Consider the following 56,005-nt stretch of genomic DNA (forward strand, 5'->3'; position numbering starts at 1 on the left):
GTGTATCGATGGTTTGCGACCGGACCCTTCGTTCCAGTTCGGCACGGTCTTCCTCGCTCAATATAATCGGCGCCGCAGTCAGCATTGCTCACCTCATCTCAAACTCAATATGTAGATGATAGCGCAGTCTTTAAATAGTGCAACCATTTCGCAAGCAGTACACTAGCGCACATGCTGAGCATGTATGTAGTCCAGCAGTGCTTTGGTTTGCCGGACCAAGGTATCGAAGATGCGGGCCACGACAACCAGCCCATCCGCGCTTTCGGCGACATCGACGTGAGTCGCGAATCAGCGTTGGACGCGACGACCTTGTTGAAGTTCCGGCACCACCCGGAAGCCAACGCGCTGACACGGGAGATCTTCGATCCATCAACGGGCACCTGGCAGAAAAATGCTTGATGATGCGCGAAGGTACTATCGTGGACGCCACGCTGATCGCCGCGCCGCCATCGACGAAAAACAAGGACGGCAAGCGCGATTCAGAAATGCATCAGCCGAAGAAAAGCAATGACTGGCGCTTTGACATGAAGGCCCACGTCCGCGTCGATGCTGCCTCGGGCTTGGTACACCCCCCCATCGCACAGCCCCTCCTCCTCCCACGCCGCATCAACACATTGCGCAGCAGGTAAAATAGCGCCTTGATGCCGCCGCATGCGCTGCCTCACAGACTCTCCGCTAGATACGGAGCCCAGCCATTTTTATAGATACACATCATGTTGCGACTCAACGAAGTAAAACTCCCCCTCGAACACGACGAAGCTGCCCTGCCTGCCGCCATCCTGGCCCGCCTCGGCATCGCCGCGGACGAGCTGCTCGGTTTTACTGTCTTCAAGCGCAGCTACGACGCGCGCAAGCGCAGCGCCGTGGTGTTGATTTACTCGCTGCATGTTGACGTCAAGAATGAAGCGGCCGTGCTGGCGCGCCTGGGCCACGATATCCACCTGATGCCCGCGCCCGATACCGACTACAAATTCGTCGCTGGCGGCGAACAGCTGGCCGGCCACAGCACTGAACCGCGTCCCATCGTCATCGGCACGGGCCCCTGCGGCCTGTTCGTGGCGCTGATCCTGGCGCAGATGGGCTTGTGCCCCCTCATCCTGGAACGCGGCAAGCAGGTGCGCGAACGCACGGTCGACACCTTCGGCTTCTGGCGCAAGCGCGAGCTCAATCCCGAGTCGAACGTGCAGTTCGGCGAAGGCGGTGCCGGCACCTTCTCGGACGGCAAGCTGTACAGCCAGATCAAGGATCCCAAGCACTACGGCCGCAAGGTATTGACGGAATTCGTCAAGGCCGGTGCGCCCGAGGAAATCATGTATGTGAGCAAGCCGCACATCGGCACCTTCCGCCTGGTCAAGATGGTGGAAGAAATGCGCGCGAATATCGAGCAACTGGGCGGCGAATACCGCTTCAGCAGCAAAGTGGTCGATCTCGACATCGTGCCCGGCGCCGACGGCGGCCAGGTGCGCGGGGTGGTGCTGGACAATGGCGAGACCATCGCCAGCAACCACGTGGTGCTGGCCATCGGCCACAGCGCGCGCGATACCTTCGAAATGCTGCACCGCCGCGGCGTGTACATCGAAGCCAAGCCGTTCTCGATCGGATTCCGCGTGGAACACCCGCAGTCCTTGATCGACAACTGCCGCTTCGGCCCCAGCGCCGGCCACCCGATCCTGGGTGCGGCCGACTACAAGCTGGTACACCACGCCAGCAATGGCCGCTCCGTCTACAGCTTCTGCATGTGTCCGGGCGGCACGGTGGTGGCCGCCGCCTCGGAACCGGGCCGCCTGGTGACGAACGGCATGAGCCAGTATTCGCGCAACGAGCGCAACGCCAACAGCGCCATCGTCGTCGGCATCACGCCAGCCGACTATCCGGGCGACCCGCTGGCCGGCATCGCCCTGCAGCGCGAACTCGAAGAGCGCGCGTTTGCCCTGGGCGGCAGCAACTACGATGCCCCAGGACAATTGGTCGGCGATTTCGTGGCCGGCCGCGCCTCGACGCAATTTGGCAGCGTGGTGCCGTCCTACAAGCCGGCAGTACACCTGACGGACCTGGCGCCGGCCCTGCCCGAATACGCGATCACGGCCCTGCGTGAAGCATTCCCGGCGTTCAACAAGCAGATCAAGGGCTACTACAAGGCCGACGCCGTGCTGACGGGCGTGGAAACGCGTACTTCCTCGCCGATCCGCATCAAGCGCCGCGACGACGACCTGCAAAGCCTGAACACGCGCGGCCTGTTCCCGGCAGGCGAAGGCGCCGGCTATGCGGGCGGCATCCTGTCGGCAGCCGTCGACGGCATCAAGGTGGCCGAAGCGGTGGCCTTGTCGATGGCGGCGCGCGGCAAGTAATCCATTTGCCGATGGGCCGACGACATGAAAAAGGCCGAGCCCTGTGACAGGCCCGGCCAGTTACGCACGCAGTTCGATGGCGCCTTTGCGAGGAGCTTTTCATACGCTTAGAAGTTGTACTTCAAGCCTCCAGAGAAATAGCGGCCTACGGCGCCAGCATAGTCCAGCGGATTGTAGGACACTGCACCATAGGTCAGTGGATCGAGCGGGGCACGTTTGTCGAACAAGTTCTGCACCGTGCCGAACAACTCCATCTTGTCGCTGATCTTGTAGCGGGCATTCAGGTCGACGCTGGTGAACGAAGCCAGCTCGCAACCTGCCGGTGCATCGTCGCCATTGGCGTAGTGGAAGGCGCAGCCATCGGGATCGTTCTTGAAGTTGGTGTTTTTCAAGGCGCCGCGATAATTGGCCGTGGTCGAAACACGCAGTTTGTCGAGCTCCCAGGTCAGGCCCAGGTTGACGCGGTTATCCGGCGTGCCCATGCAGTTACTCACGTCACAATTGCCGTGGGTACCAGCGAAGTCACGCGAAGTGCCGTCCTTTTCCGTGCGCGTGAACGTGAACAGGTGTGTCCACTTGGCATCGAAGGTCAGCTTGCCATAACCGGCACCCAGATCGAAACCCTGGCGGAAGTCCAGGTCGACGCCCCGCACCTTTGTCTGGGCCGAGTTCACATAGTTCGCCAGCACCGCCGTGATGGCGCCAGGATCGCCCGCAATACCGGCCTGGGCGGTCGATGGATCGCGCGCCACATGGCCGGCGGCAATTGCCGCGGTCGTCTGTTCCTGATTGATCTCGTTGGTACGCTTGATCTGCCAGAAGTCCACCGTCAGATTTGTCTTAGGCAATGGATCCCACACGAAGCCGATATTCGAACTCTTCGATTTTTCTGGCGACAAATTGGGGTTCGGCGAGGTAATGATGGCAATCGAAGCGGCCGAGCAGGCGGTTTGTACACCCAAGGCGCAACGCAGCGGATCGCTGGCAGACGAGAAAGCAGCCAGACCACCCTTGCCGTTTTCCGCCGCGCTCGGTGCACGGAAACCCTTGGCGAACGAGCCGCGCAGGGCAAATTCCTTGACCGGATTCCATTTCAAGCCAACCTTCGGCGTGTAGGCATTACCGACATCGGAAAAATGGTCGGCGCGGATAGCGCCCGACAACTCGACGCCCTTCCAGACAGGCGCCACCAGCTCCGTGTACGCGGCAGTGACACTGCGGCTGCCTTCATAGGCCGAGTAGCCCAGGCCAATAATATTGCCCTTTTCCGTGCCCGCCGTTGGCGCCAACTCGGTCGATTCGTGACGGTATTCCGCACCGACGGCGATGCCGAGAGCGCCGCCTGGCAAGTCCATCAGCTCGCGCGATGCCTTGAAGTCAATCTGCGACATTTTGGTCGTCGCATCGTTGGAGATCGTCGGGGACAGCGCAGCGTACAAGGCAGCCGAATTCAAGCCCGCATTTTCGCCGATGCGCCAATAGCTGCCTGCTGGCAATGCTGCATATGCCGCATTGTTCTTCGCGGCGGCCATATTTGCGGTCGTCGGGTTAAGCAGCGCAAACATCACGTCGCGCTGCAGATAGCCGGAGCGGTCGTTGGACACCTTGTTTTGCGAATACAGCAAAGCCGTATCGAAATCCCAGCCGGCGGCGCTGCCTTTCAGGCCCGTGACGAAGCGTGTGAAAGTCGAATCGATATTGCTGACGCGGGGACCGACATCGGCCGCCAGATACCGGAAGCGCGCAGCGGTACCAAAATACGGATTGTCAGGATGGTTGGCGCCCAAGGCCACGGCCGCATTACTGACCGGACCACCCGGATAGCCGACGTTGCCATTGATACCGGACGGCGTCGTTGACGAAGTCGATTGGCTGGTGAAATAATTCGCTTCCGCGTAGGCTTGGACATCCTGCTTCAGCTGGAACGTGCCGCGCAGGAACACATTGCCCGTTTCCTGGCTCGGCTGCATCTGGCTGTACTGTTGCGATGCGTCGATCAGGCAACCGCCGCCTGGGTCGCCTTGCGGATGGTTCGTGAAGTTGGAACAGGCAGCGCCCGGGAAGTTGCGGGTAAAACCAACGCCATTCAGGTTGCCACGGTTGTAGTAATCAAGCGTCGTCGGATTGCGCACGTTGCCATTGATCGCGCTGCCAGCGGCGTTGTTGCCCGTAATGGCACCCGTACCGCCCAGCGCCTGCTGCGCGTTAAAACCGTAGTTGCGTAAATCCGCAGCGCCAATATAGCCACGGTCGGAGCGGTCGCGGTTCCAGACGGCATTTTTCTTGCCGTACTCTGCGCTCATGATCACGTTGTACTTGTCACTTTCGATATCGCCAAAACCATGCGTAACAGCCAAACGCACATCCGCGCCATCACTATAGCCGGTCTGGCCATAGCTGGCCTTCAAGGCCGTGCCTTGATAGTCCTTGCGCAGGATGATGTTGACCACGCCGGCAATCGCATCGGAGCCATAAATGGCCGAAGCGCCATCCTTCAGGATCTCGACGCGCTCCACTGCCTCGGCGGGGATGATATTCAAGTCGGAAAAGACTTTTTGGCCGTCATCAGCCAGACCGTAAGGCGCGATGCGTCGGCCATTGAGCAGAACCAGCGTCGAAGCGGTCCCCAGGCCGCGCAGGGAGATGCCCGATGCACCGGCAGCAAAACCATTGCCAAAACTGGTAGGTACCGACCCTTGGTTATCAACCGCCAGCGACTGGAGCAATTCCGCTACCGTCGATTTACCCGATTTTTCGATATCTGCCCGGCTCAGGGTTTGAACAGGAGAAACACCTTCCGCCTGCGCGCGACGGATATTCGACCCGGTGATCTCCACCCGTTGTACAGAAGGAGAGGCAGGTGTGGTCTCTTGCGCGAAGACTGGCTGGACCAGCATGCCAATGGCAATCCCTGAAAACATCAGGCGCACAGAGCGAGATAATACGGTTTCTGTAAGCATTGTTATATCCTTGAATAAGGCAAATTTAAGAAAACCGTCATCGTGTGGATGAGGGTTAGTACATTGCAAATCCAACTATCAGTCTTCGTGTAGCTCAGCCTTCAAAACCACTCCCCACCGAGATGCGCCGAAACAGCTGGGGAGTGTCTTGCAGCGCCTTGCCAACCCTGCTACAAATTTACCAATACTTTTTTACAGGCTGTAAAATTTCATCAAAACATGACGTAAATTCAGTGTCAATAATTGAATTTCCAGTTCATGCATAGAAACAACACTCGCGCCCGTTTTCACAAATATGCCTGCGCATATTTGACGAAAAATGCCATTCTGATAAATAATTTAAGACGGGAAGGGTTACAGGCGTAACGAAGCACGCCTGGGTCAGCTGGCCAGCGGCAGCCTGATCTGTATATGACAGCCAGGCGTGCCATCGACGGCGCACACCTGGCCGCCCAGTTGCTGCACGATGGTGTAGACGATGTGCATGCCCAGGCCGGAGCCGCCCTGGCCCCGCTTGGTGGTGAAAAACGGTTCAAACATATGTTCGCGCACGGCCGGCGCCAGGCCGATGCCGTCGTCGGAAAATTCCAGCAGCAGCCAGCGCAAATCGGCCTCATCGCCGTCCGCCTCGATGCGCGCGCGTATCGTGATGCGCCCTGGCCCGCCCTGCGGATAGCCATGGCGGGCGCTGTTCATCAGCAGGTTCGAGAGAATTTGCGACAGCTTGCCGGCCGCCAGGCGCACCTGGCAATCGGGCGCGATATCGAGTTCCACGCCCAGCGCCGCCTTGCGCAGCTCGGGACTGTGCGCCGACACCAGGCCGTGCACATAGTCGTGCAGCGCCAGGTCGGCCACGTATTCGCTGACCTGGTCCACGGCCAGCTGCTTGAAATTGCCGATCAGGTCGGCCGCGCGCGCCAGGTTGCGCTCGATCAGGGCGGCCGCGCCTTTCAGGGCTTCGGCAATGTCGACCAGTTCGGCGCGGCTGACCTTGGCGCCGCCCAGCAGCTGCACCAGCTGGTCGGCATAACTGCCCATGCTCGACGCCGCCGTCAGCGCCACGCCGATGGGCGTGTTGACTTCATGCGATACCCCCGCCACCAGCGAACCAAGGGCCGCCATCTGTTCCTGTTCGATCAGGTTGGCCTGCGCCGCCAGCAGCGATTCGGTGCGCACGCGCACGATTTCTTCCAGTTGCTGGGTGCGTTCCTGGTGCTGCAGCTCGGCCGCGCCGCGGGACGAGAAGATCGACAGCAACAGCAGCGCCAGCAAGCGCTTGTTTTCATCGATGGGACGCGTGTCGATGGCCGACAGGATGCCCAGGGTCTTGCCTTCTGTATCGATCAGCGGCATGCCGACATAGCTTTCCGCATGCATGTCGACCAGCAGGCTATCGAATGGAAAGCGACGCTGGATGTCGCTGCCATGAAAACACATGCTTTGGCAGGTTACGTCCTGGCAAGGCGTGTGCTGCAGGCTGTATTCGATATTCGGCTGGTAGCCGTCGCCGCCCCACAGGGCCAGCGTGCGGATGCCTTCGCTGCCATCGTCCATGTGCACCAGGCGCCCGGCGATCACATAGTGCACGTCGAGCGCTTCGGCAAGGTCCTTGACGAGGATGCGCAGGAAGTCGTCGCCACGGGCATGCGCCGTCGAGGCGGTAATCGAGCGCAGGGCCGCTTCCGCCAGGGTGCGTCGCTGCTCGGGATCGAACAGGGGTTCTTGCGAATTCACATCAAACAACGGAATACTCATGAATGCTCCTGCGCAACACTGGAAGCACCAGCAAACCTGCCGGCGTGGCAACCCTCAGCCATGGCCCGCGCGAGCAGACCTGCCGCGATTGTACCCCTGACTATTGCTAAATAATACAGATAAGGGGAATTTTTTATAGCCAGCCGGAACGCTTGAACAAGTAATACATATAGCCGCAGACACAGCTCATCACCGCCACGGCGGCCGGATAGCCATAATGCCAGTCCAGCTCCGGCATGAACTTGAAGTTCATGCCCCAGATGCCGGCAAACGCCGTGAACACGGCAAAGATGGCCGCCCAGGCCGCCAACTGCTTGTTCACTTCGCTCTCATCGATGGCCACCATCGACAGATTCACCTGGATCGCCGTGCTGATGGTGTCGCGGATGGTGTCGAGCGTGCCATTGATGCGCGCCAGGTGGTCGTGCACGTCGCGGAAATACTCTTGCGTATCGTGGCACAACGGCGGCACCCGCCCGCCGTGCAGCTTGCCCACCGCTTCCATCAGGGGCGCCACCACGTGACGCAAGACCATGACTTTGCGTTTCAATTGATACAGCCGTTCGATATTGTCGCGCTCGGTACCACGGTCGAAGATACGGTCCTCGATCAGTTCCAGCTCCGATTCCAGCGCGTCGAGCACGGGAAAGTAACGGTCGACGACGGCGTCCATCAGCGCGTACAGCACGAAGGCCGAGCCCTGGCGCAGCAAGTGTGGTTCGCGCTCGGCGCGCGCACGCACGCCAAGAAAACCTTGCGAGCTGTTGCTGCGTGACGAGAGCACGTAATTGGCACCGACAAAGATGTCGACTTCACCCATGACCAGTTCGTTCTCGACCATTTCCACGGTTTTCACCACGGCAAACAGGGAGTCGCCATATTCCTCGATCTTCGGACGCTGGTGACCGCGCTGCGCATCCTCGACAGCCAGTTCATGCAGGCAAAACTCGTGCTGCATCTGTTTCAGCTCGTCCGGCGTGGCGTCGAGCAGGGCCACCCAGACGAAGCAATCGGGGCGTTCGACATAATCGCTGATATCGTCGATCGGCAAGTCGGCCAGTTTTTTGCCATCCTGGTAAGCCACGCAGTTAATCAGCATACAGTTCCACAATGAAAGTTAAGACCGGACGAAACCATCCGGCAGGCGCCAGCTTACCTTATCGCCTGCACTTGCTGTGGGTGTTGTGGCGTGCAAGAAACGCCGGGATGAAAAGTGGACGGGGGAGCCCCCGTCCGGCCATGCGTCAATCTTCCTTGGCGCCGTCAATGCCCAGTTCGGATATCTTGCGGGTGATGGTGTTGCGGCCGATGCCCAGGCGCACGGCGGCATCGTTCTTGCGTCCGTGCGTATGCTTGAGCGCCGTCTTGATCAGGGCCGACTCGAATTGCCGCCCCAGCACGGCCATGACTTCCTGCTGTCCTGCGCCCAGCATGCCGGCCGCCTGCAATTCCAGCAAGCCGATCCAGCCAGGCGGCGCGCCGTTGGCGGGCGCGGGACCTTCGAAAACCTGGCCGCCGTGCGGCTGGGCAACGGCCGCCGGCGCCGCCTCGCCCGCTGCGCCATCGCCCTGCCCCTGCGTCAATTCCAGCGGCAAATCCTTGATTTCCACCGTCTGGCCTGGCGCCATCACGGTGATCCAGTTGCACAGGTTTTCCAGCTGGCGCACATTGCCGGGCAAATCGAGGCCGCTGAGGAATTGCATCGTCGGTTCGCTCATGCGCTTGGCTTCCACGCCCAGCTGGCGCGCGCTTTGCACCAGGAAGTGGCGCACCAGGATGGGGATATCCTCGCGCCGCTCCCTCAAACTGGGCAGGCGCAAGCGGATTACGTTCAGGCGGTGATACAAGTCTTCGCGGAACAGGCCGTCGCGCACGCGCTGCTCGAGGTTCTGGTGCGTGGCAGTAATGACGCGCACATTCGCCTTCATGGGCTGGTGCCCGCCGACACGATAGAAATGGCCATCGGACAACACGCGCAGCAAGCGCGTCTGCAGGTCGAACGGCATGTCGCCGATCTCATCGAGAAACAAGGTGCCATTCTCGGCTTGCTCGAAGCGACCCCTGCGCGTCGTCTGCGCGCCCGTAAACGCCCCGCGTTCGTGGCCGAACAATTCCGATTCCAGCAAATCCTTGGGGATCGCCGCCGTATTCAGGGCAATGAAGGGCTGCGCCGCGCGCGGACTGTGCTTGTGCAGTGCGCGCGCCACGAGTTCCTTGCCGGAACCGGATTCGCCCGTGATGAGCACCGTCACGTTCGATTGCGACAAACGGCCGATGGCGCGGAAGACTTCCTGCATGGCCGGTGCCTGGCCGAGGATTTCCGGCGTTTCCGACGGGCCCGATTCGACGCTGGTCTCGCGCAGGCTTTCTTCCAGCGCACGGCGGATCAGTTCGACAGCCTTGTCGATGTCGAAGGGCTTGGCCAGGTATTCGAAAGCGCCGCCCTGGAAGGCCGCGACGGCCGAATCGAGGTCGGAAAAGGCCGTAATAATGATGACAGGCAAGCCGGGAAAACGCGACTTGACCGTCTGCAGCAGCTCCAGGCCGGACGCGCCCGGCATGCGGATGTCGGACACGAGCACTTGCGGCGTGTCAAATTCCAGTGCAGCGATGGCGTCGCGTGCATTGGCAAAACTCTTGGTGGCGAGATTTTCCCGCGCCAGGGCTTTTTCCAGCACCCAGCGGATTGATTCGTCGTCGTCAACTATCCAGATTGGCTTCATTAGTGTGTGCGTCCCGCAATGGATTTCATGGGTGGGATACTTCCTCGCTTATGGCAAGGGGAGAACGATCCTGAAATCGGTGTATCCAGGCCGGCTTTCGCACTCGATCACGCCCAGGTGCTGTTGCACGAAGGTTTGCGCCAAGGTCAGTCCCAAACCGCTGCCGCCTTCCCTGCCCGACACCAGCGGGTAGAAAATCCGGTCGCGGATCTGGGGTGCGATGCCCGGTCCATTGTCAATGATATGCAAGTCTAATGCCAGGCCGTAACGGACCTTGGCCAGGGTCACCTGGCGCGCTACGCGGGTCTTGAAAATCAGCGCCGCATCACCCGCCTCGATGCGCTCGGCCAGGGCTTGCGCCGCGTTGTGCGCGATATTGAGTACGGTTTGTATCAATTGTTCCTTGTCGCCGCGAAACTCGGGGATCGAGGCGTCGTAATCGCGCGAAATGGTCAGGCCGCTGGGAAACTCGGCCAGGATCAGGCTGCGCACGCGCTCGCACACTTCGTGGATATTCACGTCGCCCACGATATGCGGGCGGCGGTGCGGCGCCAGCAGGCGGTCAACCAGCGTCTGCAGGCGGTCCGCTTCCTTGATGATGACTTGCGTGTATTCGCGCAGCTCGCTCAGGTGCAGGGCCGGCAATTCCAGCTCCAGCAGTTGGGCCGCGCCGCGGATGCCGCCCAGCGGGTTCTTGATTTCATGCGCCAGGTTGCGGATCAGCTCCTTGTTGACCTGGCTCTGGTCGAGGATGCGTTCCTCGCGGTCGAGTTTTAACTGCTGCACGTTTTCGCGCAGCTCGATCAGCACGCCGTCGCGCGGTGCGTCGAGCGCGCTAACGATGCTGTGCACGCGCAGCGGCTCGCGCCCCAGGCGCTCCAGGCTCAGGTCCTGGCGCAAGTCGGAAAATTGATGTTCGAGCGCCTGCGCGCAAATACCGGCCAGCTCCTCGGGATTCAAGAACAACGCCGTCAGCTTTTGCCGCGACAGGGCTTTCAGCGAGCTTTCCAGCAGGTTTTCCGCCGCCGCGTTGGCATAGCTGATGCGGCCGTCGCCATCGAGCAGGATCACGGCCGAAGCCAGCAAATCAAGGCCGGCCAGGTGGGCGGGACGGCTGGGATGGTTGTCTATTGTCATGGTCTCGTCATCGGATATTGGCGATCTCGCGCTTCAGGGCCTCGACGTTCTGCTGTGTCCGGCCAATGTTGTCCTTCAACTGCGCCACCCGCTCCTGATATTTCGCATAGTTACGCTCGTTGCCCTGGCGCTCGGGCTGGCCGGCGTTAAATTCCAGGCGCTGCGCCGCCAGTTTCTGCTCTTCGCTGCGCAATTCATCCTGCAAGATCTGGCGCCGGTCCAGGTCGCGCGCCCGTTGCTCGGCACCATCGACCCTGGGAAACGCGCCGGCGGCAGGCGCTGCCTTGGCCACCGCCTGCGTGGCGGCCCGGCCCGGTGCGCCGGCCAGCGGCGCCGTCTTGCGTGGCGGCTGCGTCATGGCGCCGGGCAAATCGAGTAGCTGGCAATGCGCGCCGGCGCGCTTGTCCGTATACGTCTTGTGTCCTTGCGCATCGGCGCAGACATACAGCTGCCCGTGCGCCTGTGCTGCCGCGCCCAGCAAGCCTGCCATCAGCGCCATTCTGTAATGCTTGGTCAATCTTCACTCCTGTCGGCGCGTGCCGCATCGTTCCTGGGCCGACTATACAACACTGCACTGGCGCCGCCTTGGCGCGCCGCATAAAAAAACGCGGGCAAGACCATCGCCTCACCCGCGTTTTTTATTCACTACCGGCAGGTTGCCGGCATGGCGCCATTACAGCGAGTAGTACATGTCGAACTCGGCAGGATGCGTGGTCATGCGCATGCGCTGCACGTCCTGCATTTTCAGTTCCAGGTAAGCGTCGATCATGGAATCGCTGAACACGCCGCCACGGGTCAGGAACTCGCGGTCCTTGTCCAGGGCTTCCAGTGCTTCTTCCAGCGAAGCGCACACGGTCGGGATCAGTGCGTCTTCTTCTGGCGGCAGATGGTACAGATCTTTCGAGGCGGCTTCGCCAGGATGGATCTTGTTGGCAACGCCGTCCAGGCCGGCCATCAGCAGTGCAGCGAAGCACAGGTACGGGTTCGCCAGTGGATCCGGGAAGCGCGCTTCGACGCGGCGGCCTTTTGGATTGGCCACGTGCGGGATGCGGATCGAGGCGGAACGGTTTTTCGCCGAGTACGCCAGTTTCACCGGAGCTTCGTAGCCTGGTACCAGACGCTTGTACGAGTTGGTGCCCGGGTTGGTGATCGCGTTCAGTGCCTTGGCATGCTTGATGATGCCGCCGATGTAGTACAGGGCGAAATCGGACAGGCCGGCATAGCCGTCGCCAGCGAACAGGTTTTTGCCGTCTTTCCATACGGATTGATGCACGTGCATGCCCGAACCGTTGTCGCCAACGATAGGTTTCGGCATGAAGGTGGCGGTCTTGCCATAGCTGTGCGCCACGTTCCACACCACGTATTTCAGGTTTTGCGTCCAGTCGGCGCGCTCGACCAGGGTCGAGAAGCGGGTGCCGATTTCATTCTGGCCTGCGCCAGCGACTTCGTGATGATGTACCTCAACCGGGATGCCCAGCGATTCCAGAATCAAACACATTTCCGAACGCATGTCCTGGAAGCTGTCCACTGGTGGCACGGGGAAGTAGCCGCCCTTGACGGTAGGACGGTGGCCGCTGTTGCCGCCTTCGATGTCCTTGCCGGTCGACCACGAACCTTCGTCCGAACCGATCTTGACGAAGCAGCCCGACATGTCGATCTTCCAGCGCACGCTGTCGAAGATGAAGAATTCCGGCTCAGGGCCGAAGTAGGCGGTGTCGCCCATGCCCGACGATTTCAGGTAGGCTTCGGCGCGTTTCGCGATCGAGCGCGGGTCGCGGTCGTAGCCCTTGCCGTCCGACGGTTCGATCACGTCGCACTGCATGAACAAGGTCGTTTCTTCCATGAACGGATCGATATTGGCCGTGTTTGGATCCGGCAGCAAGATCATGTCGGACGCTTCAATGCCTTTCCAGCCAGCGATCGAAGAACCGTCAAAGGCGTGGCCCGATTCGAATTTATCCATGTCGAAGTGCGATACGGGAACCGTCACGTGCTGCTCTTTACCACGGGTATCGGCAAAGCGGAAATCAACGAATTTGACTTCGTTTTCTTCTACCATCTTCAAGACTTCTGCGGCTGTCATTGCCATGCGTATCTCCTAAATGAATGTGGGGTGAGCCGACCTTAATGCGTCTGGGCTGATGAAGCGAAGCAAACATTGCGTGCCACCAAAACTCATAAGGATCATAGCAGATTCCATGCCAGCTTCTGGACGGATGTGACCACCCAGGTCAAAACCCGGCCATCCCAGTGAAAGTTTTCCTGCCCGCGATTTTCACGCGCGTTTGCGCCACATCAAGAATGCACTATGCAAGTGCAAAAAATAAATAACGCACTATTATCGTGCATTTTTTACGGATTCCTGAAAAATGCCTTGTTGTGGTGCATGCGCCGTGCAGCGTGACTTCCCGTTTGCGGAGCGCGGATGGCGCACTATAATCGTTCACACCTTTCCACTTTCATCGAGGACGCCATGACTACCGCTGCCGATATCCTGACCACCGCCCGCAGCCGGGCCAATGAAGGTACGCCGTATGCCGGCGCCGTCACGCCGCAGGAAGCGCATGCGCTGCTGCAGCACGATGCTGCCGTCAAGCTCATCGATGTGCGCACGAATGCCGAGCGCGACTGGGTCGGCCGGGTCGACATCGCCGATACCCAGCATGGTGCGGTGCAGTGGGCCACGTACCCGGGCGGCGTGCCGAATCCCGATTTTTTGCAGCAACTGGCTGCCCAAGCCGGCAAGGACGAGGTACTGCTGTTCCTGTGCCGCTCCGGCGTGCGTTCGCGCCATGCCGCCAAGCTGGCGACCGAGCATGGCTATATGCACTGCTTCGACATCCTCGAAGGTTTCGAAGGCGACAAGGATGCGGACGGCCACCGCAAGCAGATCGGCGGCTGGTGCAAGGCGGGCTTGCCTTGGCTGGGCGCGTAACTCATCTGCACAAACATTGATCTGACGGACCACCTTCCGGCTCGCGACCGTATACAACCATCCATGCGCGCCCGATTAAATTAAACGTGGCGCAGATTCTCCTTGCAAAAATGTACCTTATATAGTACAATGCAGAGGTGCGTCATGGATGCTTCCGGCTTACAGCAGATTACCCTGCTGTTCTATGCGAACGGCAATGGCGGCGAACCCGTGCGCGACTGGCTCAAATCGTTACCAATCGAAGAGCGCCATGTGATCGGGCAAGACTTGATGCATGCGCAATGGCGCTGGCCCGTCGGCATGCCCCTGTGCCGGCACCTGGGACAAGGTTTATCGGAAATTCGCAGCAGCTTGCCCGGCAACCGCATCGCCCGCGTGCTGATCTGCCATCACGGCGATTGCCTGGTGGCGCTGCACGGCTTTATCAAGAAAACCCGCACCACGCCGGACGACGACCTGGCGCTGGCCCGCAAACGCTACAAGGAACTGACATGAACGCCACCGCTCCCCATCTCGGCAGCAGTCTCGACGACTTCCTCAAGGAAGAAGGCATCTTTGAGCAAACGCAAACCCGTGCCATCAAGGAAGTGATCGCCTGGCAACTGACGCAGGCGATGCAGGAACAATCGCTGTCGAAGACGCGCATGGCGGCACTGCTGCAGACGAGCCGCTCGCAGCTCGACCGCCTGCTCGACCCCGGCAGCGACGTGACACTTTCCACCCTGGAGCGGGCCGCCGCGCTGCTCGGGCGCAAGCTGTCGGTCACCCTCGTTTAAGTCCTCAGGCGGGTTCGCCCGCCTCTGCGGGAGGGTGCTCGCCCATCAAGGTCAAGATGCGCTTGCGCACGAAATTGATGTGGCTGCGCAAGCCATACAGGCCGTCGGCAAACGACAGCGGAATCGAGATCTGGTTGACCATTTCCTCGATCTGGTCCAGCCGCTTCAATTGCGCCGCATACACTTGCGCACGTTGCTCTTGCGGCACGTCTTCCAGCGCCTGCTCCACCGTGCGCAACTGACCGTACCAGCGGTACACACGCGAGCGGATGCGCCACACGTACAGCGGAGGCACCACGCGCGACAGGGGCAATATCAAGGCGCCCAAGGCCACCACCAACACCCACATGCGGTCAAAGAAATTGGCCAGCCAGAAACTCATATAGCGCTGCAGCACGGGCGCGCCATCCTTGTAGAACTTCAGCGCTTCGGGCGCCACGGGTATTTCCGTATAGCGTGCGGACGGGAACTGCCCCTGCTGCTGGAACCAGCCCGTGCCGCCATGGATGCCGGCAGCGGCCTGCACGAACAGGTCGATCAAGGCAGGATGCAAGTCTTCGCGCGCGACTAAGGTGGCGGTCGGCGCGATCAGGTGGTAATCCTGCGCGGGAATGTTGCGCCCCAGGTCGACGATACCGCGTGGCAAGACGACATGCGTGAGGAACGGCAGGCGCCGCGTGTACGCCTCGGCTTGCGAAAAATCAAACAGCTTGATGCCCGGCGTTTGCAGCAGCATCTGGATCAGCGGCGCTTCCGGCGCCGAACTGAACACGAGACCGTCGATGCGCCCTTCCAGCAGCTCCACCGTGGCGGGCGTATTTTGCAAGTCGCTGACCGTCAACTCGTTCGCTTCCACGCCATTCACGGACAGCAACTGCCGGAACAGGCTGGGCACGCCCGTGCCTTCCGGCCCCAGGTTGATCTTCATGCCCTTCAATTGCGTCAGTTCCGTCACCGCCTTGTCTTCGCGCAGGAACAGCCAGACGGGTTCCGTAAACAGGCTGCCCAGTGAAATCAAGCCATGGCGCTCGGCATCGGCGTGCTCCGTCGAGCCGCTTTGCACGAAGGCGATATCGGTCTTGCCGCTATTGAGGCGTTGCAGGTTTTCCTGCGAGCCCAGCGATGGCTGCAAGGTCACCTTGATGCCGTGCTTGGCCAGGGTGGCCGCGTACTTCTTGCCGAACTCTTCGTAGGCGCTATTGTCCTGCCCCGTCGACAGGCTCACCTGGCGCGGCGGCGCCGGGTCGACCAGCCAGTAAGCGAGCGCGCAAAACGCGCCGATCAGCAGCAGAGTGGGACCGGCGGTGGCGAGGAAATCGCGCACGGAAAAGCGGCTGAACGCGAGGATTTTGGACATGTGGTGGCGCATAGGTTTCATGGGTGGCTACGATGCCAAGAAAACCTCAACTATGCAAGGCATCTCTCATGCGCGGCATAGTCATTTCGGCTACAGTGGCAGATCGACCACCTGTCCTACGGAGCCACGCATGCTGAAAATTCTTGGAAAAGCCGCCTCGATCAATGTCCGCAAAGTCTTGTGGACCTGCGAGGAACTCGACCTGCCGTATGAACGCGAAGACTGGGGCAGCGGCTTTCGCAGTACCGACGACCCCGCCTTCCTGGCCTTGAATCCGAACGCCATGGTGCCCGTGCTGCTCGATGGCGACCTGGTGCTGTGGGAATCGAACACGATCTGCCGCTACCTGTGCGCCCAGGCGGGCCGCGACGACTTGCTGCCAAGTCATCCCCGCGCCCGCGCGGAAGTGGAAAAATGGATGGATTGGCAAATGGGCGACCTCAACAACAGCTGGCGCTACGCCTTCCTGTCGCTGGTGCGCCACAGCCCCGCACACCAGGATGCGGCGCAGCTGGCAGCCGGCATTGCCGGATGGAACAAGATGATGGGCATCCTGGAACAGCAGCTGCAGCGCAGGGGCGCCTTCGTCTGCGGCGAACAGTTCACCGTGGCCGATATCGTGCTGGGCCTGTCCGTCAAGCGCTGGCTGATGGCGCCGATGCAACGTCCCGAGACTCCGGCCATCGCTGCCTACCATGCGCGCCTGGAAAGTAAAACCGCCGTGTTTGCCGGCTAAAAAAACGCCGGCGTGAACGCCGGCGTTTTGCTACAACTGCCTGCCAGCTGCTAATTCGTGCACTGCCTGGCCACACCTTCGGCCGGCGCGGGCGGCTCGATCAGCGGCATCAGGCTCGGCGCCAGCGACACCAGCAATTGCACGGGCAAGGCGCTGGTGAAATCGTAGTGCTTCGATTCCGGTCCCCGCACATACGCCGTCATGCTGCCATAGAAGCGCTCGCCGATATTGAACACGAACGTGGCCGAACGGTTCACATAGCGCGACTCGATCAAGCGGCCGCCGGCGCCATACACGTCGAAGCGCTGGTCGCCCGTACCCGTCTTGCCGCCCATCGGGATCGGCACGCCGTCGGCGCCGACGAAAGCCGTCTTCGCCCGCTTGGCAGTGCCGTCCGACACCACTTCGCGGATGGCCTTGGCGACGGCCTTGGCCACGTCCGGCGACAGCACTTGTTCCGCTTCCACCTTCGTGCCCCGCTTGAGCATGGTGTCATACGGCGTATTGGCGGCGAAATGCATGGAATCGATGCGCACGCTGGGCTTGCGCACGCCATCGTTGATGATGATGCCCATCAACTCGGCCAGCGCGGCGGGACGGTCGGCGGACGCGCCCAGGGTCGTCGCATACGATGGCACCAGCGAATCAAAGGGATAGCCCATCTTCTTCCATTGGCGGTGGATTTCCAGGAAACCTTCCACTTCCAGCAAATTGGCAATGCGGCGGTCCTGCGCGTGCTTGCGGTGCGTATTGAACAGCCATTTATACACTTCCTGGCGTTCTTTTTCGCTGGCCGCCACCATCTGCGACAGGGTGGAGCCTTCATGCTGGCGCAGATACGCCACCATCCACAGTTCCAGCGGATGCACATTGGCGAGATAGCCCCGGTCGGCCAGCGACCAGTTTTCCATCGCATACTGCTGGTACATCCTGGCCACGCGCTCGGACGGCACTTCATTTTGCGATGGCAAGTTGGCGTTGAGGAAATCGCCGAATTCCGCCACCGTGCCCTTGGGATTGACGGTGCGGAAGATATTGGCCAGGCGCACGGGGGTCGGGCGTATGCTGGCCAACAAAATCTTTTCCTGCTCGTCAACGCTCTTGCCACGGTACTTCTGGTAGAAGCGGTGCAGGAATTCGCGTCCTTCCTTGTCGGCAAAACGGCTCAGGTACTGGGCGCGGCGCGGGTCGTCCGCGTCCGCCAGCAACGAGGCGGACGAATCGGGTCGCGAGAACATGTAGTAGCGCGCCACGTCGCGCATCAGGCGCACGAACACCAGGTTGGTCGACTGGCGCAGCGCCTGCTGCACCGTCAAGATGCGGCTGTCGTCGAGCTTGGAAAAGTTGCCAAAATGGTGCAAGCCGCCACCTGTGAAGAAACCTTCGCCAGGATTGCCCGAATATTTGCGTTCCATGGCGGCCGCCAGCATGGCCGGCAAGTTGCGCGCCTCGCCGAGCGGCAATGGTTTCAGATAGGCAATCGCCCACTGCGACAGCATGTCCTTGGGATCGACGGCAATCTTGCCCAGTTCGGCCGCGCCCATGCCGCTGTAGCGCTGGTGCAACTGGTCGATGATGTCCAGATACGTCACCAGGGTGCGCAGCTTGGCCGTGGAACCCAGGTCCAGCTTGGCGCCTTCGTTGATATCGAGCGGCTGGTCAAAGTTATCCGTCTGCACGCGCAGCAAATTGGCGTGCTCGCCCTTTTGCAGCAAGGTAAAGCTGTAGACCACGTTGGCAGGGTCGCCATTGCCCAGCATGCCCTTGCCCGTCAGGCCGGCCGCTTTCGCCACTTCCGGGTCGCGCAATTCGCGCAAGACCTTGGTGACGGCGTTTTGCGCCTGCGCGTCGAGCGTGCTGACCACTTTCAGGTCGAGGCGGTCGAGGTTGTACAAGCGCGGATCGCCGAGCATGCTGGCCAGGTGGTTGCGCACGGCATTCGAGGCCTTGCGCGTGACGAAGGAGGTGGACGCTTCCGATTGTACGCCCGAGGCCGTCGACGGGCGCAGCTTCTCGGCGATGGCCGCATTGCGCAGCTGCAGCGAAATCACGCCCGCCTGCGCCAGCAAACGCAGATGGCTGTTGGTCAATTCTTCCAGGTCGGCGCCGCCGGCCACCAGATAATGCGAGGGACGGCGCTGCGCGATCAACAGGCTCAGCGCCTGCTTGTAGGCCAGCGCGCTGCCCGGCTGGTCCATATTACCCTTGAGCAAAGTCTTCACTTCGGCAAACGGACGGCCATACCAGACCCACATGCCGTCGCCGATGCCGTTGACTTCGCCAAAGCCGCTTTTTGCCGACAACGGCACGGTATTGAGGTAATTGACGACGATCTTGCGCCGCGCTGCCATGGTGTTCTCGCCATCCTGGTACGAACGCAGGCTGGCCGAGATCATCTGCAGCAGCTTGTCCTGCATGGAACTGGTAAGCCCGTCTTCCGAATGGCGGTATTTTTCGATCTGCGTGGCCAGGGTGCTGCCGCCGCCGCCGCGGTGGCCGCCGAACAGGTTCAGCGCCTTGTCGAGGATGGCCTTGCTCAAACGGTCCCATTCCACGGCGGGATTGCGCGCGGGCGTGCCCGGGTCGAGCAATTCGCGGTTTTCGATGAACAGCAGGCTTTGCACCAGCGCGGGTGGCGCGTCAGCAAAGCCGTCGAACATGCGCTCGGGATAGCTGGCAGCGAACAGGGGCGCGGCGCGGCAATCGAGAATGCTCAGCCCGGCGCGGTTTTTCTCGTGATAGGTGGCAAAGATGCCCCGGTCGACCAGTTGCACCATCTTCGGCGACATGCGCGCCTGCGCCGTGACGGCATAGTCGCGCGCGTTCAGCTTGCTAATAAAATCCGGCAGGCTGGCATAGCCGAGCCGCTCGTCATACGGACCATGTTGCGGATAGCGGATGGCGCCTGCCGGTGCGGGGCCAGGCTCGACCTTGAACGCCAGCTGGCGGTCCAGGCGCGTGAAAAACTCGGCCTGCAGGGCCGAGGTGCGCACTTCGCGCATGACGAACCACGCCACGCCGGCGATCAGCGCCAGCACGATAATGGCGAAGATCGGCCAGATGCGCGAACGGCGCTTCTTCGGCGGGCTCGCCGGGGGCGGCGCCTCGGCAGCTGGATCAGAGGGGGGCCGCTCTTGCGCGGCCAGATTAACGCCTGTGTCGTTCATGGGATGCTGGGGTAAGGTTGGGTTTGGACGGCGCAGAAAATACGGTAGCGATACCGCTCCGCACAGGATAAGACGAGGGCCAGCCAGAGCCGGTCACAACAAAACTTGCTTAACATGATGTCCATACCGGTGAATCAAAAAAACACACTGCTGCACAGGCAGGCAACCCCGCTTTAGACACGCCAGGTTCCTGTTCACCATTCCACCACATCGGCATGAAAACGACCGACGAGCGCGCACAAAAACCTTGCTTCATTGAAGATTTTCGCAAAAAAACAACGTCTGGGAACGCTCGCTTGCGTACTAAGATGCAAGGCGGGCTGGACGCAGCTCAGATGGTGGCGTATTCCGCATGCAGGGCGTCGAGCGCGGCGCACATGTCTGCAAAGGCGGCCGCCGCTTGCGCCGGTTCGCCCTTGACGCCCAGTTCGATATGTCGGCGCGTCTGCGCATCGCCCACGCTGGGCAGGCTGAACACCTTGATCAGCGGAAACTCCGCTTCCAGGCGCACCATCAGCGGCGTCAGCAGGGACTCGGCCGTTTCATACACGAGCAAGGCATGTTCTGCGTGCGGCACCTGGTTGAACAAATGGCTGTAATGCGTGTCGAGCACCCATTCGATCATGGGCCAGGACATGACGGGAAAGCCCGGCACGAAGTAATGTTCGCGCACGGCAAAGCCGGCAATCTTGTTGTACGGATTCGGAATCAGCGCGGCACCTGCGACAAATTCCGCCATTTTCAGGCGGTGCAGGTTTTCCGGCGTGTTCAAGTCCGCCGGCACGCCCGCCTCTGCGCCCATTTCCGTGATGCGCTGCTGAATATTGAGCTTGCCCTGCGGATGCAGCACCAGTGGCAAACCCAGCGCATCGGCCGCCGCCTGGCGCGTATGGTCGTCCGGCGTGGCGCCGATGCCGCCAAAGCTGAAAACGATGTCGCCGCTGGCGAAACTGCGCTGTAGCAAGGCGACCAGGCGGGCAGGCTCGTCGCCCACGTATTCCGCCCAGCTCAGCTGCAAGCCGCGTGCCTTGAGCATGCTCACTACTTTCGGGAAATGCTGGTCCGTGCGCTTGCCCGACAGGATTTCGTCGCCGATGATGATCAATCCGATAGCCATGAAGCTCCCTCGTAGAATTTGATAAAAATACTCAGGCGTCCGCCGGTGCCACGTCGGTCATGCCGCGTACGCCCCGCAAACGCGATAGTGCTTCCAGGCAGTAATACTGGAACCACAGACCCGTGAAGATAAAGATCAGTACATACAGCCAGATGGCGAACGCCGCCAGGAAAGGGAAAAAAACCACCGACATCACGCCGCCCATCCACAGCATGCCCGGCACGGCGCCGGCCGCGCCGGAAACCATGCCGATGGCCAGCAGGGGCCAGCGCTGCGTGCGCATGATGGCGTGGCGCTCTTCCACGCTGGCATAGTCGGCCATGGCGTCATACGCCATCACGCGGTAGGTCAGCCAGCCCCACAGCACGGCTTGCCCCACCAAGGCGGCGGGCGGAAACGCGTACAGGGGCAGCATGATGACCCAGACGACGATGAACAGCAAGAACGTGGCCAGCGAGGTGCCGACGCTGCCAGCCAAGCTGCCGCCATGTTTCTTTTCCAGTTGCGGAAAGTGCCGCCCGCCAATGTGGCGGCCGATGGCCGGCATGGCGAACAAGCCCATGAAGATCAGCGCCGTCAATATCATCAGCGGCAGCAGCATGAACATGGCAATCAGGGGCACGATCACGGTTTTCAGCACGCCCAGGCCAAAGGTGGCCAGCACCTGGCCGCTGGTGTGGAAGAAATCGTATTCGGTAAACAAGGCATGCAAGCTGTCGATCAGCGGCTGCAAGCCCACATACAGCAGCGCCCCCCACAATACCAGCGACAGGATGAATGGCGTTACGCTCAGCAGCAGTATCTTGCCGTGCAATTGCGACAGCAAGGCGCGGCCATACGAATTCAACACATTACGCATCAACGGCGTCCTTTTCGTTTCAATCTTGCAAATTCCACCATGCGGCGCAGGCCCAGCCATTGCTGCTGCCAGAAGCCGCGGCCATAGTTGCGCCCGGGCCGGCCCACGCCATGGCTGTCGATGCGGGCCAGCTGGTCGCGCACGCCCGTGCGCGCATAGCCCGCCGAGAAATTCGCGGTGCCCAGCAGCATATCCCAAATCGGCAGCACCACGCCGAAGTTGCAACCGCCCATGCTGCCCTTGCCTTTCGACTCGTGCCCCACGCCGATCGCGTGGTGCGTGCGGTGGAAACGGGGCGAGATCAGCAGCCGCTCGCCGATGCGGCCGAAGTGTATCCTCACATTCGCATGCTGCAGGCTTTGCAGAATGCGCGAAATCGACACCAGCAGCACGTACTGGCCCGGCGGCACGCCGATGCCCAGCGCCACCAGCGCCATCACCACGTCGCGCAAGAAGTCATCGAGCAAGTGGTTGCGGTCATCGCTCCACAAGTTCATGTTTTGCTGGCTGTGATGCAGGCTGTGCAAGCCCCACCACCAGCCGACATGGTGCGAAGCCCGATGGTAGCAATAGTCGACGAAGTCCAGTATCACAAAATAAATGATAAAACTGAGCAAGGGGCTGATGTCGGGCAACAGCGACTCCAGGTTCAGGGGATGGATATTGTCGAAACGCAAAGTGCCCGCCAGTGCATCCATCAGCGGATCGAGCGTGAAGAAGACCAACACGGAAAACAGGCCGATGCGGTGCAGCACCGTATAGATGAAATCGTTCCAGCGGGCGCGCGCATCGGTGATCTTTTGCGCAGGAATCAAGGCTTCGAGCGGACGCAGCACGAGAAACAGCAGCACCAGTTCGCACAGCCCGATCAGCAGCCATTCCGTGCCCTCGAACGCCTCTTCCGTGAATTCGCCAAAGCCAAGGTGATACACGAGGGGATGCACCACAGTCTGGAACAACCAGCCTTGCGCCACGCCAAAGACGTCGACCACGGCGTCGATGGCCGCTTGCACGATGGCACTGATGTCGGCAGCGATCATGGCTGGCCTTTCTTCTGCGCGTAGGCAGGATGCTCGCGCAGCGTGGCAAAGCAAAAACCCTTCTCTTGCAAGCCAGAAATCAAGGCATCCAGGTTGGCGGGCGCCCACGCATCCTTGCGCGACCAGATGCCCATGTGCGCAATGAAAATGTCGCCGCTGCGCAAGTTCGCCAGCGCTTTTTTCAGCAGCATGGCGTTTGGATACTTGTCGCTGGACAGCTCATCGCCCGAATAGCCGGCTGGCGCCCAGCCTGCATGCTGGTAGCCGCAGGCGCTGCCAGCGGCCAGAGTGCGCGGCGAGGTGTAGCCGCCCGGCGCGCGCCAGAACGGATCGAGCTTGTGCCCGGTCAACTCCTGGAAGCGCGTATCGACGCGGCGCAATTGCTCGCAGAACTGCTTGTCGGTGAAGGACGCCAGCTTGCCGCCCTCCTTGCCAAACTGCGGCTTGACTTGGATCAAGCCGTTGGCCAGATCCTTCTTCCAGTACACATGGTCAAACGTATGCGTGCCGAACGCATGGCCTTCGGCGACCCTGGCTTTCCAGTATGGCGCCCACGACGGGTCGAGCGAATAGTCGCCGCGCGTGGTCTTTTCATTGGCCAGGAAGAAAGTTGCCTTCACATGACGTTTGTTCAGCACGTCGGCGATCAGTTGCGCTTGCGACTGGCTGCCCGTGTCGAACGTCATATAGATGGTGCGCTTGCAGGCGGCCGGCGCTGAAGATACCGCTGCGACAACAGGCGTGGTCGCATGGGCGGGCGGCAGCATGGCGCTGGTGCACAGCAGCACGGCGGGCAGGCCGCCAGTCAGAATAAGACGCTGCATCATCACATGCGCGGCGAGTGAGTGGCGAAATACACGCCATGGGGCGAGCGGCCCACCGGTATCATCTTGATCACCTTGCGCGTCGTCAAGTCGATCACGGCCACTTTCTTGATCCAGCGCAGGGTCACCCACATGGTCTTGCCATCGGGCGTGATTTCCATGCAATCGGGGCCACCGGGCACATTGATGGTACCCACGTTTTCCAAGGTTTTCTGATCGATGATGTTGATGGTATTCGACACGCGGTTCGAGACAAACGTCATGCGCTTGTCACCGAGCGCGCGGAAATTATGCGTGCCGGCGCCCGCCTTGATGCGCTTGACGGTCTTTTGCGTGCGCCAGTCGATCACTTCCACGTAATCGCTGCCCATGATGCCCACCAGCAAATGCTTGCCATCGGGCGTCATGGTGATGCCGGCTGGCGCGGGGCCGACGGGCATGGTCCATTTCACCGTTTGCGTAGCCAGGTCGATGGCGCTGACCTGGTTGCTGCCCTGCTGCGTAATAAAGGCCATGCTGCTGTCGGCGGTAAACGCCATGTGGCTGGGCAACTTCGGCAGCGCAATGCGCTTGGCCAGGGTCAGATTCTTGCCATCGTAGCGGTACAGGTCGATGCGGTCCAGGCGCAGCGAATTCGAGATGAACCACTTCTGGTCCGGCGAAAAACCGATCTGGTAAGGGTCGAGGATATTGCTGATGCGGCGCTGAATCTGGCCCGAGACGGGGTCGAGGAAGATCAGCTCGTTGCCCACCGAACTGGCGACGATCAGCGATTTTCCGTCCGGCGTTTCCATCAGGTGGTGCGGTTCCTTGCCGACGGCAAAGGTGGACAGGGGAGCATAGGTTTTCTGGTCCAGCAGTTGCACCGTAGCATCACGGGAATTGAGCACTACCACCACTTCGGCTTGCGCCGTCGATATTGCGGAAACCAGGCACAGCGAGGAAAAAACAAGGCGGCGTAGACTGCGGAACATGGAAAAAATCACTGTTAAATGCAAAACAGGCATTTTACGTGGAACACTGTATTTATTGTGTGAAATCCCCCCTTAAATGCAAGCGGCCGCCACACTTCGCCGTCACTTCCCCTTTTTGCCTGCGCCCGGCTGGAATGGCGCTTTGCAACTCATTGCTCTACAATCTGTAGCTTTCATCGCCTACACAAGGATTATCATGACCACCACCACTACCGCTTCCGGCCTGCAATACATCGACACCGTCGTCGGCGAAGGCGCTGAAGCGCAAGCCGGCAACAATGTTGTCGTACATTACACGGGCTGGCTGCAAAACGACGACGGCAGCGCCGGTTCGAAATTTGACTCGAGCAAAGACCGCAACGACCCATTCGAATTCCCGCTGGGCGCAGGCCGCGTCATTCAAGGCTGGGACGAAGGCGTGCAAGGCATGAAAGTGGGCGGCAAGCGCCAGCTGATCATCCCGGCAGCACTGGGCTATGGCGCGCGCGGCGCCGGCGGCGCGATTCCACCAAACGCCACCCTGATTTTCGACGTCGAGCTGCTGGGCGTATAAGAGCGCCAGGCAGTCCAGCCACTGCCTGCCCGCCAGACGCCGTCCATGAGACGGCGTTTTTTTTTGAGGTTCTCCTCTAGTGCGCGGCGCCCATTTTTCACTATGATGTCAGGCACTGCAGCACGCACGGTGGCCACTCCGCCGGGCCCGCCGCACTTTTCCAGCGATTCCATCAGCACACAGGAGCCATCATGAGTTTACAAGAGCAATTCGAACAAGCGCAGCTCGATTCCAAGACCGTGTCCGAACGTCCGGACAATATGACCTTGTTGAAAATCTACGCCTTGTTCAAGCAAGCGTCGAGCGGCGACGCCACGGGCGAGCGTCCTGGCATGACCGACTTCGTCAACCGCGCCAAGTTCGACGCCTGGGCGGCCCTGGCCGGCACCTCGAAAGAAGAGGCGCAACAGCAGTACATCGACTTGATCGACGACTTGAAGGATTAAAAGCAAGCAACGCCTGTTTTACAGAGAAATCAGCCAAAAACGGCTGAAAACTCACGAAAAACCACCAAAACAGGCGAAAGCAGGCCGAAAACGCAAAAGTGGCTACCAAATCGGTAGCCACTTTTTTTACGCCTGCAACAAGCGCAAACTTACTTCTTCGCTGCCGCCAGCGCTTGTGCGATCCAGCCGTCAAACGTTGGCTGGTGGTACTTGATCCAGCCGGCCGTATGGCGCGCGATATCGGCCTGGGTGTTTTCACCTAAGCGCATGCGCTCGTTCTGTGCATTGATGTCGGCAATCGGCAGTCGCATGACTTCAAACAGTTTCACGGCTGCCGGATTCTTGGCGGCCCAGTCGCGGTTCACGACGATGCGTGTGGTGTTGACGGCAAAACCATAGTCGCTGCCATCGTCGAGGCGGGTATTCGTCTTTTCGGGTGTGGACGAGAACGGTACTTTCAGCCACACGACATCCTTGCCCGGCACCAGCACGCCACTGACCCAGTAAGGTGTCCACGTGTAGTACAGGATCGGCTCGCCACGCTTGTAGCGGCCGATGGTATCGGCGATCAGCGCAGAATAGCTGCCCTGCACATGCTTGACCGTCGCACGCAGCTTGTAGGCGTCCATGTGGTTTTCGATCATCGCCTCGCAGCCCCAGCCGGGGTTGCAGCCCGTTAAATCAGCCTTGCCATCGCCATCATGGTCGAACAGCTTGGCCAGGGTGGGATCGCGCAACTGGTCGATATTGGTGATGTTGTACTTCTCGGCTGTCGCCTTGTCGATCATATAGCCTTGCGCGGCAGGACCGGCATACTGGCCCGTGCGCAGCAGTTTGGCGTCGCCGCCCGCATTGTTGTAATAGTCCTTGTGCAAGGGATCCCAGTGCACGGCCAGAAAGGTCGCGTCGCCATTGGCGATGGCGATATGCGCGGTCGGATATTCCACTTCCTTGATCGGCTGCATTTCATAACCGAGCTTTTCCAGGGCGCGCCCGACAAGCATGGTCTGGAAGGTTTCTTCCGCGATCGAGCTTTGCAGCGCCTGCACCTTGATGCCCTTGCCGGGCAATGCATCGGCGGGCGCAGCCGGCGTTTGCGCCATGGCCAGACTGGTGGTCAGGGCCAGGGCGGCGATTGCCAGGACAGAAAACAGCTTGAACTTTCGTTGCGATTTTTGCGTCACTTTAAAATTGTCAATTTGATGCATGGGTATCCTTTCTCTTTCTTATTGTGCGTTGGCAAGCGTGGCTTGCTGTGCGGCATTGGCTTCGGCCTTGGCGGCATTGCCGCGCACCAGGCGCAGCACGAAACCGGCAGGACCCGTCTGATACCAATGGCGTACGCCACGGCGTGGCTGGCCCATCGCTTGCGTCAAACGGTCCAGGGTGATGGCCAGCAGCACGATGCCCAGGCCGCCCACGGTGGCCAGGCCCATGTCCAGGCGGCCGATGCCGCGCAATACCATCTGACCCAGGCCACCGACGGCGATCATCGAGGCGATCACGACCATCGACAGCGACAACATCAGCGACTGGTTGATACCGGCCATGATGGACGGCATGGCCAGCGGAAACTGCACGCGGGTCAGCAACTGCCACGGCGAGGCGCCATACGCGCGGGCCGCTTCGATCAAGTCCGGACGCACCTGGCGGATACCGAGGTTGGTCAGGCGCACCAGCGGCGGCAGAGCAAAGATGATCGTCACGATGACGCCTGGCGCATTACCGATACCAAACAGCATCACCACCGGCACCAGATACACGAAAGCGGGCGTGGTCTGCATGGCATCGAGCAAGGGGCGCAGGATATTCTGTGCGCGGTCGCTGCTGGCAAGGAAAATGCCCAGCGGCAAGCCAATGGCCAGGCAGAAAGCCAAGGAGGTGAGCACCAGCGACAAGGTGATCATGGCTTCCGGCCAGATACCCAGCATCGATACCACCAGCAGCGCCAATACAGTGCCGATGGCCAGGGTGCGGCTGGTAAATTGCCAGGCCAGCAAGCCGACGATGGCGATCACGGTCAGCGACGGGGCTGCCAAGAGCACGTCGCTCACGCCATTCAGGGTGCTGTCGATCGGCGCGCGCACGGCCTGGAAAAACGGACGAAAATTGGCAACGACCCAACCCAGGCCCTGGTTGATCCAGGCTTCCAGCGGCAGCGAGCCGTCAAACAGTTGCGTCAGGTGAAAGCCGCTGGCGTGTTCGGGCGTGGCGGCGGACGCGGCAGCGTCCAGCCAGGAGGTATCGCTCGGCGCTGCCGGCAGCCAGGGATTGATCTGGGCGGCCTGTTCAACAACAGGTTCTACTGTGGAAACGGTGCTTGGGTTCATGCTTGTCCTTTCTGTAATTGTGGCTCGGCAATGGCTGGCGTATCGCGGTCGAGGAACTTCAGCAAGGTCGTCTTGCTGATGGCGCCGCGGAAGCTGCCATCATTGGCCACCACAGGGACGGCATAAGGCAGTTGCGCCACCTGGCCGAACAGGCCGGCGACTGGCTCATCTGCATTGATGGTCTGCACATCGGGCAGATAAGCATGCGCCAGACCCAGCGGACCGACATGGCCGTCGAGCGCATCGCGCAGCGAATCGACCGAGACGACGCCGAGGAACTTGCGCTGCGGATTGACAACATAGGCAAACGCGCGATCCTGCTCTTCCAGCATCGACAGCGCGGCGCGCGAGCCGCGGCTGGGCGACTCGGACACCACGATCTGGCTCTTGCGGGCAATATCGCTGGCCTTGAAGACGGCCGCTGCATCGACGCCGCGCACGAAGTTGCGCACATAATCGTTGGCTGGTTTGCGCAGGATTTCTTCCGGCGTGCCCACTTGCACCACGTGACCATCTTTCATGATGGCAACGCGGTCGCCGATGCGCATGGCTTCGTCGAGGTCATGCGAAATGAAAACAATGGTGCGGCGCTTGATTTGTTGCAAGCGCAGCAGTTCCGATTGCATTTCCGTACGGATAATCGGATCGAGCGCGGAAAACGCTTCATCCATCAACAAAATCGATGGATCGCAGGCCAGCGCTCGGGCCAGGCCCACGCGCTGCTGCATGCCGCCCGACAATTCGTCGGGATAGCTGGCGCCGTAGCCGTCCAGGCCCACTTGCTCCAGCGCTTGCTGGGCCAGCGCATGGCGCTCGGCCTTGGGCATACCGGCCAGTTCCATGCCGAAGGCAGTGTTGTCGAGCACGGTAATTTGCGGCAGCAGCGCGAACGACTGGAACACCATGCTGATGTCCTTGCGACGCAGGGCGCGCAGTTGGGCGTCCGGCAAGGTATTGATGTCGTTGCCGTCGATCAGGATGCGGCCGGCGGTCGGCTCGATCAGGCGATTCAACATGCGCACCAGGGTCGACTTGCCCGAACCGGACAAGCCCATGATGACGAAAATCTCGCCCGCTTCGATGGTAAAGGTAGCGTCGAAAACGCCGATGGTGCAGTCGGTCTGGCCCAGGATGTCCTGCTTGCTGGCGCCCTGACGGACGAGTTCAAGTGCTTCTTCTGGCTTGTCGCCGAACACTTTGAACACATGGTCGATAATGATTTGTTTTGCCACGATGTGGTTCTCCCTCGATTTGACGAATGGAATGAAACCCAGCAAGCTGCTAGCTTGCGGCGGGAATCAGCAAACCCTGTTGCGTCGGCTACGCCACGGCGCAAAAGCGCACGGGAGCGACAGAAAACAGGGGGTGACACGCGTATAACCAGCGGATGGCCAAAGCCGATGCCGGGGTGCCGTGTGCGTGCTAAAAGAGGCTGTGGTTCAGGACTTTTAACAACGCTAGCGCCATGCAAATACATGGAACCAAATGTATCTGACCGAAAAAATCGACCAAGCTACTTTTAACTGGATGCGGGTGTAAAACCCGAAGAATTATTCACCACTCAGCGAGTGGGGAGTACTGCGAAGCAGAAGGCGAAACGTGGGGTAGCTGTTGTAAATATGACTCAAGTATAGCGCAAAAAGACCCCAAAGTCCAATAGCTTTCCAAATAGAAATGTGTTAGCAATGTTCGCCAGCGTACAGTCAGATGTAAAAAAGGCGAAAAGCGACGTGTTTGCATCGTCTTTTCGCCCATCGCTGCGACACGCTTCCTAGCACCAAACAGGGTGCCAGACAAGCGGGTGGAACGCCATCAAACTGCTTCGGTAAACACCTTGCGCATCTTCTCGGCAATTTTGCCTTCGATGGTGGAAGCAAAGGCGCTGAGCATGAAGCCCAGCTTGATTTGCAGTTGCGCCTGCTCTTTTTCCAGGGTCAGCGAACCATCGACGCCGCTGCGCTCGAAGCGCAGCACATCGCCATCCCAGGCGCACGCCAGGTCATATTCCTGGGCCAGCTTGTCGGCCACTTTCTGCGCCGCTTCGCGCGCCTTTGCTGCTGTCAGCTTATGTTGCTGAACTATATTTATATCCGCCATCAAACGATCCTTTTATTATAAAAACGGGGCCATACGGCCAGCATCATACCAGCCGCCATGCGGCGGGCGCGACCATGCCCGGCACCGGCGAGGCAAAAAAACGGCCGCCGCCCACATGTCGTTTGCGCTGCATCAAACCGGACATGCCGAAGCGGGGCGACTATTCCAGTTCCAGTTGCGCGTGTCTTGGAGAGCTACCATGGACCAGAAAGTCATCGTGCCGGTCGAAGCCGTATTGACCAAATGCATGTCCCTGCCCGTCGGCTATGTCCCTACCCCATCGGCGCCCTACCGCCAGCACCGCAAGAATGCGCAACTGACGCTGCAGCCGGGCCCGCCCCGTCTGAGCGACACAACGGCCCGCAATCAGGCCGCCGTGCCCGTCGGTTCGCGCGTGCTGATCTGGAAACAAGATCCCTCCGTCAGCGACCTGGGAACGCGCAAGGCCTTCCTGCCCGGCCTGACCCTGCAAGGCCCGCGCGACGCGCGCATCACGTTTGGCGAACCGGGCATCGCGCAGGTCAGCCCGAATGCCTTCGGCGACTTCATCGTCTCGCCCAACACAGACCAGTTCGATGCAGTGCACACCTTTGCCATCGTGCGCATGACACTCACCATGTACCAGCGCGCGCTGGCCAGCAACGACACGGCGCCGCCGCTGCCCTGGCAATGGAATAGCGCCAGCAATACGGCGCCCCTGCGCGTGTTTCCGCACGGCTTGCCCAATGTCATGAATGCGTATTACAGCCGCAGCGACAAGGCTCTCAAGTTCGGCGACTTCATCCCCAGCGGCGCCACCGAGCGCGTCTACACCTGCCGCTCGCTCGACATCGTCTCGCATGAAACGGGGCACGCCGTGCTCGATGGCCTCAAGCCAAATTGGCTGCTCAGCAACAATCCACCGCAAACGGGCGGCTTGCACGAATCGTTCGGCGACTTGACAGCCATCTTCCTCGCCCTGTCGCAACTGGACCAGGTGGAAACGGTGATAGCCCAAACCAAGTCCGACCTGCACGACAAGACCTTCCTGGCCGACCTGGCCGAGCAGTTCGGCCTGGCCCTGGGCCGGCCAAACGGCTTGCGCAATGCCGACAACGACATCAAATTGTCGGAAGCAGGCACGGAAGTGCACGCCATCTCGCAAGTGTTTACGGGCGCCATCTACGACATCTTGGCCGACATCTTTTCCCACGAACGCCAGCCCCAGCTGGAAGACGATGCAGCCGTGCTGCACCGCTGCGGCGACTATCTGCGCAGCCTGGTCCTGCGCGCCCTGGTGGCGTCGCCCGAGCAAGCCGCCACGTATGCCGATGTGGCTGGCCACATGCTGACGATCACCGAGGCCGACGGCAACGGCGCCTACCTGGACTTCATCCGCAACAGCTTCACCGTGCGCGAAGTGCTCAAGGCCAATGCCATGGCAGAAGATGGCCAGATGACCTTTGCCCCCGACGTCGTCGACGGGGACGGCGCCGTGCAAGACAGGCGCGCCTGCTGCGGTACCATGAACCATGCGGAATACAGCGAGTCGGATCAATTACTCGAAGCGGAGCGCGAAGCGCTGGCCACCTGGTGCCGCAGTTACGGCGCCCGCTAGACACCCGCGCACCAGCACGCCCGCTTCAAACCTGCCGGACTGGCGGCAGGCGATAGCGCGCCCACCACCATCGACAACAAGGAGCAGCATGAAAATTTCAGCCCGCAGCAGCGGCGGCTTTGCCGGCCTGAGTGAGCAGTATGACATCGATACGCAAGCCCATCCGGCTGGCCCCGGGCTGGAAGCGACACTGGCCAGTAGCGGCTTTTTCACGCACCAGCAAGCCACGGGCGAACAGGTGGGCGCCGACATCCCCCACTGGCAGATCACCGTCGAAGCGCCCACCGCGCGCCGCACCATTACATTTGCCGAGGATGGCAGTGCAGAAAATGCACGTTGGCAACAGTTGCTGATGCAAATACGTGCCAGTGCCTGATTTTTCTGGCATGTATTTGGTATCGATCTTGATTTGAGTAAAACAAAAACACCACACGGCAAGATAGCACGCCGCCCGCCCTGTACCCTGCCACATCGGGCGACTGTCGCTTTCTTGCTGCGTTCTTCATGGCAACGTCCCGGATAGTCGCTGAATTGCACTCTCTGCGCGGCAACGGCAACGCGAAAAAATGAATTTGCTTATATGTATTGTATATAAGCGGGATTTGTGAGAAATAGCGAATTGCCTTAAAATACAATGCTTTGCTTTAGTATGCGCCGCCGAGGTTCCTGCAGGCGCTACAGCACCTCCCCCAAAAATTGATAGGACTGTTATGACCCACGTTGTCACCGAATCCTGCATCGCCTGTCGCTATACCGACTGCGTCGATGTCTGCCCGGTAGATTGTTTCCGGGAAGGCCCGAACTTCCTGGCGATCGATCCGGACGAATGTATTGACTGCGCCGTCTGCGTGGCAGAGTGCCCGGTGAACGCGATTTTCGCGGAAGAAGACGTGCCGGGCGACCAGCAAGCCTTTATCAAGATCAACGTCGATCTGGCCCGCAACTGGCCCTCGATCACCAAGACAAAGGCTGCCTTGCCGGAAGCCGAGCAATACAAAGGCGTCAAGGACAAGCTCGACATGCTGGTGCGCTAGGCGCACGGCAGTTGCGGCCGACATTCCGGCGGGAAATTTCCTCCCCCCCAGGGGCGTGGCGGCAAATAACTATACCAAAAGCAGCGGAAACGCTGCTTTTTTGCTTTTAACGCATCATTGCAGGTCTATCCACGCAAGTGTGGTGCGCTGTCACATCGATGCGCAAACTATGGACCTATGCGCGGTAAAGCACATTTTGTCCTCAACAAATATCGTAGAATTGGATTATGATATTTGAGCCGATATTGGCGCTTGGAATTAAACAAGGACTCTATATGCTTTACCAACTGCACGAACTGCAACGCTCTTTCCTCACTCCGGTGATGCAATGGGCAGACATGTCCTCCAAGTTATTTACCAACCCGGTTTCCCCACTGGCCCACACTCCGTTTTCGCAACGCATCGCAGCCGGCTACGAGCTGATGTACCGTCTTGGCAAAGACTACGAAAAACCGCAATTCGACATCAAATCCGTGCTCGTCCAGGGCGAGAGCGTCGACATCCGCGAACACGTTGTCGTGACAAAACCGTTTTGCCGCCTGATTCACTTTAAAAAAGAAGCCACTGGCTTGCAACAGCCCAAAGTTTTGCTGGTTGCCCCCCTGTCCGGTCACCACTCGACCCTGCTGCGCGATACCGTGCGCGGCTTGCTTGCCGAGCATGATGTCTACATCACCGACTGGACGGATGCGCGCATGGTACCGCTGACGGAAGGCCCGTTCCACCTGGACGACTACATTTATTATGTGCAAGAGTTCATCCGCCTGCTGGCGCCTGACTTGCACGTGATTTCCGTCTGTCAACCGACCGTGCCTGTGCTGGCCGCCATCTCGCTGATGGCGACGGCAAAAGATCCGCACATGCCGAAGACCATGACGATGATGGGCGGCCCCATTGACCCGCGCCGTTCGCCCACGCAAGTGAATAACCTGGCGACGGAAAAGAAATTCTCGTGGTTTGAAAACACCGTGATCTACGCGGTGCCACCGAACTACCCTGGCTTTGGCCGCAAGGTCTATCCGGGCTTCCTGCAGCACGCCGGTTTCATCGCCATGAACCCGGGCCGCCACGCACAAAGCCACCGCGAGTTCTACATGCACCTGGTGACGGGCGACGACGAGCCGGCGGAAGGCCACCGCCAGTTTTACAACGAGTACAACGCCGTGCTGGACATGCCGGCCGAGTACTACCTGGAAACCATCAAAACGGTCTTCCAGGAATTCAGCCTGCCGATGGGCACCTGGAAAGTGGGCGGTCAACTGGTGCGTCCACAAGACATCACGAATGTGGCGTTGTTTACCGTAGAAGGCGAACTGGACGACATTTCCGGCGCCGGCCAGACGCAGGCGGCGCATGATTTGTGTTCCGGCATCCCTGCCGAGATGCAGCAAGACTTCGTCGCGCCGAAATGCGGCCACTACGGCATCTTCTCGGGCCGACGCTGGCGCGAGATCATTTGCCCGAAAATCGGCGAATTCATCCAGAAACACGGCTGATAAGCTGTGTTTCAAGCAAAACGGCACGCCAGGCTACCCTGGCGTGCCGTTTTCTTTTATGCCCAGCTCACGCGCGCGACGTTTCGATTTTCACTGTCGGGCGTGTATTGACAAAGATTTGCTCGACTCTCGGCTCGCCTGGCCCCGGCTTTTTCATCGCATAGCCATCGAGCTGGGCGTCAGCCAGCGCACCAGCGCCGTCCGGCGCCGCTGTATGGGCCGCACCAGACGCGCGCCCAGCACCAGCACAGCCACCGAGACGGCGTGCGTCAGTTGCCGCAGGCGCGGGGCAGGGTCTTGCTTGGCGATCAGTTCCAGCATACGAAAGCATCCTTTCAACGTCGTCAACACAGTGGCTGGAGACTAAAGGATGGGCAAACAAACAAGAACGAATGGTTTCGTATTTAGATATTTCGTTTTGGCAATTAACAACAGTGACGTGGGACGTCAGGGAGCGGTGGGGACGGTGGCCAGGCTCTGGTCGAGCCGCTTCCAGTAATCACGCTCCAGCCTGGCCGTATCGATGTCGCGCGCCGCCTCGTTGAAGCGTTTTTGCCGTGCCGCACCCTCGGCATCGCGCTGGAAGCACACATGCACGGGGCGCTCCTTGAAGACGGTATCGATGATGGCAATGCGCTCGCGCTCGGCCTTGCTGAAGTTGCGTCCCATCAGCAAATGCTGCAGGACATGGCGCTCGATGACGATCACGCGATAGCGCTTGATAAACAGTTTCTTCAGATTCGTGGCGTCGTTCAAGCCCTCTTCCGTCTTCAGCTCGCCACGCGCCACCATGCCATCGAACTGCTCGCCATTCGAATAACCGGCCACGGTGCCGACGCGCAGCTTGCCCAGTTCGGCCAGGGTGACGCCGGGCAAGCCATCCTCCTTCAGGTAGGCCAGCACCCCCTGCGTGCTGCCAACCGGAACAGAAAAATGACAGAGTTTTTCCCTTTCAGGCGTGCGCCAGACGGCCAGGAACCCGGCGTAACGGGGACTGGCCAGGCCAAACTGCATGGCGCGCTTCCAGGGAAAATATTCATATCTGACCGTATAGCCGAGACGTTCGAAGACAGCACTGACCATGGCGCCCGACATGCCATCGGCAGGCAGGCTATGGGAAATAAAGGGCGGCCAGTCTTCTGCCGCGAAGCGGACAATACGTGAGCTGACAGCACCCGCTGCCGCCATGGGGGGGCCAGCCTGCCCGTGCGCAACGGCAAGCGTAGAGTGCATGAACAAACAGAAGGGAAAACCAACTGTCCGAAGGAAACGCATGTTTTGCTCCTATGGCCTGGCGCGCCTTGCAGTGCAGGTGCGGTAACAGGACTGGCGGTCGGCTTTTTTTGATCACTGACTTGATAAAAATCATGCTCCCACAAAAAAAAAGAAATTTCAAAGTTGTTTATTTACACTTTGACATTCCCGTGGGAAATAAAATACGATTGCGGCGCGCCTGCAACAGCCAGCTACAGCGCACGCTATCCCGTTTCACGACACAGGTTTTTACTTGCAGGCGGCCGAGATGGTCGATAATAACGTTTTACCATGGAAGATGACCGTGCCGCATCCCGCCTCTCCCTCCCTTGCCGACCAGATCGAAGACTTGCTGCCGCAAACGCAATGCACCAAATGCGGCTACAACGGCTGCCGCCCGTATGCGGAAGCGATTGCCGCAGGCAGCGCCGACATCAACCAGTGCCCACCGGGCGGCGCGCAAGGCATCGTGCGCCTGGCCGGCTTGCTGGGCAAGAAAGTCATTCCGCTCAATCCCGTGAATGGCCTCGAACGTCCGCGATCTGTCGCTTACATCGACGAATCGCTCTGTATCGGCTGTACCCTGTGCATCCAGGCCTGTCCCGTGGACGCCATCGTCGGCGCCGCCAAGCAGATGCATACGGTGGTGACCAGCCTGTGCACGGGCTGCGACCTGTGCGTGGCGCCCTGCCCCGTCGACTGCATCGTGATGTATCCCGTCAGCGGCGACGCCACCGGCTGGGATGCCTGGAGCCAGATGGACGCCGACGACGCGCGCGCGCGCCACGATTTGCGCACGCAGCGGCTGCGCCGCGAAAGCGAGGCCAACGACGCGCGCCTGGCCGCCAAGGCCGTCGCCAAGATGCAGGAAGTGACGCAGGAAGTGCCCGTCACGCCCGACGAACAGGCGGAAAAAGAGCGCAAGCGCGCCATCATCGCCGCCGCCATGGAGCGCGCGCGCGCCAAGGCCGCCGCCAGCACGGACACCGCCCAGCCAGCCCCCACCACCCCGAAAAAAGACGCATGAATGCTGCCAAACGCCTGGAAATCTTTACACGCTTCCGCGCCGCCAATCCTTCGCCGAAAACGGAACTTGAATACACGACGCCGTTCGAGCTGCTGATCGCCGTGCTGCTGTCAGCGCAGGCGACGGACGTGTCCGTCAACAAGGCGACCCGCTTGCTGTATCCGGTCGCCAATACGCCGGCCACGATACTGGCGCTGGGCGTCGACGAGCTGGCCAGCTACATCCGCACCATCGGCCTGTTCCGCACCAAGGCGAAGAACGTCATCGCCACCTGCCAGATCTTGCTCGATCAGCACGGCGGCGAAGTGCCGCGCGACCGTGCCTCGCTGGAAGCCTTGCCCGGCGTGGGCCGCAAGACGGCGAATGTGGTCATGAACACGGCATTTGGCGAACCAACCATGGCAGTCGACACGCATATCTTCCGCGTCTCGAACCGCAGCGGCATCGCACCAGGCAAGAATGTCGATATCGTCGAGCAAAAACTGCTGAAATTCATACCCAAGCAATTCCTGCACGACGCGCACCACTGGCTCATCTTGCACGGCCGCTACACGTGCACGGCGCGCAAACCGCAATGCTGGAACTGCATGATTGCCGACCTGTGCGATTACAAGAGCAAATCGCCGATGCCGGCCGTGGTGTAGGATTGCTTGCAAAAAAAATGGCCCGCAAGGGGCCATCGTATTGCAGGTCGGCATAACGCTACGCGCGTATTCCAACTTACAGCAAGACCATATTATCGCGGTGAATCAGCTCATGGCCTTCCATGTAGCCGAGAATCGCCTCGATCTCGGTGGAGGGCTTGCGCATGATGCGGCGCGCTTCGCCGCTCGTGTAGTTCGACAAGCCGCGCGCCACGGGCACGCCGTCGGCATCGACGCAGGTGATGACGGCGCCGCGGCCGAATTCGCCGTTCACGCCCGTCACGCCGATCGGCAACAGGGACTTGCCTTCCTGGCGCAGCTTTTGCACGGCGCCCGCGTCCAGCACGACGGCGCCGGCCGTGTGCAGATGATCGGCCATCCACTGCTTGCGCGCCGTCAATTGCCCCGTTTGCGCGCGCAATTCCGTGCCGATCGCTTCGCCACTAGCCAGGCGGCTCAGCACATCGCTGTCGCGGCCCCAGGCGATGATCGTATGGGCGCCGGACTTGGCGGCGCGCTTGGCGGCGAGGATTTTCGTCAGCATGCCGCCACGCCCCAGGCTGCTGCCGGCGCCGCCGGCCATCGCTTCCAGGGCCGGATCGCCCGCCACGCCTTGCGTGATCAGGTAGGCGTTCGGGTCCTTGCGCGGGTCGGCCGAGAACAGGCCGTGCTGGTCGGTCAGGATGACCAGCGCATCGGCCTCGATCAGGTTGGCCACCAGCGCGCCCAGGGTATCGTTGTCGCCGAACTTGATTTCATCGGTGACGACCGTGTCGTTTTCATTGATGATCGGCACCACGCCCAGGCGCAGCAAGGTCGTCAGGGTGGAGCGGGCGTTCAGATAGCGTTCACGGTCTGCCAGGTCGGCGTGCGTCAGCAGCACTTGCGCCGTGCCCAGTTGGTGGGCGCGGAAGCTGCTTTCATAGATCTGCGCCAGGCCCATCTGGCCAACGGCGGCACACGCCTGCAATTCGTGGATATCGGTGGGGCGCCGCTCGAAACCGAGGCGCAGCATGCCTTCGGCGATGGCGCCGGAACTGACCAGCACGACTTCCTTGCCCAAGGCGCGCAAGCCGGAAATCTGCGCAGCCCAGCGGGCAATGGCAGCATGGTCGAGTCCGCGGCCATCGTTGGTGACCAGCGAAGAGCCGACTTTGATGATGATGCGGGTAGCTTTTTGAATCACGGAATCCATGGGGCGGCGCTCTTCACTTAATAGACGTCAGCGCGCAGAACGCAGCAGCAGCAAGGCCAGCCCCACCGTCAGTTCGATTGCGCACATGAACAACACAAAACCCTGGGGCAAGCCGAAACTGATGGCCGCGTACAAACGGCCGGCGGGCTGCGCCAGGACCAACATTGCAGTGATATCGCCGAGGATGGGCGGTTCGCCCTGCCGTGATGCGAACAGCGCCAGGAGCGCGGTAGCGCCCCAGACACCGACATGGGAGGCGTAGAACTGGCTGTAGCCATTGACGCCATTGAGGAAGATGCCCATGCCGGCCGCCAACTCATCGGCGAACAGCAGGCAGGCGACCGCGCTCAGCCCGTAAGCATACGCGATCAGATGTAATACACGGCGCTGCCACGCTTGCTTGCGCGAGGATGCGACAGCGACCGCCTGTACCGACATCAGGGTAAGGCTCTTAATCGAGGATCTTGAAACGCGGATCATCCGGGTCGATCGACGAGATACCGCGTGCTTCTTCGGTCATCTGCGTTTCTTCGGCACGGCTTTCGCTGTGTTTCTTCGCTTCCAGATGTTGATAAATCGCATTCACCAGTTCCGGGCAACCTTGATGGTTCAGCGCGGAAATCTCGAAGACGGGACCTTTCCAGGCAAAACGCTTGAGGAAGTCCTTCACCAGCTTCTTGCGGTCTTCTTCCGGCACCATGTCGAGCTTGTTCAACACCAGCCAGCGCGGCTTGTCGACCAGCGATTCATCGTATTTCTTCAATTCCTTGACCAGCGCCTTGGCTTCCTTGACAGGATCGACGTTGGTTTCAAACGGCGCCAGGTCGACGATGTGCAACAGCAGGCCCGTGCGCTGCAAGTGACGCAGGAATTGATGGCCCAGGCCCGCGCCTTCGGAAGCGCCTTCGATCAAGCCGGGAATATCGGCGATCACAAAGCTCTTCTCGTGCGACACGCGCACCACGCCCAAGTTCGGGTGCAGGGTGGTAAATGGGTAATCGGCAATTTTTGGGCGCGCGTTCGAGACGGCCGAAATGAACGTCGACTTGCCGGCGTTCGGCATGCCCAGCAGGCCCACATCGGCTAGTACTTTCAGTTCCAGGCGCAGTTCGCGGCGTTCGCCTTCTTTGCCCTCGCCTTTTTGGCGTGGTGCGCGGTTGGTCGAGGACTTGAAGTGGATATTACCCCAGCCGCCTTCGCCGCCCTTGGCCAGCATTTCGGTCTGGCCGTGTTCGGTCAAATCGGCCAGGATTTCGCCGCTCGCGTTGTCGATGATCAAGGTGCCGACGGGCATGCGCAGATGGATGTCATCGGCGCCCTTGCCATAGCAATCTGCGCCACGGCCAGGCTCGCCATTGCGAGCCTTGTGCATTTTGGAGAAGCGGAAATCGACGAGCGTGTTGATATTGCGGTCGGCGACTGCCCAAATGGTACCGCCCTTGCCGCCATCGCCGCCATCGGGACCGCCGAAAGGCCGGAATTTTTCACGGCAGAAAGAGGCGCAGCCGTTGCCGCCATCGCCCGCGATGACTTCGATTTTTGCTTCGTCGATAAACTTCATAATTTTGCCGCCATAAAACTAAAAAGGCTCTACCTTGGGCAGAGCCTTTCGATTGAAGGCTTGCGCCTTACATCATGCGATCACGGCGGAGCGAACTGGCGCCCCGCGATGAATTACGCTGGTACTGCTGCGTTAGGTACAACGGTCACGAATTGCTTCGAGCCAGCACCTTTGACAACGAACTTCACTTTGCCCGCGATCAGCGCGAACAAGGTGTGGTCTTTGCCCATGCCTACGCCTTCGCCGGCGCGCACTGGCGTGCCGCGTTGACGAATGATGATGCCGCCAGCATTGATAGCTTGGCCGCCGTAGACTTTAACGCCCAGACGTTTTGATTCTGAATCACGGCCGTTTCGCGTTGTGCCGCCGCCTTTTTTATGTGCCATTTAAGACTCCTTGATAGCTGATTAATTCAAACAGCGGCGATTAGCCGTTGATCGAAACGATTTGGATTTCGGTAAAATTCTGGCGATGGCCTTGATGCTTTTGGTAATGCTTACGACGACGCATCTTGAAAATTTTGACCTTATCATGGCGACCATGCGCCACAACCGTAACCAGTACCGTTGCACCTTCGACCAATGGCGCACCAAATTTAATGGTGTCGCCCGCGCCTACTGCGAGAACTTGATCGATGGTGATTTCGGAACCAATGTCTGCCGGTATCTGTTCTACTTTAAGTTTTTCGCCAGCGACAACTTTGTATTGTTTGCCACCGGTTTTTATGACCGCGTACATGATTTGAAACCTCATCAAATGTTGAAAGAATTTGTCCCACTGCCACGCAAAGCAAGCCGTACACAACAGGGGGAACCAGCGATTATACACGGACTGAGAAATTGCGTCAAAAACTATTCACAAAGCTTGATGATCGTGGTATGTCGACAACCTGACCATCATGTCAGGCTTGCGCCAGGCGGACAGAAAAGCACGCGCCAGTGCCAACAAGGTCAAACAATTGCTCTACAGTCATAGGCAAACATCACGTTCGCGCAAGCCTTGTCGTATAATCGCCGCACCCACAATCTAATGCAGGTTCGCCTTGTCTGACGCTAACAAACACGTTAACCAAAACACCATCGTGCAAACGATTGCCGCCGATATGGACGCAGTCAATACGGTGATCCGCCAAAAACTGCACTCCGACGTGATTCTGATTAACCAGATCGCTGAATACATCATCAGTGCAGGCGGTAAACGCATCCGTCCCGTGCTGATTTTGCTGGTGGCCAATGCCCACGCTTATCGCGGCACGGCGCACCATGAACTGGCTGCCGTGGTTGAATTCATCCATACCGCCACCCTGCTGCACGACGATGTCGTCGATGAATCGTCGATGCGCCGCGGACGCCAGACGGCCAACGCCCTGTTCGGCAATGCGGCCTCGGTGCTGGTGGGCGACTTCCTGCACTCGCGCTCGTTCCAGCTGATGGTGTCGCTGAACAATATGCGCGTCATGCAAATCCTCTCCGACGCCACCAACGTGATCGCCGAAGGCGAAGTGCTGCAGTTGCTGAACATGCACGATCCGGACGTGACGCAAGAGAGCTACCTGAACGTCATCCGCTCGAAGACGGCCAAGCTGTTCGAAGCGTCGGCGCAACTGGGCGCCCTGATCGCCGGTGCCAGCGAAGACGATATCGAGGCGGCTGCCGAATACGGCCGCTCGCTGGGCACGGCCTTCCAGCTGATCGACGACGTGCTCGACTATGCTGGCGACGCCACCGAAATCGGCAAGAACGTGGGCGACGACTTGCGCGAAGGCAAACCGACCATGCCGCTGATCTGGCTGATGGAAAACGGCACGCCGGAACAGCGCGAACTGGTGCGCAGCTGCATCGAGCAAGGCGACGAACAGCATTTCGACGCCATCCTGGCCGCCATCACCAGCAGCGGCGCACTCGACTACACGCGCAAGCAGGCGGAAATCGCCGGCCAGCGCGCCGCCGATGCCATCGCCGGCTGGCCGGACAGCGTCTACAAGCAATCCATGCTGCAACTGTGCTCGTTTGCCGTGGACCGCAATCACTGATCGCGTTTCACTCTATACAATACAAGACGGCGCCGATGGCGCCGTTTTTATTACTGCCGTTCATGCTCCATCGCCGCGCCCGCCAATTCCTGCACGATGGCCGGCTCCGCTTCCAGCCGTTCGCTGTAGCGGCTGCCCAGGTAATCACGGCGGTCGCGTACCAGCAGGGTAAATTTGTACAACTCCTCCATCACATCGACCAGGCGCTCGTAGTACGGCGACGGCTTCATGCGGCCCGCATCGTCGAATTCCTGATAGGCCTTGGCCACCGAGGACTGATTCGGAATGGTGACCATGCGCATCCAGCGCCCCAGCACGCGCAAGCCGTTGACGGCATTGAACGATTGCGAACCACCCGACACTTGCATCACGGCAAGCGTGCGTCCCTGCGTGGGCCGCACGCTGCCCGTTTCCAGCGGCAGCCAGTCGATCTGCGACTTGAAGACCCCCGTGACGGCGCCGTGGCGCTCGGGACTGCACCAGACTTGCCCTTCGGACCACAGCGACAGCGCGCGCAGTTCCTGCACTTTCGGATGCTCGGGCGAGACGCTGTCGACCATGGGCAAGCCGTGCGGATCGAACACGCGCGTGTCGGCGCCAAAATGACGCAGGATGCGTTCCGCTTCCAGCGTCAGCAGCTTGCTGTACGAGCGTTCGCGCAAGGAACCATACAGCAGCAGGATGCGCGGTGCGTGGGTGGAAAGCGTGACCGGTGCCAATTTGTCCACGCTGGGCAAGTCCAGGTGGGCGGCGCTGATGTTGGGTAGATCCTCCATGGCCGACCTCTCAAGCCACCGGCTTGCCGTCGGCGCCCACCACGGCCTGGCCTTCTTCCTTGGCAAAGGCGCCTTGCTGCGGCAGCGGCAGGATTTCCAGCACTTTTTCCAACGGCCGGCACAGGCGCACGCCCCGTTCCGTGACGACGATGGGGCGGTTAATTAAAACAGGATGGGCTTGCATGGCGTCCAGCAGGGCTGCATCGCTCAGCTCAGGATTGGCCAGGCCCAGTTCCTCGTACAGGGCGCCCTTGTCGCGCATCGCCGCGCGCACGGACAGACCCGCTCGCTTGATCAGGTCGACCAGTTCTTCACGCGAAGGCGGGTGCTTGACGTAATCGATGATGACGGGCTCGACGCCCGTGTTGCGGATCAGGGCCAGGGTATTGCGCGAGGTGCCGCATGCCGTGTTGTGATAGATCGTGATCGTCATGTCGTCGTTTCCTTTGGTAAATGTGGTTCGCTGACGCAACAAGGCGCGCCGGCGCAGCAGTTCTCGGTCAAAAAGAGCAGCAAGCCGTTCATGCCCGCATAGTTGGCGGCATAGATGATGGAGCGGCCCGCCTTGCTCGCCGTCAGCAGATCGGCGTGCGCCAGTTCCTTCAGGTGAAACGACAGCGACGAGGGCGCAATGGCCAGCGCCTCGGCGATTTTCGTCGCGGCCATGCCTTGCGCCCCCGCTTGCACCAGCAAGCGGAACACGGCCAGCCGCGATTCCTGCGCCAGCGCGGCCAGGGCCACGATGGCGGAAGCACTCGTCAGCGGTGTCGCCTGACTGGCTATTGTCTTTTCATTTTCCATAATTCAATAATACTCGAATTATGGAATCATTTCAAGCGACAGCCCTTACGTAAGCCAGCGCACCGACCTCCATGGCCTATTGGTCTACCTTGATGAAAAAATCATTGCGATTGGCTTACCATGACACCCTCAACCCCGCTCAACATCCTCGGCTGGAGCCTGGCCGCCCTGCTGGCCCTGATCGCCATCGTGGTCATCTTCGTGCTGACTTTCGACTGGAACCGCGCCCGCCCCTACATCAACCAAAAGGTGTCGGAAAGCACGGGCCGCGAATTCGTCATCGGCGGCGATCTGCAGGTGCAATGGCGGCAGGGCTTGAAAACGGAGACGGGCTGGCGCCGCTATGTGCCGCGCCCTGTCATCAGCGCGCAAGACGTGCGCATGAGCAACCCGGGCTGGGCCACGGCAGGCCCGCAACTGGCCAGCGCGAAACGCATCGACGTGGCCATCCATCCGCTGCCCCTGCTGCAGCATAAGGTAGTGCTGACGGACCTGGCGCTGGATGCGCCGCAGATCGCCCTGCAGCGGCGCGCCGATGGCAGCAATAGCTGGACCTTGAAAGACAATGGCCCATCAGCGTGGGAAGTGGAAATCCAGCGCATGGTCTTTGGCAACGGCGCCATCCGCTACCTAGACGAGGCCATCGCCCTCGACGTGCGCGCCAAGATCAGCTCGACGGCGCCCGACGCCACGCCGGGCGATGCGCCAGGCAGCGCACCCGTGGAGAAATACGGCATCGCCTTTACCCTCGGTGGCAGCTACCGCAAGGCGCCCGTGACGGGCGGCGGCAAGGCCGGCGCCGTGCTGTCCTTGACCGATAACAACACGCTCTATCCCGTGCAGGCGCATGCCGTGCTGGGCAAGAACAAGGCCAGCATCGATGGCACCCTGACGGACCCGCGCTCGCTGTCCGGCATCGATTTGCAGCTGAGCCTAGCCGGTGCCAGCATGGCCGACCTGTATCCGCTGACGGGCGTGCTGCTGCCGGAAACGCCGGACTACGCCTCCAAGGGTCGCTTGCTGGGCAAGAAGGACGGCGCCAACTGGCACTGGACTTACGAGAATTTCAAGGGCACGGTGGGCCAGAGCGACCTGGCCGGCACCCTGCAATACTTGCCGCGCCAGCCCCGTCCCTTGCTGCGCGGCGAAGTGACGTCGCAGCAGCTGCGCCTGGAAGACCTGGGGCCCACCATTGGCGCCCACAGCAATGCGCAGAAACAGGCGCGCGGCAAGGCTGCCGTGCAGCCCGACAATAAAGCCTTGCCCGTGGAACAGTTCAACACAGCAAAATGGAATGCGCTCGATGCCGACGTGAAATTCACCGGCAAGAAACTGGTACGTACGCACGACATTCCATTCAACGACGTCGTCGCCAACATCCACATGAAAGACAAGGTGCTGAGTTTGACGCCCCTCAACTTCGGCATGGCCGGTGGCGACATCACCTCGAACATCACGCTCGATGGCCGTCAAAAGACCATCGCCGCGCAAGCCAAGGTGGCGGCGCGCCACCTCAAGATTCGCGAACTATTTCCCAAGCTGCAATCGATGCAAGCGAGCTTCGGCGAAGTGTATGGCGACGCGGCACTGACGGGCCAAGGCAATTCCGTCTCGGCCATGCTGGCCAGCGCGAATGGCGAGCTGGCGGCCACCGTCAGCGAAGGCTCCGTCAGCCAGTTCATGCTGGAACTGGCCGGCCTGAACCTGGCCAATGCCGTCTTCGTGAAAATCTTCGGCGACAAGCAGGTGCACCTGAACTGCCTGGCCAGCGATTTCGCCGTCACGAATGGCCAGGCCGACGTGCGCCGCTTCGTGCTCGACACGGACACGGCCGTCGTGAATGTCACGGGCAACGTCAACCTGGCAAGCGAAACCCTGGACCTCGACGTGCGCCCGCGCACCAAGGGCGCCCGCATCATCACCCTGCGCACGCCGCTGTATGCGAAAGGCACGTTCAAGAACCCGGACGTGGGCCCGCAAAAAGGCCCGTTGGCGTTGAAAGCCGGCGCCGCCGTGGCGCTGGCTACCATGGTGACGCCGCTGGCCGCCCTGCTGCCGCTCGTCAACATCGACAAAGCCCCCGACACGGACTGCGCCGCCGTCATGGCGCAAGCGAACGCCACGCGCAAGGCCCCCACTTCACCGGCGACAAAGGCACCGGCGAAAAAAGTCAGCGAAGCGGAGATCAAAAAGGCCCAGCAGGAAAAGAAATAGGCTGTGACGCAGCCGCTTGAAAGCCGCCCCGCCATCTGCTGTAATGAAGGAAAGCGGGGTGTGGCTCAGCCTGGTAAAGCGCTGCGTTCGGGAAGCAGAGGGCGCTGGTTCGAATCCTCTCACCCCGACCAGCCCCTCCGCTAGGCCCGGCCGGCATCGACTGCTGACACCTTGACCTGCGCGTTGGCGTGCGCGCTGGAAGTATGATATTAATTGAACAATTGATTAATTAAACACTTTCATCGCGCAAGGGCCCCGGTCTTATGTCTTTCCTGATAGTTCTGGCCGCACTGGCCTTCCTGATGCTGGCCGCCTACCGCGGCTATAGCGTGATCCTGTTTGCGCCCGTCGCCGCACTCGGTGCCGTGCTGCTCACCGATCCGTCCGCCGTGCCGGCCGTCTTCAGCGGCATTTTCATGGAAAAGATGGTGGGCTTCATCAAGCTGTATTTCCCCGTCTTTCTGCTCGGCGCCGTGTTCGGCAAGCTGATCGAGCTGTCCGGCTTTTCCCAGTCCATCGTCGTGGCGGCCATCCGCTATATCGGCAGTGCGCGCGCGAATGCCGTCATCGTTGCGGTGTGCGCGGCCCTGACTTACGGCGGCGTGTCGCTGTTCGTCGTGGTGTTTGCCGTGTATCCGTTTGCAGCCGAGATGTATCGCCAAAGCAATATCCCGAAGCGGCTGATGCCGGGCGCCATCGCCCTGGGCGCGTTCTCGTTCACCATGGATACCCTGCCCGGCACGCCGCAAATCCAGAACATCATCCCCACCACCTTTTTCAACACGACCGGCTGGGCTGCGCCATGGCTGGGCACCATCGGCGCCGTGCTGACGGTGAGCATGGGACTGGCTTTCCTGGAATGGCGCCGGCGTTCCGTCATGGCAACGGGCGAAGGGTATGGAGTGGAAGCGGAACAGGCCAAAACCGGCGGTGGCGAGCTGCCCCATCCGCTGCTATCGGTGGCGCCTTTGGTGCTGGTGGGCGTGGCCAACTTTGCGCTGACCAAGCTGATTCCACACTGGTATGGCGCCAGTTACGTACTCACAGCCGACGCACTGCCCGGCTTGCACGCGCCCGTGGCGACGTCGATAGGCTCCGTCACCGGCATCTGGGCCGTGGAGGGCGCTTTATTGCTGGGCATCTTGCTCGTGTGCGTGACGGCCTTCGGGCGCATCCGCGCCGCCTTTGCCGAAGGCACCAAGGTGGCCGTGGGTGGCGCACTGCTGGCGGCCATGAATACGGCATCCGAATACGGCTTCGGCGGCGTCATCGCGGCCCTGCCCGGTTTCCTTGCCGTCAGCAATACCTTGCGCAGCGTACCCGATCCGCTCATCAACGCAGCGGTCTCCGTGACGACCCTGGCCGGCATTACGGGATCGGCCTCGGGCGGCATGAGCATCGCGCTGGCCGCCATGTCGGACGGTTTCATTCAAGCTGCGCAGCAAGCCCACATTCCGCTCGAAGTCATGCACCGCGTGGTGGCCATGGCCAGCGGCGGCATGGACACCTTGCCGCACAATGGCGCCGTGATCACCCTGCTGGCCGTCACGGGCCTGACGCACCGCCAGTCCTACCGCGACATTTTCGGCATCACCGTCATCAAGACGGTGGCCGTGTTCCTCGTCATTGCCGTCTATTACATGACGGGGCTGGTCTAACCTAAAGCCGCGACGACGATGCCGGTTTCACCAACACCTGCGCCGGCTTGAACAAATGGCTGATGCCCATGCTCAGCAGCGGGCCGGCCAGTGCCAGGTAGGAACTATCCACGCCATACGGATTGCCCGCCAGGAACCAGCCGATGGTGGCGATCACCGAGACGATCACGCCGATGAAGGCGCCGCGCGGCGTGCCGAATTTCGGCGCATAGAAGGCCATCAGCACCAGCACGGCCAGGGTGGCGCGCAGGGCTTTGCCCAGGAAGGCGATCATCAGCAGTTTTTCCGCATACAGCGCCAGCACCAGCGGCAGCAGGCCGGCCACGACGATGGCGATGCGCAGGAACACCAGCGATTTCGCATCGTTCTTCGCCTTGTTGTACCAGGGATCATAAAAATCCTTCATGGCCAGGGTGGCCGACGCCAGCGTAGTGGCGGAAATGCCGCCGAACAGGGCGCCGGCCAGGCCGACGATCATGATGCTGGCGGAAAATGCCGGCATGTGGGCGATCAGGGTCGGGAAGGCGTCGATCGACTTCATGCCCGGGTACAGCACGGCGCTGCACATGCCGATCAGGGCCGCCATCAGGCCGAACGGTATCATCAGCGACGACACGTAATAACAGGCGCGCTTGGCCACGGCCGGGTTGTCCGTGCTGACCAGGGCCTGGATCACGTATTGCGTGGCGAAGATGGAACCGATGCCGCCGATCATCCAGGCAATGATCTGGCCCCAGCCGATCTCGACCCAGTTGAACATCTTGGCCGGCAATTGCGCCTGCAGCGCGCCGATGCCGCCGGAGGCTTCCAGCGCATATGCCAGCGCCAGGATCACGCCCAGGTACTTGACGATGGAGTGGGAAAAATTGGTGTACACCACCGAACGCATGCCGCCCAGGCTGACATAGATCACGGTGATGGCGCCCACCAGCAAGATGGCGACCGTTTTATTGATGTGCAGCACGGCCGCCAGCACGGCGCCGCCGCTGGCGTACAGGGCCACGGCAACGATACCCAGCGCGACGATGGTGAGTATCGATGCGGCATAGCGCACGGGTTCGCCATACGTCTGCGCCAGGATGCCGGAAATCGTCGACTGCCCGCTTTCCTTGTACTTTTTGACCAGCACGATGGCCAGCAACAAGAAGCCCAGCGACAGCGCCACCAGGTTCCAGGCGGCGGAAATGCCCAGCTCATAGCCTTTTTGCGCCGTGCCGATGCTGACGGAACTGCCGATGAATTCGGACAGCAGCAGCGCGCCGATCAGGTAGGCGGGATAATTGCGCCCGCCCGCCGTCATGCCCTCGGCGCTATTGGCGTGCTTGCGCACGCTGTAGGTAATGTACGACATGAGGGCGAAATAGCCCACCGTGACCGCAGCGATGATGATTAATCTGTTTTCCATTCGTCTACTCCAAGTCTGCTTTTCTTATTCTTATTTTTCAAGAAAGCTTTCCCTGCCGCATGCCGGATCTATCGGTGGCGGTGCTCAGAGGAAAGTCAAATTCCTGCCGTACCGATACGGTACAGCAAGCCTCACGCTAAAAAGGTCCGCAACTGCTCTGTAAACAAGTCCGCCGCCTCGATATTCGAGATATGCGAGGCGGGCAGGTTTACCAGGCGGGCACCAGCAATCTGCTGCTGCAGCCAGCGCCCATCGTCGATGGTGGTCACGGGATCGTGCCCGCCCACGATGATCAGGGTCGGCACGGCTATCGTGCCGACGCAGGCGTGCAAGTCCGCCTGCGCCAACGCCTCGCAGCAGGCCGCATAACCGCCCGCATCCTGATCGCGCAAGGCGTCGACCATGCGCGCCACCGTGTCCGGCGCGCGCTGGAGAAACTGCGGCGTGAACCAGCGCGCGGCGGCACTCCCGGCCACCGCCGCCATGCCGTCGCAGCGCACTTGCTCCGCCCGCAGCTGCCACGGCGCCGCGCCGCCGATACGCGCCGCCGTATTCGCCAGCACGAGCTTCGTCAGGCGCTGCGGCTGGTGTATGCCCAGCCACTGGCCCGTCAAGCCCCCCATGGAAATACCGCAGAAAGCGGTACGGGCGATATCGAGGTGGTCGAGCAGCGCCACCACGTCCAGCCCCAGTCGCCCGATGCCGAACGGCGCGCTGCCGCTGGCCGACTGGCCATGGCCGCGCGTATCGTAGCGCACGACAAAAAAGTCGCCGGCCAGCGCGTCCGCCTGCGCATCCCACATGGACAAGTCCGTGCCGAGGGAGTTCGACAGGAGCAGGCAGGGCTTGGCGCGGTCGCCATCCGTGCGGTAATGCATGCGCATACCGTTCACCTCGCACGTTTGCCCGACAGTGTCGCTGCGTATAGGCGTCATTGCATCTCTCCTCAGGAATCGTCGTCGCGCACCGACGAAGGATGGCGGCACAGCGGCATCACGTCGATTTGCATGTAGGGAAACAGCGGGAGAGAGGTCAGCAAATTATGCAGCTCGTCCACGCTGTCGACGTCAAAGACGCTGACGTTGGCGTATTGGCCGGCGATGCGCCACAGGTGGCGCCATTTTCCCTCCTGCTGCAGGCGCTGGGCCAGTTCCTTTTCCGTCTGTTTCAGCTGCGCCGCCTGCTCGGCGGGCATCGTCAACGGCAGGTTCACGTTCATGCGTACATGGAATAACATGGTTTCTCCTTTTGACTTTCTTATTGACGCTGCATGGCGCGCAGCTTGTCCGTATCGATCTCCACGCCCAGGCCCGGCCCCGTCGGCACTTGCAGCATGAAGTCGCGGTACACCAGCGGTTCGCGCAAGACTTCCTGCGTCAGCAGCAGAGGCCCGAACAATTCCGTGCCCCAGGCCAGTTCGGCAAACGTGGAACACACGTGGGCCGTGGCGGCCGTGCCGATGCCGCCTTCGAGCATGGTGCCGCCGTACAGGCCCACGCCGGCCAGGCGCGCCACGGTGGCCACCTCCAGCGCGGGCAGCAAGCCGCCCGACTGGGTGATTTTCACCGCATACACGTCGGCCGCATCGGCCTGGGTCAGCGCCAGCGCGTCGGCGGGACCATGCAAGGCTTCATCGGCCATGATGGCCACGTCAAAGCGACGCGTCAGGCGCGCCAGCGCGGCGCGGTTACCCGCCTTCACCGGTTGTTCGATCAGGTCGATGCCGCCCGCTTCCAGCGCGGCGATGCCGCGCACGGCGTCCGTCTCGCTCCAGGCCTGGTTGACATCGACGCGCACGCTGGCCCTTTCGCCCAACGCCCGCTTGATCTCCAGTACGTGGGCCACGTCGTCCATTACGTCGCGCAGGCCGATCTTCAGTTTGAAGATGCGGTGGCGGCGCAAGTCCAGCATTTTTTCCGCTTCGGCGATATCGCGCACGGTGTCGCCGCTGGCCAGCACCCAGGCCACGGGCAGCGCGTCGCGCACCCGGCCGCCCAGCAGTTCCGACAGCGGCACCTTCAGGCGGCGCGCCTGCGCGTCCAGCAGCGCCGTCTCAATCGCGCACTTGGCAAAGCGGTTGCCCTGGATGACCTTGCGCACCTTGGCCATCGCCTTGGCGACCTCGCTCGCTTGCATGCCGACCAGCAGGGGTGCGATATAGGTATCGATATTGGTCTTGATGCTTTCCGGGCTTTCGCCACCGTAGCTCAAGCCGCCGATGGTGGTCGCTTCGCCCCAGCCGGTGATGCCGTCGGCGCAGCGCAGCCGCACCAACACCAAGGTTTGTGTGTTCATGGTGGCGACGGACATCCGGTGCGGGCGAATGGTTGGCACATCGACCAGGTAGGTCTCGATATTTTGAATCATATTTATTCCGTATAATTCTGTGGAGTGGGGACACCATATGCCCCGAATGTGCCCACGTCCAACACCGAGTTGGTATCAAACCTATACCTGAAAGGTATGAAGATGGAATTACGCCATTTGCGCTACTTCGTTGCGGTCGCAGAGGAAAGGAACTTCACGCGGGCCGCCGCGCGCCTGCATATCGCGCAGCCACCGCTCAGCCGGCAAATGCAGCAACTGGAAGAAACGCTGGGCGTGGCGCTGATCGAAAAAGGCTCGCGGCCCTTGCGGCTGACGGAAGCGGGCGAGTTTTTCCTCGCCCATGCGCGACCCCTGCTCGACCAGGTGCGCGACCTGAAGGCGATGACGCAACGCGTGGGCAAGCTGGAACGCACCCTGTCGATCGGCTTCGTCGCCTCGACCCTGTATGGGGAATTACCCGATATCGTGCACCGCTATTGCGAGCGCCATCCCGAGGTCGACGTGAGCCTGCACGAAATGACGACGGTGCAGCAGCTCAAGGCCCTGAAGGAAGGCCGCATCGACGTGGGTTTCGGGCGTCTGAAAAGCGAAGACCCCAGCATCCGCCGCATCCTGCTGCGCGAAGAGCGGCTGGTCGTGGCCCTGCCGCCCGGCCACCGGCTGGCCGAGGGGGAAGGCGGCTTGCGCCTGACCGACCTGGTGCATGAAACCCTGCTCGTGTACCCGAAAGCGCCCCGTCCCAGCTTTGCCGACCAGGTGCTGGCCATGTTCAGTGTAGGCAATGTCACGCCCGGCCCCGTCACCGAAGTACGCGAACTGCAGATTTCCATGGGACTGGTAGCGGCCGGCCAGGGTATTTCCATCGTGCCCGAAAGCGTGCAGGCCATGCATCACCGCAACGTGGTGTACCGCAAGCTGGATGACAAGCATGCGTTCTCGCCCATCCTGTTCAGCATGCGGCATAGGGACCGCTCGCCGGAACTGGACAACCTCCTCGCTGCCGTGTACTCGATCTACGATGAACACGGCATCGCGCACGTCAAGGAAAGCCTGTAGCAGCTAGAGGGCAGCGTCGGCCAGCAATTCGGGACGCAGCGCGCGGATGCGCAGCTCCGTGAAATAGCCGCCCGCCTCGTTGTAGCGCAGGTAGTGGCGGCCGCAATTCAGGCAGCGGGCCACCTGGCTCAAGTTGGCGGGATAGTAACGGGGCGCGATGGGCGCATCGACGCTGTCATAGCGGGTGCCATCGGGATGGTATTCGGCGAAAGTGGGTTCCTCATACGGATCTTCGCGCAGGGTGCCGATTTCTTCAAACCGGTCCAGTTCCAGCGAAGTGGGAAGACGCTGCCAGGCGTCCAGCGGCACGGTGCAGCAGCTGCATTTTTGAGTGATACCGGCCGACGTGGCGGCCAGTGCGAACAAGGCGGGAAAGTCGATGAATAACATGCGTCAACCAGTACAAGGGTGCGGCCCTTGGCAACGAGCCTGGCCGCGCCCCTTATTCTAGCGCAGTCGCGCCCTGCCGATACGCGCGCCCCATCTTGCCAGGACCAGCTCCAGCAGCATCAGCATGCAGGCGGAAATGAGCAGCAATGGCATCAGCGCGCACATGGCGGCGGCAAGCAGCCAGGCCAGCGCGGAAGGCGAGGTCCAGGCGCCCGGTAGCAGCTTGGGCAAACCCAGCGAGCCTGGCAGGCGCCGCTTGAAAAACATCACCCAGCCCGACACCAGCGAGAACAGCACGCTGGCGCCGAACAGCAGCAACAAAGCCTGGTTCCACCAGCCGAATTCGCCCCGATGAAATGGAATGCCGATGGTGGTGGCCTTGCCGAACGCCGTCTGCGCCTCCCAGCCCGCGTAATACAGGGGCTTGCCGCTGTAGGCATCGAATTGCAGGTCGAAGCGCAAGGTGGGCTGGCTGCGATCCGCCATGGTGGCGCGCCATACATCGTCCTGGCTGGCCGGCGCCGTCAGCTGCACGGCGATGGCAGGCGCATGAATGCGCGCCACCTGCCAGGCATCCTGCCAGTCGAGCGGACCGCCCGCCCCCTGCTCGCTTGAGTGCAGGCCGCGCGGCACGGGCGGCGGCGCCTGGCCGCTGACGTCGCGCAGCGTGCGTATGCGCCCGCCCGCCTGCTGGCTCCACGTCAGGCCTGTCGTCAGGATCACGACGCTGACGATACCAAGCGCCACGCCCAGGAAAGCATGCCATTGGCGCCAGCCATTGCGGCCCCGCGCACCCCGCTTCGGCAAGCCCGATTGCGCGCCGCGCGGCCACCACAGCACCACACCCGTCACCAGCATCACCATCAGCCAGCTGGCCGCCAGCTCGATCATCCAGCGCCAGCCATCGTTTTGCAGCAGGCGCGAATGCAGCTTTTTCGCCCAGTTGCCGAAACGCTCGCTGCTCGCCAAGCTGCCCAGTACGCGTGCATCATACGGATTCACGTAGACGATGATGGCTTGCGCAGGCAGGCCGAACTTCGGCCTGGGGGGCGTGGCCGGCGCGGCATGTCCGCCATGGCCCGCATGCTCGTCCACGCCGCCGGGCGGCGCGAACGCCACCTGCACCGCGTCGTCCTGTTGAAACGGCGGTACCACGTGCTGCACTGCCCAGCCGCGCGGTGCCGTCAGTTCCGCTGCCGCCACGGCGGCGTCCAGCGGCAGCATGGATGCTTGCGGCACCACATGATCGAGGTGCTGGTACAGACGTGCCTCGATCTGCGGCGTGAATACATACAAAATGCCCGTCAGGGTGGCCAGCAGCGCAAACGGCGAGGCGATCAGCGCGGCCCAGAAGTGGATGCGCCAGTACAGGCTTTTGCGCCGTGCGATGAGAAAAGCTGCGTCGTCCATGACCATGCTCACAGTGCGTTGAAGGTATAACCCAGGCCCAGCATCACGCTGCGCGGCGCACCGGGCGTGTACTGGTTCTGGCTGTTCGGCGCATAGCTGCCCGTGCCGGCGTAACTGCTGCTGGCCGAATCGGCATAGCGTTTGTCCATCAGGTTACGCACCTGCGCCCACGCTTCCAGCCCGCGCGCAAGCTGGTAGCTGGCGCGCAGGTTCAGCAGCGCGTGGCCCTTGTATTCCACCGTGTTGGCATTGTTCATCCAGTAGCGGCCCTGGTGCACGGCTTCGAGCGCCACCCTGGCGCCGACCACGGGCTTGTAGCCGATCTCGATCGAGGTGATGTCGCGCGGCGCCTGTGGCATGGTGCGGCCGCTGTAATCGAGGCTGGACGACACCTGGTAGCGCAGATAGCGGTGGCGCGCGATGGCCGTGGCGAGGCGCGCGTCGAACGGGCCGCTGTCGTAGTTCAGCCCAAGCTCCAGGCCTTCGCTGCGCGTGCGTCCCGCATTGCGGTTTTCGCTGTTCCCCGGCGAGAGCGTATAGCTGACGATGGTATCGCGCCCGTCAAGCCGGTACAGGGCCGTGTCGAGTTTCAAGCGGCCTTGCAGGAAAGCCCAGCGCAAGCCCAGTTCATAGTTGTTGTAGACGGACGGCTGCAGGTTGGCGATGCCCGTCTTGCCATACAGCTGGCTGACCTCGGGCGGGGTAAAGCCCTGGCTGACGTTCGCATACGCGCTGCCCGCAAGGCCGAGGGCGTAGGTGGCGCCCAGCTTCGGGCTCACATGCGAAAAGCTGCGCGACTCGTCGGGTGCGCCGTAATTGACGCTGCCACCCGGCGCCAGCTTGTTGTGGTAATCGTAGCGGATGGCATCCGAGCGTCCGCCCAGGACCACGCGCGTGCCAGCCAGCGGAGAAAATTCCCATTGCGCGAAGACGGCCGTGTTCAGAATGTCCGTCTGGTAGTCGCGCATGCCCAGGGGATTGCTGGCATTGGCCAGCGTATAGCGCAGATAGCGGCCCGTGGCGGCATCGCGCACGATGGACAGGTTATCGCTGACAAAGGGATTGTCGCTCTTGTCCACATACACGCCGGCGACCAGGCGCGAACGCAGCCAGGTGAATTCCTGCTGGTGTTTCACGTCCAGCCCCAGCGAATCGACGTGGTTGTTATTGATGACGCCCTTGCACAGCATGCCCGCGCAACTGCCTATGGAATACGCGGGAATCTGCCCATGGTCATTCTTGCGCGTAAACACGGTGACGGTGCTGGTGCCATTGGCCGTCGTCGCGCCCTCCCACGCCAGATTCATGCGCGTGGTCTTGTCCTTGCGGTAGCTAAACGTGTTCAGGCTCTTGCCTCGATTGTTGCGGTAATCATTCTCGAACAGGCTGCCTGTCATGGCCGCATCGAGATCCGTGTGGACGATGGTGGCACGCAGCTGCGAGGTGGGACTGAGCGCATAGTCGGCGCGCAGCGAAAACGAATCTTTGTCGCCATAGCTGTACTCTTGCCAGTTGTCGCGCGAACGACGCGAACTGTAATGGGAAAAACGCAGTCCCAGCGGACCCCAGGTATCGCTGGCGGACGTGTCGTAGCGGGTGTAGCCGCCCACGTTGTCGCGCCGCACGCCCACCTTGGCCGTGGGCGTCGCGCTGGCGCCGGCCGTCAGGAAATTGACGGCGCCACCCACGGCATTGCTGCCGTACAGCGAGGAAGCAGCGCCCTTCACCACTTCCACGCCGCTCGCCCCCGCCATGTTCATTTCATTGAGCGAGTTGTGGTTGAAGACACCCAGTGGACGGATGGGGATGCCGTCTTCCAGGTACTGGTAGACGGCATTCGTGCCGATGGGCTGGCGAATGCTCATGCTGTGCTGCTCATTGCCCAGGTCATTCCAGTACACGCCGGCGATGCGGTTGAGGATATCGCCCATGGTCTTGGGCTTGTCGCGTTCCAGCATGTTGGCATTGACGACCCCGATGGCCTGCGGCGTCT

General features: G+C 61.0%; 52 protein-coding genes, 1 tRNA gene and 1 pseudogene (1 of these 54 cut by a window edge). 19 read left to right on the top strand and 35 right to left on the bottom strand.

Annotated elements, in window-relative coordinates:
• Positions 1-162: 162 nt before the first annotated feature.
• Positions 163-569: pseudogene (locus CSZ94_RS04995) on the top strand (transposase); the annotation flags it as partial.
• Positions 570-713: 144 nt separating this feature from the next.
• Positions 714-2,348: an NAD(P)/FAD-dependent oxidoreductase gene (locus CSZ94_RS05000; protein WP_102120508.1), complete on the top strand. Its 1,635-nt coding sequence runs from the start codon at positions 714-716 to the stop codon at positions 2,346-2,348.
• A gap of 107 nt (positions 2,349-2,455) precedes the next feature.
• Here CSZ94_RS05000 and CSZ94_RS05005 read toward each other — a convergent pair whose 3' ends face one another.
• The 7 genes from CSZ94_RS05005 to glnA all read right to left on the bottom strand — a co-directional run bounded on the left by CSZ94_RS05005 (position 2,456) and on the right by glnA (position 13,012).
• Positions 2,456-5,245: a TonB-dependent receptor gene (locus CSZ94_RS05005; RefSeq protein WP_258000784.1), complete on the bottom strand. Its 2,790-nt coding sequence runs from the start codon at positions 5,243-5,245 to the stop codon at positions 2,456-2,458.
• Positions 5,246-5,689: 444 nt separating this feature from the next.
• The gene (locus CSZ94_RS05010) at positions 5,690-7,063 is read right to left on the bottom strand and encodes an ATP-binding protein (protein WP_102120510.1); all 1,374 of its coding nucleotides are present in this window, start codon (positions 7,061-7,063) and stop codon (positions 5,690-5,692) included.
• A gap of 133 nt (positions 7,064-7,196) precedes the next feature.
• Positions 7,197-8,162 (bottom strand): magnesium/cobalt transporter CorA, encoded by a 966-nt coding sequence (corA, locus tag CSZ94_RS05015; RefSeq protein ID WP_102120511.1) that lies wholly within the window; start codon positions 8,160-8,162, stop codon positions 7,197-7,199.
• A gap of 145 nt (positions 8,163-8,307) precedes the next feature.
• Positions 8,308-9,786, bottom strand: a complete 1,479-nt coding sequence (gene ntrC, locus CSZ94_RS05020; protein ID WP_102120512.1) for a nitrogen regulation protein NR(I) — start codon at positions 9,784-9,786, stop codon at positions 8,308-8,310.
• Between the two features lie 48 nt (positions 9,787-9,834).
• Entirely contained in the window at positions 9,835-10,923 is a 1,089-nt protein-coding gene (gene glnL, locus CSZ94_RS05025; protein ID WP_102120513.1) for a nitrogen regulation protein NR(II), read from the bottom strand.
• 7 nt (positions 10,924-10,930) lie between these two features.
• On the bottom strand, positions 10,931-11,413 hold the full coding sequence (locus CSZ94_RS05030) for a DUF4124 domain-containing protein (RefSeq protein ID WP_102120588.1): 483 nt from the start codon (positions 11,411-11,413) through the stop codon (positions 10,931-10,933).
• Positions 11,414-11,596: 183 nt separating this feature from the next.
• Complete coding sequence (gene glnA, locus CSZ94_RS05035; protein ID WP_071079202.1) at positions 11,597-13,012, bottom strand: type I glutamate--ammonia ligase; 1,416 nt, start codon at positions 13,010-13,012, stop codon at positions 11,597-11,599.
• A gap of 384 nt (positions 13,013-13,396) precedes the next feature.
• Here glnA and CSZ94_RS05040 point away from each other — a divergent pair, with 384 nt between their 5' ends.
• The 3 genes from CSZ94_RS05040 (at position 13,397) to CSZ94_RS05050 (ending at position 14,634) form a co-directional block, all read left to right on the top strand.
• Positions 13,397-13,858 (top strand): rhodanese-like domain-containing protein, encoded by a 462-nt coding sequence (locus tag CSZ94_RS05040; RefSeq protein ID WP_102120589.1) that lies wholly within the window; start codon positions 13,397-13,399, stop codon positions 13,856-13,858.
• 144 nt (positions 13,859-14,002) lie between these two features.
• Positions 14,003-14,353, top strand: coding sequence for a type II toxin-antitoxin system RelE/ParE family toxin (locus tag CSZ94_RS05045; protein ID WP_102120514.1), 351 nt, complete (start codon positions 14,003-14,005; stop codon positions 14,351-14,353).
• Complete coding sequence (locus CSZ94_RS05050) at positions 14,350-14,634, top strand: helix-turn-helix domain-containing protein (protein WP_086137536.1); 285 nt, start codon at positions 14,350-14,352, stop codon at positions 14,632-14,634. Before CSZ94_RS05045 ends, CSZ94_RS05050 begins: the two co-directional genes overlap by 4 nt.
• 4 nt (positions 14,635-14,638) lie before the next feature.
• Here the strand turns inward: CSZ94_RS05050 and CSZ94_RS05055 are convergent, their stop codons facing one another.
• Positions 14,639-15,991 carry a TAXI family TRAP transporter solute-binding subunit gene (locus tag CSZ94_RS05055; protein WP_102120590.1) on the bottom strand — a complete coding sequence of 451 codons (1,353 nt, stop codon included), beginning with the start codon at positions 15,989-15,991 and terminating at the stop codon, positions 14,639-14,641.
• Between the two features lie 130 nt (positions 15,992-16,121).
• On the opposite strand from CSZ94_RS05055, the gene CSZ94_RS05060 reads away from it, so the two are divergent.
• Positions 16,122-16,727, top strand: a complete 606-nt coding sequence (locus tag CSZ94_RS05060; protein WP_102120515.1) for a glutathione S-transferase family protein — start codon at positions 16,122-16,124, stop codon at positions 16,725-16,727.
• 50 nt (positions 16,728-16,777) lie between these two features.
• Here CSZ94_RS05060 and CSZ94_RS05065 read toward each other — a convergent pair whose 3' ends face one another.
• From CSZ94_RS05065 to CSZ94_RS05090, 6 genes are all read right to left on the bottom strand, one after another.
• Positions 16,778-19,894, bottom strand: coding sequence for a transglycosylase domain-containing protein (locus CSZ94_RS05065; RefSeq protein WP_102120516.1), 3,117 nt, complete (start codon positions 19,892-19,894; stop codon positions 16,778-16,780).
• A gap of 331 nt (positions 19,895-20,225) precedes the next feature.
• Complete coding sequence (locus tag CSZ94_RS05070; protein WP_102120517.1) at positions 20,226-21,011, bottom strand: competence/damage-inducible protein A; 786 nt, start codon at positions 21,009-21,011, stop codon at positions 20,226-20,228.
• A 31-nt stretch (positions 21,012-21,042) separates the two neighbouring features.
• The gene (locus CSZ94_RS05075; protein WP_102120518.1) at positions 21,043-21,870 is read right to left on the bottom strand and encodes an EI24 domain-containing protein; all 828 of its coding nucleotides are present in this window, start codon (positions 21,868-21,870) and stop codon (positions 21,043-21,045) included.
• Positions 21,870-22,910, bottom strand: coding sequence for a sterol desaturase family protein (locus CSZ94_RS05080; protein ID WP_102120519.1), 1,041 nt, complete (start codon positions 22,908-22,910; stop codon positions 21,870-21,872). The genes CSZ94_RS05075 and CSZ94_RS05080 overlap by 1 nt, the downstream gene beginning before the upstream one ends.
• Complete coding sequence (locus tag CSZ94_RS05085) at positions 22,907-23,737, bottom strand: polysaccharide deacetylase family protein (RefSeq protein WP_374703558.1); 831 nt, start codon at positions 23,735-23,737, stop codon at positions 22,907-22,909. Before CSZ94_RS05085 ends, CSZ94_RS05080 begins: the two co-directional genes overlap by 4 nt.
• Positions 23,737-24,708 carry a YVTN family beta-propeller repeat protein gene (locus CSZ94_RS05090; RefSeq protein WP_102120592.1) on the bottom strand — a complete coding sequence of 324 codons (972 nt, stop codon included), beginning with the start codon at positions 24,706-24,708 and terminating at the stop codon, positions 23,737-23,739. The genes CSZ94_RS05085 and CSZ94_RS05090 overlap by 1 nt, the downstream gene beginning before the upstream one ends.
• Before the next feature lie 196 nt (positions 24,709-24,904).
• Here CSZ94_RS05090 and CSZ94_RS05095 point away from each other — a divergent pair, with 196 nt between their 5' ends.
• Together CSZ94_RS05095 and CSZ94_RS05100 are read left to right on the top strand one after the other, a co-directional pair.
• A complete protein-coding gene (locus tag CSZ94_RS05095; RefSeq protein ID WP_010395194.1) occupies positions 24,905-25,261 on the top strand; it encodes an FKBP-type peptidyl-prolyl cis-trans isomerase in 357 nt (118 codons plus the stop codon).
• Positions 25,262-25,452: 191 nt separating this feature from the next.
• Positions 25,453-25,707, top strand: coding sequence for an acyl-CoA-binding protein (locus tag CSZ94_RS05100; protein WP_102120520.1), 255 nt, complete (start codon positions 25,453-25,455; stop codon positions 25,705-25,707).
• Positions 25,708-25,856: 149 nt separating this feature from the next.
• Here the strand turns inward: CSZ94_RS05100 and proX are convergent, their stop codons facing one another.
• From proX to CSZ94_RS05120, 4 genes are all read right to left on the bottom strand, one after another.
• Complete coding sequence (gene proX / locus CSZ94_RS05105) at positions 25,857-26,915, bottom strand: glycine betaine/L-proline ABC transporter substrate-binding protein ProX (protein ID WP_102120521.1); 1,059 nt, start codon at positions 26,913-26,915, stop codon at positions 25,857-25,859.
• Between the two features lie 18 nt (positions 26,916-26,933).
• Positions 26,934-28,037, bottom strand: a complete 1,104-nt coding sequence (proW, locus tag CSZ94_RS05110; protein ID WP_102120522.1) for a glycine betaine/L-proline ABC transporter permease ProW — start codon at positions 28,035-28,037, stop codon at positions 26,934-26,936.
• Positions 28,034-29,269: a glycine betaine/L-proline ABC transporter ATP-binding protein ProV gene (gene proV, locus CSZ94_RS05115; protein ID WP_102120593.1), complete on the bottom strand. Its 1,236-nt coding sequence runs from the start codon at positions 29,267-29,269 to the stop codon at positions 28,034-28,036. Before proV ends, proW begins: the two co-directional genes overlap by 4 nt.
• Before the next feature lie 580 nt (positions 29,270-29,849).
• Positions 29,850-30,134, bottom strand: a complete 285-nt coding sequence (locus tag CSZ94_RS05120; protein ID WP_102120523.1) for a polyhydroxyalkanoic acid system family protein — start codon at positions 30,132-30,134, stop codon at positions 29,850-29,852.
• Positions 30,135-30,333: 199 nt separating this feature from the next.
• On the opposite strand from CSZ94_RS05120, the gene CSZ94_RS05125 reads away from it, so the two are divergent.
• From CSZ94_RS05125 to CSZ94_RS05140, 4 genes are all read left to right on the top strand, one after another.
• A complete protein-coding gene (locus CSZ94_RS05125) occupies positions 30,334-31,731 on the top strand; it encodes a hypothetical protein (protein ID WP_102120524.1) in 1,398 nt (465 codons plus the stop codon).
• An 88-nt stretch (positions 31,732-31,819) separates the two neighbouring features.
• Positions 31,820-32,107, top strand: a complete 288-nt coding sequence (locus tag CSZ94_RS05130) for a protealysin inhibitor emfourin (RefSeq protein WP_102120525.1) — start codon at positions 31,820-31,822, stop codon at positions 32,105-32,107.
• A gap of 334 nt (positions 32,108-32,441) precedes the next feature.
• A complete protein-coding gene (gene fdxA / locus CSZ94_RS05135; protein WP_102120526.1) occupies positions 32,442-32,765 on the top strand; it encodes a ferredoxin FdxA in 324 nt (107 codons plus the stop codon).
• Positions 32,766-33,040: 275 nt separating this feature from the next.
• Positions 33,041-34,261: a polyhydroxyalkanoate depolymerase gene (locus CSZ94_RS05140; protein ID WP_035825103.1), complete on the top strand. Its 1,221-nt coding sequence runs from the start codon at positions 33,041-33,043 to the stop codon at positions 34,259-34,261.
• A gap of 153 nt (positions 34,262-34,414) precedes the next feature.
• Here the strand turns inward: CSZ94_RS05140 and CSZ94_RS27935 are convergent, their stop codons facing one another.
• Positions 34,415-34,582, bottom strand: a complete 168-nt coding sequence (locus tag CSZ94_RS27935; RefSeq protein WP_180977375.1) for a hypothetical protein — start codon at positions 34,580-34,582, stop codon at positions 34,415-34,417.
• Positions 34,583-34,708: 126 nt separating this feature from the next.
• On the bottom strand, positions 34,709-35,536 hold the full coding sequence (locus CSZ94_RS05150) for a substrate-binding periplasmic protein (RefSeq protein ID WP_308410538.1): 828 nt from the start codon (positions 35,534-35,536) through the stop codon (positions 34,709-34,711).
• A 247-nt stretch (positions 35,537-35,783) separates the two neighbouring features.
• Here CSZ94_RS05150 and rsxB point away from each other — a divergent pair, with 247 nt between their 5' ends.
• Positions 35,784-36,542, top strand: a complete 759-nt coding sequence (gene rsxB / locus CSZ94_RS05155; protein WP_258000785.1) for an electron transport complex subunit RsxB — start codon at positions 35,784-35,786, stop codon at positions 36,540-36,542.
• Positions 36,539-37,186 (top strand): endonuclease III, encoded by a 648-nt coding sequence (nth, locus tag CSZ94_RS05160; protein WP_102120529.1) that lies wholly within the window; start codon positions 36,539-36,541, stop codon positions 37,184-37,186. Before rsxB ends, nth begins: the two co-directional genes overlap by 4 nt.
• Positions 37,187-37,262: 76 nt before the next feature.
• Here the strand turns inward: nth and proB are convergent, their stop codons facing one another.
• The 5 genes from proB to rplU form a co-directional block, all read right to left on the bottom strand.
• Positions 37,263-38,381 (bottom strand): glutamate 5-kinase, encoded by a 1,119-nt coding sequence (gene proB, locus CSZ94_RS05165; protein WP_102120530.1) that lies wholly within the window; start codon positions 38,379-38,381, stop codon positions 37,263-37,265.
• A 27-nt stretch (positions 38,382-38,408) separates the two neighbouring features.
• Positions 38,409-38,819: a hypothetical protein gene (locus CSZ94_RS05170; protein WP_102120531.1), complete on the bottom strand. Its 411-nt coding sequence runs from the start codon at positions 38,817-38,819 to the stop codon at positions 38,409-38,411.
• A 13-nt stretch (positions 38,820-38,832) separates the two neighbouring features.
• Complete coding sequence (gene obgE, locus CSZ94_RS05175) at positions 38,833-39,942, bottom strand: GTPase ObgE (RefSeq protein ID WP_096234008.1); 1,110 nt, start codon at positions 39,940-39,942, stop codon at positions 38,833-38,835.
• A 113-nt stretch (positions 39,943-40,055) separates the two neighbouring features.
• Complete coding sequence (rpmA, locus tag CSZ94_RS05180) at positions 40,056-40,328, bottom strand: 50S ribosomal protein L27 (RefSeq protein WP_010395157.1); 273 nt, start codon at positions 40,326-40,328, stop codon at positions 40,056-40,058.
• A gap of 40 nt (positions 40,329-40,368) precedes the next feature.
• Positions 40,369-40,680, bottom strand: coding sequence for a 50S ribosomal protein L21 (gene rplU, locus CSZ94_RS05185; protein ID WP_038500602.1), 312 nt, complete (start codon positions 40,678-40,680; stop codon positions 40,369-40,371).
• Between the two features lie 304 nt (positions 40,681-40,984).
• On the opposite strand from rplU, the gene ispB reads away from it, so the two are divergent.
• Positions 40,985-41,974, top strand: coding sequence for an octaprenyl diphosphate synthase (gene ispB / locus CSZ94_RS05190; protein ID WP_096234007.1), 990 nt, complete (start codon positions 40,985-40,987; stop codon positions 41,972-41,974).
• A 50-nt stretch (positions 41,975-42,024) separates the two neighbouring features.
• Here ispB and arsH read toward each other — a convergent pair whose 3' ends face one another.
• The 3 genes from arsH to CSZ94_RS05205 are packed head-to-tail and all read right to left on the bottom strand — an operon-like array spanning position 42,025 to position 43,551.
• Positions 42,025-42,750 carry an arsenical resistance protein ArsH gene (arsH, locus tag CSZ94_RS05195; protein ID WP_102120532.1) on the bottom strand — a complete coding sequence of 242 codons (726 nt, stop codon included), beginning with the start codon at positions 42,748-42,750 and terminating at the stop codon, positions 42,025-42,027.
• A 10-nt stretch (positions 42,751-42,760) separates the two neighbouring features.
• Positions 42,761-43,183, bottom strand: coding sequence for an arsenate reductase (glutaredoxin) (arsC, locus tag CSZ94_RS05200; RefSeq protein ID WP_102120533.1), 423 nt, complete (start codon positions 43,181-43,183; stop codon positions 42,761-42,763).
• A complete protein-coding gene (locus CSZ94_RS05205; protein WP_258000786.1) occupies positions 43,180-43,551 on the bottom strand; it encodes an ArsR/SmtB family transcription factor in 372 nt (123 codons plus the stop codon). The genes arsC and CSZ94_RS05205 overlap by 4 nt, the downstream gene beginning before the upstream one ends.
• Before the next feature lie 120 nt (positions 43,552-43,671).
• Here CSZ94_RS05205 and CSZ94_RS05210 point away from each other — a divergent pair, with 120 nt between their 5' ends.
• The 3 genes from CSZ94_RS05210 to CSZ94_RS05220 all read left to right on the top strand — a co-directional run bounded on the left by CSZ94_RS05210 (position 43,672) and on the right by CSZ94_RS05220 (position 47,423).
• On the top strand, positions 43,672-45,765 hold the full coding sequence (locus CSZ94_RS05210; protein ID WP_102120534.1) for an AsmA family protein: 2,094 nt from the start codon (positions 43,672-43,674) through the stop codon (positions 45,763-45,765).
• Between the two features lie 54 nt (positions 45,766-45,819).
• Positions 45,820-45,896, top strand: a tRNA-Pro gene (locus CSZ94_RS05215).
• Positions 45,897-46,028: 132 nt separating this feature from the next.
• Positions 46,029-47,423, top strand: coding sequence for a GntP family permease (locus CSZ94_RS05220; protein WP_102120535.1), 1,395 nt, complete (start codon positions 46,029-46,031; stop codon positions 47,421-47,423).
• 1 nt (position 47,424) lies between these two features.
• Here the strand turns inward: CSZ94_RS05220 and CSZ94_RS05225 are convergent, their stop codons facing one another.
• From CSZ94_RS05225 to CSZ94_RS05240, 4 genes are all read right to left on the bottom strand, one after another.
• Positions 47,425-48,828 (bottom strand): sodium:solute symporter family protein, encoded by a 1,404-nt coding sequence (locus CSZ94_RS05225; protein WP_102120536.1) that lies wholly within the window; start codon positions 48,826-48,828, stop codon positions 47,425-47,427.
• A 131-nt stretch (positions 48,829-48,959) separates the two neighbouring features.
• Positions 48,960-49,763, bottom strand: a complete 804-nt coding sequence (gene pcaD / locus CSZ94_RS05230) for a 3-oxoadipate enol-lactonase (protein ID WP_219725973.1) — start codon at positions 49,761-49,763, stop codon at positions 48,960-48,962.
• A gap of 11 nt (positions 49,764-49,774) precedes the next feature.
• Positions 49,775-50,065 (bottom strand): muconolactone Delta-isomerase, encoded by a 291-nt coding sequence (gene catC, locus CSZ94_RS05235; RefSeq protein WP_102120538.1) that lies wholly within the window; start codon positions 50,063-50,065, stop codon positions 49,775-49,777.
• 20 nt (positions 50,066-50,085) lie between these two features.
• Positions 50,086-51,195, bottom strand: a complete 1,110-nt coding sequence (locus CSZ94_RS05240) for a muconate/chloromuconate family cycloisomerase (RefSeq protein ID WP_102120539.1) — start codon at positions 51,193-51,195, stop codon at positions 50,086-50,088.
• A gap of 102 nt (positions 51,196-51,297) precedes the next feature.
• Here CSZ94_RS05240 and CSZ94_RS05245 point away from each other — a divergent pair, with 102 nt between their 5' ends.
• Positions 51,298-52,212 carry a LysR family transcriptional regulator gene (locus CSZ94_RS05245; RefSeq protein ID WP_102120595.1) on the top strand — a complete coding sequence of 305 codons (915 nt, stop codon included), beginning with the start codon at positions 51,298-51,300 and terminating at the stop codon, positions 52,210-52,212.
• 3 nt (positions 52,213-52,215) lie between these two features.
• Here the strand turns inward: CSZ94_RS05245 and CSZ94_RS05250 are convergent, their stop codons facing one another.
• The 3 genes in view from CSZ94_RS05250 to CSZ94_RS05260 are tightly spaced (at most 57 nt apart) and all read right to left on the bottom strand, a layout consistent with a single transcriptional unit that may run on beyond the window.
• Positions 52,216-52,602 (bottom strand): hypothetical protein, encoded by a 387-nt coding sequence (locus CSZ94_RS05250; protein WP_102120540.1) that lies wholly within the window; start codon positions 52,600-52,602, stop codon positions 52,216-52,218.
• 57 nt (positions 52,603-52,659) lie between these two features.
• Positions 52,660-54,012: a PepSY-associated TM helix domain-containing protein gene (locus tag CSZ94_RS05255; protein WP_102120596.1), complete on the bottom strand. Its 1,353-nt coding sequence runs from the start codon at positions 54,010-54,012 to the stop codon at positions 52,660-52,662.
• 8 nt (positions 54,013-54,020) lie between these two features.
• Positions 54,021-56,005, bottom strand: partial view of a TonB-dependent receptor family protein gene (locus CSZ94_RS05260; RefSeq protein WP_258000787.1) — the 3' portion only. It continues 127 nt past the right edge of the window; 1,985 of the gene's 2,112 nt are visible here — the last part of the coding sequence; its start codon lies beyond the right edge, outside the window — the gene reads right to left on this strand; it ends in the stop codon at positions 54,021-54,023.

The sequence above is a fragment of the Janthinobacterium sp. ROICE36 genome, from assembly GCF_002869965.1.
Taxonomy (GTDB): domain Bacteria; phylum Pseudomonadota; class Gammaproteobacteria; order Burkholderiales; family Burkholderiaceae_D; genus Janthinobacterium.

Excerpts from the sequence above, each read along its gene's own strand:
- CSZ94_RS05000 (WP_102120508.1), top strand. The coding sequence starts at position 714 with ATGTTGCGACTCAACGAAGTAAAACTCCCCCTCGAACACGACGAAGCT.
- CSZ94_RS05005 (WP_258000784.1), bottom strand. The coding sequence starts at position 5,245 with ATGCTGGTCCAGCCAGTCTTCGCGCAAGAGACCACACCTGCCTCTCCT.
- CSZ94_RS05010 (WP_102120510.1), bottom strand. The coding sequence starts at position 7,063 with ATGAGTATTCCGTTGTTTGATGTGAATTCGCAAGAACCCCTGTTCGAT.
- corA (WP_102120511.1), bottom strand. The coding sequence starts at position 8,162 with ATGCTGATTAACTGCGTGGCTTACCAGGATGGCAAAAAACTGGCCGAC.
- ntrC (WP_102120512.1), bottom strand. The coding sequence starts at position 9,786 with ATGAAGCCAATCTGGATAGTTGACGACGACGAATCAATCCGCTGGGTG.
- glnL (WP_102120513.1), bottom strand. The coding sequence starts at position 10,923 with ATGACAATAGACAACCATCCCAGCCGTCCCGCCCACCTGGCCGGCCTT.
- CSZ94_RS05030 (WP_102120588.1), bottom strand. The coding sequence starts at position 11,413 with ATGGCAGGCTTGCTGGGCGCGGCAGCACAGGCGCACGGGCAGCTGTAT.
- glnA (WP_071079202.1), bottom strand. The coding sequence starts at position 13,012 with ATGGCAATGACAGCCGCAGAAGTCTTGAAGATGGTAGAAGAAAACGAA.
- CSZ94_RS05040 (WP_102120589.1), top strand. The coding sequence starts at position 13,397 with ATGACTACCGCTGCCGATATCCTGACCACCGCCCGCAGCCGGGCCAAT.
- CSZ94_RS05045 (WP_102120514.1), top strand. The coding sequence starts at position 14,003 with ATGGATGCTTCCGGCTTACAGCAGATTACCCTGCTGTTCTATGCGAAC.
- CSZ94_RS05050 (WP_086137536.1), top strand. The coding sequence starts at position 14,350 with ATGAACGCCACCGCTCCCCATCTCGGCAGCAGTCTCGACGACTTCCTC.
- CSZ94_RS05055 (WP_102120590.1), bottom strand. The coding sequence starts at position 15,991 with ATGTCCAAAATCCTCGCGTTCAGCCGCTTTTCCGTGCGCGATTTCCTC.
- CSZ94_RS05060 (WP_102120515.1), top strand. The coding sequence starts at position 16,122 with ATGCTGAAAATTCTTGGAAAAGCCGCCTCGATCAATGTCCGCAAAGTC.
- CSZ94_RS05065 (WP_102120516.1), bottom strand. The coding sequence starts at position 19,894 with ATGAACGACACAGGCGTTAATCTGGCCGCGCAAGAGCGGCCCCCCTCT.
- CSZ94_RS05070 (WP_102120517.1), bottom strand. The coding sequence starts at position 21,011 with ATGGCTATCGGATTGATCATCATCGGCGACGAAATCCTGTCGGGCAAG.
- CSZ94_RS05075 (WP_102120518.1), bottom strand. The coding sequence starts at position 21,870 with ATGCGTAATGTGTTGAATTCGTATGGCCGCGCCTTGCTGTCGCAATTG.
- CSZ94_RS05080 (WP_102120519.1), bottom strand. The coding sequence starts at position 22,910 with ATGATCGCTGCCGACATCAGTGCCATCGTGCAAGCGGCCATCGACGCC.
- CSZ94_RS05085 (WP_374703558.1), bottom strand. The coding sequence starts at position 23,737 with ATGATGCAGCGTCTTATTCTGACTGGCGGCCTGCCCGCCGTGCTGCTG.
- CSZ94_RS05090 (WP_102120592.1), bottom strand. The coding sequence starts at position 24,708 with ATGTTCCGCAGTCTACGCCGCCTTGTTTTTTCCTCGCTGTGCCTGGTT.
- CSZ94_RS05095 (WP_010395194.1), top strand. The coding sequence starts at position 24,905 with ATGACCACCACCACTACCGCTTCCGGCCTGCAATACATCGACACCGTC.
- CSZ94_RS05100 (WP_102120520.1), top strand. The coding sequence starts at position 25,453 with ATGAGTTTACAAGAGCAATTCGAACAAGCGCAGCTCGATTCCAAGACC.
- proX (WP_102120521.1), bottom strand. The coding sequence starts at position 26,915 with ATGCATCAAATTGACAATTTTAAAGTGACGCAAAAATCGCAACGAAAG.
- proW (WP_102120522.1), bottom strand. The coding sequence starts at position 28,037 with ATGAACCCAAGCACCGTTTCCACAGTAGAACCTGTTGTTGAACAGGCC.
- CSZ94_RS05120 (WP_102120523.1), bottom strand. The coding sequence starts at position 30,134 with ATGGCGGATATAAATATAGTTCAGCAACATAAGCTGACAGCAGCAAAG.
- CSZ94_RS05125 (WP_102120524.1), top strand. The coding sequence starts at position 30,334 with ATGGACCAGAAAGTCATCGTGCCGGTCGAAGCCGTATTGACCAAATGC.
- CSZ94_RS05130 (WP_102120525.1), top strand. The coding sequence starts at position 31,820 with ATGAAAATTTCAGCCCGCAGCAGCGGCGGCTTTGCCGGCCTGAGTGAG.
- fdxA (WP_102120526.1), top strand. The coding sequence starts at position 32,442 with ATGACCCACGTTGTCACCGAATCCTGCATCGCCTGTCGCTATACCGAC.
- CSZ94_RS05140 (WP_035825103.1), top strand. The coding sequence starts at position 33,041 with ATGCTTTACCAACTGCACGAACTGCAACGCTCTTTCCTCACTCCGGTG.
- CSZ94_RS27935 (WP_180977375.1), bottom strand. The coding sequence starts at position 34,582 with ATGCTGGAACTGATCGCCAAGCAAGACCCTGCCCCGCGCCTGCGGCAA.
- CSZ94_RS05150 (WP_308410538.1), bottom strand. The coding sequence starts at position 35,536 with ATGCGTTTCCTTCGGACAGTTGGTTTTCCCTTCTGTTTGTTCATGCAC.
- rsxB (WP_258000785.1), top strand. The coding sequence starts at position 35,784 with ATGGTCGATAATAACGTTTTACCATGGAAGATGACCGTGCCGCATCCC.
- nth (WP_102120529.1), top strand. The coding sequence starts at position 36,539 with ATGAATGCTGCCAAACGCCTGGAAATCTTTACACGCTTCCGCGCCGCC.
- proB (WP_102120530.1), bottom strand. The coding sequence starts at position 38,381 with ATGGATTCCGTGATTCAAAAAGCTACCCGCATCATCATCAAAGTCGGC.
- CSZ94_RS05170 (WP_102120531.1), bottom strand. The coding sequence starts at position 38,819 with ATGTCGGTACAGGCGGTCGCTGTCGCATCCTCGCGCAAGCAAGCGTGG.
- obgE (WP_096234008.1), bottom strand. The coding sequence starts at position 39,942 with ATGAAGTTTATCGACGAAGCAAAAATCGAAGTCATCGCGGGCGATGGC.
- rpmA (WP_010395157.1), bottom strand. The coding sequence starts at position 40,328 with ATGGCACATAAAAAAGGCGGCGGCACAACGCGAAACGGCCGTGATTCA.
- rplU (WP_038500602.1), bottom strand. The coding sequence starts at position 40,680 with ATGTACGCGGTCATAAAAACCGGTGGCAAACAATACAAAGTTGTCGCT.
- arsH (WP_102120532.1), bottom strand. The coding sequence starts at position 42,750 with ATGGAGGATCTACCCAACATCAGCGCCGCCCACCTGGACTTGCCCAGC.
- arsC (WP_102120533.1), bottom strand. The coding sequence starts at position 43,183 with ATGACGATCACGATCTATCACAACACGGCATGCGGCACCTCGCGCAAT.
- CSZ94_RS05205 (WP_258000786.1), bottom strand. The coding sequence starts at position 43,551 with ATGGAAAATGAAAAGACAATAGCCAGTCAGGCGACACCGCTGACGAGT.
- CSZ94_RS05210 (WP_102120534.1), top strand. The coding sequence starts at position 43,672 with ATGACACCCTCAACCCCGCTCAACATCCTCGGCTGGAGCCTGGCCGCC.
- CSZ94_RS05220 (WP_102120535.1), top strand. The coding sequence starts at position 46,029 with ATGTCTTTCCTGATAGTTCTGGCCGCACTGGCCTTCCTGATGCTGGCC.
- CSZ94_RS05225 (WP_102120536.1), bottom strand. The coding sequence starts at position 48,828 with ATGGAAAACAGATTAATCATCATCGCTGCGGTCACGGTGGGCTATTTC.
- pcaD (WP_219725973.1), bottom strand. The coding sequence starts at position 49,763 with ATGACGCCTATACGCAGCGACACTGTCGGGCAAACGTGCGAGGTGAAC.
- catC (WP_102120538.1), bottom strand. The coding sequence starts at position 50,065 with ATGTTATTCCATGTACGCATGAACGTGAACCTGCCGTTGACGATGCCC.
- CSZ94_RS05240 (WP_102120539.1), bottom strand. The coding sequence starts at position 51,195 with ATGATTCAAAATATCGAGACCTACCTGGTCGATGTGCCAACCATTCGC.
- CSZ94_RS05245 (WP_102120595.1), top strand. The coding sequence starts at position 51,298 with ATGGAATTACGCCATTTGCGCTACTTCGTTGCGGTCGCAGAGGAAAGG.
- CSZ94_RS05250 (WP_102120540.1), bottom strand. The coding sequence starts at position 52,602 with ATGTTATTCATCGACTTTCCCGCCTTGTTCGCACTGGCCGCCACGTCG.
- CSZ94_RS05255 (WP_102120596.1), bottom strand. The coding sequence starts at position 54,012 with ATGGACGACGCAGCTTTTCTCATCGCACGGCGCAAAAGCCTGTACTGG.